The organism is Streptomyces polygonati, from assembly GCF_042650325.1.
In the GTDB taxonomy this organism is placed as follows: Bacteria; Actinomycetota; Actinomycetes; order Streptomycetales; family Streptomycetaceae; genus Actinacidiphila; species Actinacidiphila polygonati.
This window is the reverse complement of sequence record NZ_JBHSBB010000009.1, coordinates 79,209-136,879: the sequence shown is the minus strand read 5'-3', so window position 1 is coordinate 136,879 and position 57,671 is coordinate 79,209. Positions and strand designations below refer to the sequence as shown.

The 57,671-nt window shown below is 71.3% G+C and carries 39 protein-coding genes and 1 pseudogene (1 of these 40 only partly in view); 23 read left to right on the top strand and 17 right to left on the bottom strand.

Features of this window, described 5'->3' with window-relative positions:
* Positions 1-337: 337 nt before the first annotated feature.
* On the top strand, positions 338-1,360 hold the full coding sequence (locus ACFO3J_RS10790) for a zinc-binding dehydrogenase (protein ID WP_386428517.1): 1,023 nt from the start codon (positions 338-340) through the stop codon (positions 1,358-1,360).
* Between the two features lie 11 nt (positions 1,361-1,371).
* Here the strand turns inward: ACFO3J_RS10790 and ACFO3J_RS10785 are convergent, their stop codons facing one another.
* Positions 1,372-1,983, bottom strand: a complete 612-nt coding sequence (locus ACFO3J_RS10785) for a TetR/AcrR family transcriptional regulator (protein ID WP_386428514.1) — start codon at positions 1,981-1,983, stop codon at positions 1,372-1,374.
* A 72-nt stretch (positions 1,984-2,055) separates the two neighbouring features.
* Positions 2,056-2,793 carry a flavodoxin family protein gene (locus tag ACFO3J_RS10780; RefSeq protein WP_386428512.1) on the bottom strand — a complete coding sequence of 246 codons (738 nt, stop codon included), beginning with the start codon at positions 2,791-2,793 and terminating at the stop codon, positions 2,056-2,058.
* A 307-nt stretch (positions 2,794-3,100) separates the two neighbouring features.
* On the opposite strand from ACFO3J_RS10780, the gene ACFO3J_RS10775 reads away from it, so the two are divergent.
* From ACFO3J_RS10775 to ACFO3J_RS10765, 3 genes are all read left to right on the top strand, one after another.
* Positions 3,101-3,430: a CU044_2847 family protein gene (locus tag ACFO3J_RS10775; RefSeq protein WP_386428511.1), complete on the top strand. Its 330-nt coding sequence runs from the start codon at positions 3,101-3,103 to the stop codon at positions 3,428-3,430.
* Positions 3,427-7,257 carry a trypsin-like peptidase domain-containing protein gene (locus ACFO3J_RS10770; protein ID WP_386428509.1) on the top strand — a complete coding sequence of 1,277 codons (3,831 nt, stop codon included), beginning with the start codon at positions 3,427-3,429 and terminating at the stop codon, positions 7,255-7,257. Before ACFO3J_RS10775 ends, ACFO3J_RS10770 begins: the two co-directional genes overlap by 4 nt.
* Positions 7,258-7,438: 181 nt before the next feature.
* Positions 7,439-8,350, top strand: coding sequence for an SDR family oxidoreductase (locus ACFO3J_RS10765; RefSeq protein WP_386428508.1), 912 nt, complete (start codon positions 7,439-7,441; stop codon positions 8,348-8,350).
* 76 nt (positions 8,351-8,426) lie between these two features.
* Here ACFO3J_RS10765 and ACFO3J_RS10760 read toward each other — a convergent pair whose 3' ends face one another.
* Entirely contained in the window at positions 8,427-9,773 is a 1,347-nt protein-coding gene (locus ACFO3J_RS10760; RefSeq protein WP_386428507.1) for a GH25 family lysozyme, read from the bottom strand.
* A gap of 646 nt (positions 9,774-10,419) precedes the next feature.
* On the opposite strand from ACFO3J_RS10760, the gene ACFO3J_RS10755 reads away from it, so the two are divergent.
* The 5 genes from ACFO3J_RS10755 (at position 10,420) to ACFO3J_RS10735 (ending at position 16,734) form a co-directional block, all read left to right on the top strand.
* Complete coding sequence (locus ACFO3J_RS10755) at positions 10,420-11,094, top strand: hypothetical protein (protein ID WP_386428505.1); 675 nt, start codon at positions 10,420-10,422, stop codon at positions 11,092-11,094.
* A gap of 50 nt (positions 11,095-11,144) precedes the next feature.
* The gene (locus tag ACFO3J_RS10750; protein ID WP_386428504.1) at positions 11,145-12,431 is read left to right on the top strand and encodes an ATP-grasp domain-containing protein; all 1,287 of its coding nucleotides are present in this window, start codon (positions 11,145-11,147) and stop codon (positions 12,429-12,431) included.
* A 102-nt stretch (positions 12,432-12,533) separates the two neighbouring features.
* A complete protein-coding gene (locus ACFO3J_RS10745; RefSeq protein ID WP_386428501.1) occupies positions 12,534-13,805 on the top strand; it encodes an ATP-grasp domain-containing protein in 1,272 nt (423 codons plus the stop codon).
* Positions 13,802-15,388 carry an ABC transporter substrate-binding protein gene (locus ACFO3J_RS10740; protein ID WP_386428500.1) on the top strand — a complete coding sequence of 529 codons (1,587 nt, stop codon included), beginning with the start codon at positions 13,802-13,804 and terminating at the stop codon, positions 15,386-15,388. Before ACFO3J_RS10745 ends, ACFO3J_RS10740 begins: the two co-directional genes overlap by 4 nt.
* Positions 15,385-16,734: an MFS transporter gene (locus ACFO3J_RS10735; RefSeq protein WP_386428497.1), complete on the top strand. Its 1,350-nt coding sequence runs from the start codon at positions 15,385-15,387 to the stop codon at positions 16,732-16,734. Before ACFO3J_RS10740 ends, ACFO3J_RS10735 begins: the two co-directional genes overlap by 4 nt.
* A gap of 310 nt (positions 16,735-17,044) precedes the next feature.
* Here the strand turns inward: ACFO3J_RS10735 and ACFO3J_RS10730 are convergent, their stop codons facing one another.
* Together ACFO3J_RS10730 and ACFO3J_RS10725 are read right to left on the bottom strand one after the other, a co-directional pair.
* Positions 17,045-17,482, bottom strand: a complete 438-nt coding sequence (locus tag ACFO3J_RS10730) for a DUF2267 domain-containing protein (protein WP_386428495.1) — start codon at positions 17,480-17,482, stop codon at positions 17,045-17,047.
* Between the two features lie 159 nt (positions 17,483-17,641).
* Positions 17,642-18,073, bottom strand: a complete 432-nt coding sequence (locus ACFO3J_RS10725) for an Hsp20/alpha crystallin family protein (protein WP_386428492.1) — start codon at positions 18,071-18,073, stop codon at positions 17,642-17,644.
* A 142-nt stretch (positions 18,074-18,215) separates the two neighbouring features.
* On the opposite strand from ACFO3J_RS10725, the gene ACFO3J_RS10720 reads away from it, so the two are divergent.
* Positions 18,216-18,884 (top strand): type III effector protein, encoded by a 669-nt coding sequence (locus tag ACFO3J_RS10720; protein ID WP_386428490.1) that lies wholly within the window; start codon positions 18,216-18,218, stop codon positions 18,882-18,884.
* A gap of 47 nt (positions 18,885-18,931) precedes the next feature.
* On the opposite strand, the gene ACFO3J_RS10715 is transcribed toward ACFO3J_RS10720, so the two are convergent.
* On the bottom strand, positions 18,932-19,549 hold the full coding sequence (locus tag ACFO3J_RS10715; protein WP_386428489.1) for a TetR/AcrR family transcriptional regulator: 618 nt from the start codon (positions 19,547-19,549) through the stop codon (positions 18,932-18,934).
* 157 nt (positions 19,550-19,706) lie between these two features.
* On the opposite strand from ACFO3J_RS10715, the gene ACFO3J_RS10710 reads away from it, so the two are divergent.
* The 5 genes from ACFO3J_RS10710 to ACFO3J_RS10690 all read left to right on the top strand — a co-directional run bounded on the left by ACFO3J_RS10710 (position 19,707) and on the right by ACFO3J_RS10690 (position 28,199).
* Positions 19,707-20,417, top strand: coding sequence for an SDR family oxidoreductase (locus ACFO3J_RS10710; RefSeq protein ID WP_386428487.1), 711 nt, complete (start codon positions 19,707-19,709; stop codon positions 20,415-20,417).
* Between the two features lie 870 nt (positions 20,418-21,287).
* Complete coding sequence (locus ACFO3J_RS10705) at positions 21,288-22,796, top strand: alkaline phosphatase family protein (RefSeq protein WP_386428485.1); 1,509 nt, start codon at positions 21,288-21,290, stop codon at positions 22,794-22,796.
* A 376-nt stretch (positions 22,797-23,172) separates the two neighbouring features.
* Positions 23,173-24,399 carry a sensor histidine kinase gene (locus ACFO3J_RS10700; RefSeq protein ID WP_386428483.1) on the top strand — a complete coding sequence of 409 codons (1,227 nt, stop codon included), beginning with the start codon at positions 23,173-23,175 and terminating at the stop codon, positions 24,397-24,399.
* A complete protein-coding gene (locus tag ACFO3J_RS10695; protein ID WP_386428482.1) occupies positions 24,396-25,082 on the top strand; it encodes a response regulator in 687 nt (228 codons plus the stop codon). Before ACFO3J_RS10700 ends, ACFO3J_RS10695 begins: the two co-directional genes overlap by 4 nt.
* 567 nt (positions 25,083-25,649) lie before the next feature.
* Entirely contained in the window at positions 25,650-28,199 is a 2,550-nt protein-coding gene (locus ACFO3J_RS10690; protein WP_386428481.1) for a multicopper oxidase family protein, read from the top strand.
* A gap of 240 nt (positions 28,200-28,439) precedes the next feature.
* Here the strand turns inward: ACFO3J_RS10690 and ACFO3J_RS10685 are convergent, their stop codons facing one another.
* The 5 genes and pseudogenes from ACFO3J_RS10685 to ACFO3J_RS10665 all read right to left on the bottom strand — a co-directional run.
* The gene (locus ACFO3J_RS10685; protein WP_386428479.1) at positions 28,440-28,724 is read right to left on the bottom strand and encodes a hypothetical protein; all 285 of its coding nucleotides are present in this window, start codon (positions 28,722-28,724) and stop codon (positions 28,440-28,442) included.
* A gap of 53 nt (positions 28,725-28,777) precedes the next feature.
* A complete protein-coding gene (locus ACFO3J_RS10680; protein WP_386428478.1) occupies positions 28,778-29,095 on the bottom strand; it encodes a hypothetical protein in 318 nt (105 codons plus the stop codon).
* A gap of 168 nt (positions 29,096-29,263) precedes the next feature.
* A complete protein-coding gene (locus tag ACFO3J_RS10675) occupies positions 29,264-32,581 on the bottom strand; it encodes a glycoside hydrolase family 3 C-terminal domain-containing protein (RefSeq protein ID WP_386428476.1) in 3,318 nt (1,105 codons plus the stop codon).
* A 100-nt stretch (positions 32,582-32,681) separates the two neighbouring features.
* A complete protein-coding gene (locus ACFO3J_RS10670) occupies positions 32,682-34,844 on the bottom strand; it encodes a discoidin domain-containing protein (RefSeq protein WP_386429180.1) in 2,163 nt (720 codons plus the stop codon).
* 354 nt (positions 34,845-35,198) lie between these two features.
* A pseudogene (locus ACFO3J_RS10665) lies at positions 35,199-36,548 on the bottom strand (glycoside hydrolase family 27 protein); the annotation flags it as partial.
* 249 nt (positions 36,549-36,797) lie between these two features.
* Between ACFO3J_RS10665 and ACFO3J_RS10660 the strand changes: the two are divergent.
* From ACFO3J_RS10660 to ACFO3J_RS10650, 3 genes are all read left to right on the top strand, one after another.
* Positions 36,798-38,042, top strand: a complete 1,245-nt coding sequence (locus ACFO3J_RS10660; protein ID WP_386428475.1) for an FUSC family protein — start codon at positions 36,798-36,800, stop codon at positions 38,040-38,042.
* A 320-nt stretch (positions 38,043-38,362) separates the two neighbouring features.
* On the top strand, positions 38,363-42,646 hold the full coding sequence (locus tag ACFO3J_RS10655) for a discoidin domain-containing protein (protein ID WP_386428473.1): 4,284 nt from the start codon (positions 38,363-38,365) through the stop codon (positions 42,644-42,646).
* 265 nt (positions 42,647-42,911) lie between these two features.
* Entirely contained in the window at positions 42,912-44,348 is a 1,437-nt protein-coding gene (locus tag ACFO3J_RS10650; protein ID WP_386428470.1) for a ricin-type beta-trefoil lectin domain protein, read from the top strand.
* A 130-nt stretch (positions 44,349-44,478) separates the two neighbouring features.
* Here ACFO3J_RS10650 and ACFO3J_RS10645 read toward each other — a convergent pair whose 3' ends face one another.
* Positions 44,479-46,038 carry a discoidin domain-containing protein gene (locus tag ACFO3J_RS10645; protein WP_386428468.1) on the bottom strand — a complete coding sequence of 520 codons (1,560 nt, stop codon included), beginning with the start codon at positions 46,036-46,038 and terminating at the stop codon, positions 44,479-44,481.
* Between the two features lie 303 nt (positions 46,039-46,341).
* On the opposite strand from ACFO3J_RS10645, the gene ACFO3J_RS10640 reads away from it, so the two are divergent.
* From ACFO3J_RS10640 to ACFO3J_RS10630, 3 genes are all read left to right on the top strand, one after another.
* Positions 46,342-46,851 (top strand): mycothiol transferase, encoded by a 510-nt coding sequence (locus ACFO3J_RS10640; RefSeq protein ID WP_386428466.1) that lies wholly within the window; start codon positions 46,342-46,344, stop codon positions 46,849-46,851.
* Between the two features lie 173 nt (positions 46,852-47,024).
* Entirely contained in the window at positions 47,025-48,875 is a 1,851-nt protein-coding gene (locus ACFO3J_RS10635) for an MFS transporter (protein WP_386428465.1), read from the top strand.
* 64 nt (positions 48,876-48,939) lie between these two features.
* Positions 48,940-49,428, top strand: coding sequence for a MarR family winged helix-turn-helix transcriptional regulator (locus tag ACFO3J_RS10630; RefSeq protein ID WP_386428464.1), 489 nt, complete (start codon positions 48,940-48,942; stop codon positions 49,426-49,428).
* 36 nt (positions 49,429-49,464) lie between these two features.
* On the opposite strand, the gene ACFO3J_RS10625 is transcribed toward ACFO3J_RS10630, so the two are convergent.
* Positions 49,465-50,982, bottom strand: a complete 1,518-nt coding sequence (locus ACFO3J_RS10625) for an MFS transporter (protein ID WP_386428462.1) — start codon at positions 50,980-50,982, stop codon at positions 49,465-49,467.
* A gap of 265 nt (positions 50,983-51,247) precedes the next feature.
* Here ACFO3J_RS10625 and pgm point away from each other — a divergent pair, with 265 nt between their 5' ends.
* Entirely contained in the window at positions 51,248-52,888 is a 1,641-nt protein-coding gene (gene pgm, locus ACFO3J_RS10620; protein ID WP_386428461.1) for a phosphoglucomutase (alpha-D-glucose-1,6-bisphosphate-dependent), read from the top strand.
* A gap of 97 nt (positions 52,889-52,985) precedes the next feature.
* Here the strand turns inward: pgm and ACFO3J_RS10615 are convergent, their stop codons facing one another.
* The 4 genes from ACFO3J_RS10615 to ACFO3J_RS10600 all read right to left on the bottom strand — a co-directional run bounded on the left by ACFO3J_RS10615 (position 52,986) and on the right by ACFO3J_RS10600 (position 56,719).
* Positions 52,986-54,752 (bottom strand): ABC transporter ATP-binding protein, encoded by a 1,767-nt coding sequence (locus ACFO3J_RS10615; RefSeq protein WP_386428459.1) that lies wholly within the window; start codon positions 54,750-54,752, stop codon positions 52,986-52,988.
* Positions 54,753-55,042: 290 nt separating this feature from the next.
* Entirely contained in the window at positions 55,043-55,822 is a 780-nt protein-coding gene (locus ACFO3J_RS10610) for a chaplin (protein WP_386428457.1), read from the bottom strand.
* A 255-nt stretch (positions 55,823-56,077) separates the two neighbouring features.
* Complete coding sequence (locus tag ACFO3J_RS10605; RefSeq protein ID WP_386428455.1) at positions 56,078-56,341, bottom strand: DUF5133 domain-containing protein; 264 nt, start codon at positions 56,339-56,341, stop codon at positions 56,078-56,080.
* Positions 56,342-56,545: 204 nt separating this feature from the next.
* On the bottom strand, positions 56,546-56,719 hold the full coding sequence (locus ACFO3J_RS10600) for a hypothetical protein (RefSeq protein ID WP_386428454.1): 174 nt from the start codon (positions 56,717-56,719) through the stop codon (positions 56,546-56,548).
* Positions 56,720-57,059: 340 nt separating this feature from the next.
* On the opposite strand from ACFO3J_RS10600, the gene ACFO3J_RS10595 reads away from it, so the two are divergent.
* A protein-coding gene (locus tag ACFO3J_RS10595) for an MFS transporter (RefSeq protein ID WP_386428452.1) crosses the window boundary here: on the top strand, positions 57,060-57,671 show its start. It continues 765 nt past the right edge of the window; the window shows 612 of its 1,377 coding nt (coding positions 1-612); its start codon is at positions 57,060-57,062; its stop codon lies off the right edge, out of view.

The window sequence follows — 57,671 nt, the reverse complement described above, 5'->3', positions numbered from 1 at the left end:
CCGCGCGGCGGTGCGGAAGCCACCGGCGGAGGAATTCCGCAGCGGCCGGCGGCACGACCTGGTCGTCGCGGCCCTGGACAATGCGTGCCGGAGCGCCGGTGGAAGGAAGCGGTTCGCTCGGCATCGCCAGCTGTTCGGGATTACTGCGTGCATGATGCATCGGTTCCCCGGGGTGGTACCGCTGCTGCGTATGCCCCGCGCTTCCGATGGGATGGTAACGTGATATCGGGCGGCATCGTATTCACCCGGTATTCACCGCCGAACCGTTCACCGCTTTTCCCGTCCCCTTTTCTCGTCCCGCTTTTCCCGGATCGGGTCACCGGAAGGAACGATTGCCATGCGTGAGGAAAGCCTCGGTGATTCCGCGTTGACCGAGACGGAAACCGATACCGTCGTCATGGCACGCCGCCCGGGAAAAGGAGTCGACCCGGGCGACTTCTCCGTCCGACGGCAGGAGATCGCCGCCCCCGGAGAGGGAGAGGTCGTCGTCCACAATCATCTGACCAGCGTGGACCCCTATCAGCTCAACAATCTGCGCCGCCATCAGAGCGTCGGGGAGGTCGTACAGGCCGGGTGCGTGGGAGTGGTGGTAGAGAGCAACGACGACCGGGCTCCGGTGGGCACTCAGGTGGCCACGTACAGCGGATGGAGCGAGTACGCCACCTGGCGGCTGGCGGCGACCGAGATCGCGGACCGGGCGCTCGGGGACGAGTCGGACTGGATCCACGTCCTGGGTACGCCCGGTGTCACCGCCTATGTGGGCCTGCACGACGTGGGCGGTGTCTCGCCCGGGTCGACGGTGGCGGTGAGCGCGGCGGCGGGCGCGGTCGGCGGAGTGGCCGTCCAGCTGGCCAAAGCCGCCGGGGCGCGGGTCATCGCGATCGCGGGGGGAGCCCACAGGGTGCGGCACACCGTCGAGACGCTCGGCGCCGATGTGGGGCTCGACTACCGGGACGACGGCTTCGCGCGGGATTACCGGGCCGCCGCCGGTGACGGGATCGACCTCTTCTTCGACAACGTCGGAGGCGATCTGCTGCGCGACACCCTCCCGCTGCTGGCGAGTTCGGGCAAGGCGGTGGTCTCCGGCACGGTCAGTTCCTATGCGGACGACTCGGGCGGCTTCTTCCACCCCGGTGATCCCGCCATGGAGGGCGACCGCGTGCGGAGCTTCCTCGTCGGCGACTACTACGAGAAGCGGCTGCTTCCCATCCGGGCGGAGCTGTCCCGCTTGCTGAAGGAGGGTCAGGTCACCACCGTGATCAGCGAGTTCGAGGGTCTGGAGTCGGCGCCGGAGGCGTTCGCCTCGGTCTTCCGGAAGGGTTCTCCCTTCCTGGGCAAGCGCGTCGTCCGGATCGCCTGACCCGGCGGCGATCAGGCCTTGAGCAGTTCCCCGGCGGCCCGCAGCCGGCCGATGCCCCAGTCGAGGGCGGCCTTGAGATGGGTCGACTCACCGGTGGCCAGCATGATCGCCACCCCGCCCTGGATGCCGGCCAGCAGCGCCGCGGCGGCCTCGTCGACGTCGAGGGATCCCGGCAGCAGACCGCCGCGCTGCAGCGAGCGGATGCCGCCGGCGAGATGCCCCTGCCACTCCCGCATCAGCTCGATCACGATCGCCCGGGCGCCCGGCGTGGACCGTCCGACCTGCGAGAACAGCGAACCCATCGGGCAGGTGTCGCCCTGCGCCTCGTACCGCTCCACGACGAGGTCACGCCAGCGGTACCAGGCGTCCCAGGAGTCGAGCGAGCTCAGATACGGCTGCTGGTCCGCCAGCACCCGATCCGCCTCGTGCCGCGCGACCGCGAGCAGCAGATCCTCCCGGCCGCCGGGGAAGTAGTGGAAGAGCTGCCCCTTGCTCACCCCGGCCCGCAGGCAGATCTCGTCCAGCGTCGCCGTGGCGACGCCCTTCTCCCGCAGTGTTTCGGCGGCCCGCACCACGATGCGGGCCCGCGTGGCCTCGCCCTTCGGCGTCAGAACCCGGCTCACCACACCACCCTCGTTCCCGAAACGGACCCCGGCGTCCATTTTACCGGGACCGCCCGGTGAGCAGGCGGGCCGCTACCGGTGCTCGGGGTTCTCGTAGTCGTGACGGGTCCCGGCGTCCCAGGCCGTGCGCTGGTTGCCGTACGCGGGGATGCCGCCGGCGTCCTTGAGCATGCGGGCCAGGTGCAGCAGGTTCCAGGTCATGAACGTGCAGTTGCGGTTGGTGAAATCGTTCTCCGGACCACCGGAGCCGGGGTCGAGATAGGAGGGGCCGGGACCCGCCTCGCCGATCCAGCCCGCGTCGGCCTGCGGGGGGACGGTGTAGCCGAGGTGCTGGAGGCTGTAGAGCAGATTCATGGCGCAGTGCTTGACGCCGTCCTCGTTGCCGGTGATCAGGCACCCGCCGACCCGCCCGTAAAAGGCGTACTGGCCCGCGTCGTTGAGCAGGCTGGAGCAGGCGTAGAGCCGCTCGACCACCCGCTTGGCGACGGAGCTGTTGTCACCGAGCCAGATGGGGCCGGCCAGCACGAGGATGTCCGCGGCCATCACCCGCTGGTAGATCTCCGGCCAGGCGTCGCGCTCCCAGCCGTGCTCGGTCATGTCCGGCCAGACCCCGGTGGCGATGTCGTGGTCCACCGCCCGGAGGACATCGACACGGACGCCCTGCGCCGCCATGACGCGGGTGCAGCGGTCGACCAGCCCCTGGGTGTTGCTGACCTCCGGCGACCGTTTGAGGGTGCAGTTCAGCACCAGGGCGCGCAGGTCGTCGTAGCGGGCCGGCGGCGCGTCGGCGCCGGTGGGCGTGGTGGCCACAGGGTCCTCCTGAACGGCGGCGCACCGCGGCCGGCGCGTCGATCACGCTGCCCATCGTGCCGTCCGGGCCGGTCACGGACGGCGCGGCGGCTCGGCCGTCCGCGGACGACCACCCGGACGGCGCCACAAAAGCGCCCCTTCCGACCCGCCGGCCTCTTGCCCGCCACCCCCGGTCTTCCGGTGCGGGACTTTCCCGGTCCGCCCAACCCGGGCCGATTTTCGGTGATATGAATCGTGATCCGTAGCGGTCATCGGCGGCTGGCAAGGGGGAGTCGGTATGGCGGCCGGATTACCCATCACGGTTCAGGTGGGCAGCACATCACTCCAGATCGAGACGACCGCGGTGGCCGGGACGCAGCAGACATCGCGCCTCGCGGACGCCGCGCGGCAGACCAGTGACGCGTTCGCCCGCGCCCAGCAGGCCATCGTGGACATCGCGGCCTCGACCGTGGAGATCATCGAGCAGGCCTCGGCGCGCGCCGTGCGGCCGGACACGGTGGAGGTCGAGTTCGGGCTGAAGTTCACCGCCGCCGGCACCGTGCTGATGGCGAGCACCTCCGGTGAGGCGACGCTCCAGGTGCGGCTCAGCTACACCGGCCGCGCCGGCTCCCCGGCGGCGCAGACCCCGGCGCCTTGACCGGTCGCGGCGACGGGGCGGAAGCGGCGACGGCCCCCGGATTCAGCGCGATGCGCCGGTCGGGGGCCCTCGGGCGGGTGCTCGACGACCGGGGCGTGCCGTTCGGGACGTGCTTCCAGGTCGCGCCGGGGATCGTCGTCACGGCCTGGCACGTACTGGCCGCCCTCGGGCGCGCCGAGACCGGCGCCGTCGTGTCCGTCGGCACCTTCCACGGTCCGGCGGCGCCGGCCGAGGTGGTCGCGGTGGGACCGCTGTGGGATCTCGCCGTGCTCCGGCGTGCGGAGCCGCTGCCGGGTACGGTTCCGGGGCTGGTCCCCACGCAGACGGTCGACCTGCTCACCGAGGTCGTCGTCACCGGCGTCCCGACGGTGGACGACCCGGGGCACGACTATCTGTTCCTGGACGCGCCCGGCGTCTGGCAGGGCGGCACCGTCCGCGACACCCACATCAGCCTCGGGCGGCTGACCAGCTCCTCGGTGGTCCCCGGGATGAGCGGCGCGCCGGTGCTCCGCAGGAGCGACAACGCGGTGCTCGGTGTCGTGACGTCCCGGTACAACAGCGCGGACGGCTGGTTGCGCGACTCGGTGTGGGTGGCGCGGACCGAGGATCTCGTCGGGCTGCTCACGGGGGTGCCCGGGATCGACGTACGCGCCAAGTTCCTGGTCGGGCAGGAGCTCTCGGTCGTGCTGGCGGTGACGGAGTCGCCGTCGTACGGCGCCTCCGGGACCCGGCCGGCCGGCGACGGCGGGGCGGGGGGCGGTGCCGGGGCCGGGCAGGGACGGCAGGCCGCCGGGCTGCGGGAGGCGGCGCTGGAGGCGGCCCGGGTGCTCGTCGGGCTGGACGGCTCCTGCCTCGGCTCGGTCGGCCCGATCGACATGGCGCAGGTGCTGCTCCACCGGCTCGGAAGCCGGGAGGCGTTCGGCCACGAGGTGCTGCGCGGACTGGGGGCACGGCTCCGCCAGCGCGGGCTCGACCCCCGGGTGCTGCTTCCCGCCGCGCCGGGGCACGACGAGGCCCGCCGCCGCTGGCTGGCGCCGCTCGCCATGGGACCGGAAGCGGACCCTGCCCCGGCGCCCGTATCGGTATCCGTATCCCTACCGCCGGCCGAGGAGGCCGCGCCGGACGCCCTGCTCGCCGCGCTGGTGGAGGTGATCGCCGGCGAGCTGCCCGGCACCCTCTTCTCCGACGTGTCGGAGACCTGCCGCCGCTATCTCGCCCTCGGCTTCGCCGGCCGCCCGTCCGTGTCGCTGCCCGGCTTTCTGTCCGCGCTGGCCGACCACCTCCCGCCGCTGCGGGCGGGAACCGAGATCGTTTCCTGGTCCGCCGCCGTCGAGGCGCCGGCGGAGGACGCCGGCACCTCGACGGCGGCGGACCAGGAAACGTCCGGCGAAGGGGCGGCCGGCCACCATCCGGCGCCGAGCGCCCCGGAGCGGGGCGGCCGGACCCCGGCGTCGGGCACGCGCCACTCCCTGGGCGAGGCGGCGGCCCAGCTCGCGCGGCTGCCCGACCCCGATCCGCTGGTCGCCGGTCGGGAGGCCGCCGTCGACCACGCCGTCCGGGCCATCGGCACCGCGATGGCCAAACGGAACCGCTCGACCGCCTTCTTCTCCGGGCAGCCCGGGGCGGGCACGTCCACTGTGGCCGTCGAGGTCGCCCGGCAGCTCGCCCCGCTGTTCCCCGGCGGGGTGTTCCACATCGACCTGTTCGGGCTGCTGCCGGGATCGCGCCGGGACGCCAGAACGGTCACCCGGCTGATCTCCGAGGCGCTGGGCCTGACCGAGGGCAGGCCGGCGCTGGACGACGCGGGACTGTTCGCCCGGCTCACCGCCGACCTGGCCGACCGGCAGGTGCTCCTCCTGCTGGACAACGCGCTGGACGCCTCGCATGTCGCGCCGCTGGCCAAGGCCGCGCCCGGGTGCTGCGTCATCGTCACCTCGCGCGACCGGGTGCAGGGATACGCCGACCCCGGGCTGGTGTTCACCGTCGCCCCGCTGGACCGGGCGGACTCCATCGAGGTCCTCGCCCGCTGCGGCGAGGGCCGCGACGACGAGCGGACGCTGCTGGACCGGCTCGCCGACCTCTGCGACGACGTACCGCTGGCGCTGCGCATGGTGGGCGCCCGGCTCACCAGCTCCCCCGACCTGGACCTGCGCTACCTGATCCAGCTGCTGGCGGAGGAGACCACCCGGCTGGACTACATGGAGACCGGGGACCGGGCGGTCCGCGTGGCGCTGCGGCTGAGCTACGACGCGCTCGACGACCCGGCGAAGCGGGTCTTCCGGCTGCTGACCGCCGCGCCCGGTTCGGCGGGCAGCGCACCGGAACTCGGCCACTGCGTCGACGAGCCGCCCTACACCCAGGAGTTGCTGCTCAACCGGCTGGCGGACCGCAGTCTGGCCCGTAACGAGGTGGTGCGCGTCGCCGACGGTTCGATGCTGGCCACCTTCTTCCTCTTCGACCTGCCCCGGCTCTTCGCCAGGGAACGGCTGGCCGACGAGGAACCGGCTGATACCGTCCGGGAGTTCCGTGGCAGGTCCACCGCCTTCCTCAGCCGGCGGCTCCGGGAGATGACGGGATACGCGGCCGACGCCCAGATCTCCGCCGAACTCGACCCGGCCCGCTTCGAGGCCGCCCTGCACATGGCCGAGGAGCACGACTGGCTGGACACCGCCACCCAACTGGCCATCGATCTGCATGTGCTGGCCCTCGGACGCGGCGAAGTGGACGCCATCGAGGCGATCAACGGGATCAGGGCCTCCCTCCATCTGCGCGGCGGCGACCCCGAGCAGGCGGCCAAGGCGTTCCTGGACAGCGCCGAGAGCCTGATGTCCAAGAAGGCCTTCGGCGCGGCGAGGACCGCCGCCAGGGAGTCCATCCGGATCGCCGAGGCGCACGACCTGGGCCTGCCGCTGGCGAACGCGCGGTTCCGGCTGAGCCTGATCCTGTGGGAACTGGAGGCGTTCACCCAGGCGTTGCAGGCCGGCGCGGACGCCGCCCGCAAGCTCATGGACCTCGGCCAGGAAGCGGCCGCGGTTCCGGTCGCCATCAACAACAGCAAGACGGCGCTGGCCGCCGGCGACGTCACCCAGGGCCGCTTCTGGGCGGCGAAGGCGTCCGAGCTGGCCGAGCGCTGGGGCGACGGGGAAGAGCGGGCGATCGCCTGCGAGGTCAGGAGCAGGGCCGCCGCAAGGGCCGGCGACCTCGGGGAAGCGGTCGCGCTGTCCAGGCGCAGCGCCGCTTGGTGGGAGGAGGCCCAGGTATGGGAGAACGCCGCGATCAACATCGAGAACGCCGCCCGCTACGCCTTGTGGGCCGAGGACGTCACCACCGGCGCGGAGCTGCTCAACATCGCCGTCGCCCATCTGGAACGCGGCAAGCTGTCCGCCAAGGCGGCCACCGATCTCGGTGATCTGGGCGCCCTTCAGTTCCGGGTCGGCTCCTACGCCCAGGCCTGCTTCGCCCTCGACCGGGCGCTGCGGACGCTGACGGCCGACGACCCGGCCACACCCGCCCTCCTCCCGGTGGAGATCCGGCTGCGCCGCGCCGCCGTCGTCCTCTTCGCGCCCGAACTCGCCGACTCCGACGCTCCGCTGCCCGCGCCGGCCGGCCCGCCGGAGCAGCCGGCCGCCGAGACGTCCGACACCGAACTCAGCCGCGTCGGCGAGATACTCCGGCGCCACCAGGCCGGCGAACTCGCCCTGGCCGACACCCTTCGCCAGGTCGAGGACTTCCTGGCCACGGACATCAGAAACCGCCCCGCGCCGTCCGAGCCGTGGCTGTACACCACCATGGGCAAGGTCACTTCGCCGCGCCAGGCGCTGGACTAGATCCGGGGCAAGGGCCCGAACCCGCCTCTCTGCTCCGGCTCGCCCGGGGCGACGCGCGGCGGGGAGCCGCCCCGGATGCGACGGCGCGTCACCCGGTCGGCGCGGGCCGGGCGGTCGGTGCGGCGGTGTCGTGATCGACTGACCGGGAGTGGCGCGGTGCGGGCCTGAGGGGAGGTGAGCGGTGTCGGCCGGAGACTCGGACAGGCGGGTCGCCGTCGTGACCGGCGCGGCGCGGGGGGTCGGGGCGGCGGTCGCGCGCGAGCTGTCGGCCCGGGGGATGCGGGTCGTCCTGCTGGGCAGGGAACTGGGGTCGCTGCGGGAGGTCGCGGACGGCCTGCCCGAGGACCCGTGCTGCATCGAAGCGGATGTGACCGACGAGGCGGCGATGCAGGGAGCCGCGCAGAGCGTCGCAGCCCGCTTCGGGCCCGCCTCCGTCGTGGTCGCCAACGCCGGCATCGCCCAGGCGGGTCCGTTCGCCGGCTGCGACGCGGCGGTGTGGAACCGGGTGATCGCGGTGAACTTGATCGGGAGCGCGGTGACCGCCCGGGTCTTCCTGCCCCAGCTCGTGCGGACCCGGGGCTACCTGCTGCAGGTCGCCTCGACCGCCGCGTTCGGGTCCGCGCCGATGATGAGTGCCTACTGCGCGTCCAAGGCGGGCGTCGAGTCGTTCGCCCAGGCGTTGCGCATGGAAGTGGCACCCGAAGGCGTCGGGGTGGGCATCGCCTATCTGCACTGGACCGGCACCGACATGATCTCCGAACTCGAAGAGCATCTCGTACTGCGTGAGCTGCGCAGACACCAGCCCGCGCCCGCCCGCCGCGTGTACACGCCCGCCAGAGTCGCCACCTGGCTGGTGCACGGCATCGAACGCCGCGCGCCCACGGTCTACGCGCCTCCCTGGTTGCGCGTGGCCCAACCGCTGCGTCCGCTCTTCCCGTACCTCGTCGCCCGCGTCGCGCGCCGCTCGCTCGCGCGGATGTCCGCGGCCGACCTGCACCGGGTCTCCGGGGTCCTGGGGACCGGTGGACGCGCGGACTGGGATGCCGGTGGGTCCGCCGCTCCCACCGGCCCCACCACGCCTCCGCAGCACTGAGGCCGCTCGGCTGCCGGAGAGTGAGCCGGACGTCGAGGATGCCCGAGGCCCGGCTCCCTGCGGCCGGTGACCGGTCCTACGAGCCCACGAGCGCCTTCCATGTGTCGGGGCCGACCACCCCGTCGGCGGTGAGGCCGTGCGAGGACTGGAAGGAGCGGACGGCCGTGCCGGTGGCGGCTCCGAACGCGCCGTCCACTGTCAGGGCCGCCCCGTGCGCGTCGAGTTCGCGCTGCGCCGCTGAGACGGCGGCGCCGCTGCTGCCCTGCTGGACGGTGACGATCAGCGATCCCCAGGTGGCGGGGCCCACGACACCGTCGGCGGTGAGGCCGTGCGAGGACTGGAAGGAGCGGACGGCCGTGCCGGTGGCGGCTCCGAACGCGCCGTCCACCGTCAGCGCCGCCCCGTGCGCGTTGAGCAGGTACTGCACGGTGCGTACCGCCTCGCTGGTCTGGCCCTGCTGCACGGTGGGCCAGCCGGCGGACGGCGGGGGAGGGGGCGGGGTGCCGCCGGTGCCGCCGGCGAAGGCCTGGAGGGCGGCGGCGCTGCCGTTGAAGCTGTCCTGGTCCCCGGGGAAGGTGCCGGAGTCGGCGTACTGCCAGATCGTCTGCGCGGACCAGCCGGCCGGCAGCGTTCCCGGCCCACTGGAGTAACGGGCCACCCACAGCGGGTTGGTGGCGCCGAAGCCGGCGTTGTCGCCGGTGCAGGTCGTCCACCAGTCGGTGGTGGTGTAGATGGTCGGGTAGCGCCCGGTCCTCGCGCGGACCTCGTCGCTGAAGCTCCTGATCCAGGAGACCATCGCGCTCTGGCTGAGGCCGTAGCAGGTGGCCCCGTAGGGGTTGTACTCGATGTCGAGGGCGGGCGGGAGCGTCTTGCCGTCGGCGGACCAGCCCCCGCCGTGGCCGACGAAGTAGTCGGCCTGGGCCGCGCCGGTGGAGTTGTCGGGCAGCGCGAAGTGGTAGGCGCCGCGGATCAGGCCGGCGGCGGCCGCCCCGGTGTACTGCCCGCTGAAGGAGGGGCTGATGTAGCTGGTCCCCTCGGCCGCCTTGACATACGCGAAGGTGGCGCCGGCGCCTCGGACCGAAGGCCAGTTCACCGTCGGCTGATACCCGCTGACGTCGAGACCGGGCAGTCCGCCGACCGCCGTAGGCGCCGCGAGGCGCGAGGCGGCCGCGCCCAGCCGCCGCAGACCGGCGCCGGCGTAGTCGGCCTCGGGATGCGTCGGCGCGGTGGGTCCGGGGCTCGCCGCCGGATGGACTGCCGCCGGATGGACTGCCGCCGGACGGGCCGCCGCCGGATGGGCCGAAGCGACCGCGGGGCCGGCGGCCAGCAGCAGGAGGGCGCCGGCGAGCAGCCCGGTCACGGCGGCCGACGTGCGCCGGGCCGCGGTCGCGCCCGGCCGGGAGGTTCTGCGTGTTTCGAGCATGGGAGTCCCTCGACGTCGTTTTGACCTGACCATGTCAGCACGGATGTTACGCGCGTAGCTCCACGGGACGGAAGGGGCATCAGGTGGCGGCGGCGGTGAGATGGCGGGTTCGGACGCCGGATGTCCCGGAATTGCCGCTGCCGGGTGTCACGGGATTGCGGGTTCATGAACAAAACCGGCCGTCTGCCCCCGGAAAGGAAGGATTCCTGCCAACTACGCGGGCGGGCTGGAAAGCAGCGGAATTTGTGGTAGTGCCGACTATGCCCGCCTTTGCCGCGCCGGCCGGATGCGGTGTGTCCGGAAACGGCGGGTCCGCAGCGGGGTGCGATCCGGTCGGCAGGCCGCTGCCACGGTGTTCTCGGTGCGTGAGTGGCGCCCGGGGCAGGGCGGTCCGCAGGGGAGACTGGCCGGATCTGTTCATGCCTTCCGGCGGCCCGCTGTTATGGTCTCCCCGAGTTCCGATCCACCCCGGGGGATGATTCGGAGAAGCCGCCACGGGACGGTGCGCTTTCTCCCGCTGCCTTTTCGTGTTCGTGGACGGCCGTGTGCGCGAAGGCCGTCGCTCCGCCGGCGAGTGCCGTAGCGAAGTCCCGCACCGTCAATGACTGAGAGCCCCACACACCGTAAAGGAAGCGAAGGGACAGTTATGCTGCGCGACGAGATGGAAAAGCTGGCAGCCGCCTCCATGGAACGCCTCTTCGAGAAGGCTCCCAAGGCGCGCGAATTCCACGACACGACCTGGACCGACCGCGCCTACTACCGCCGGCACCTGGTCGAGACCGTGCTGCGGATCCGCCTGAACAACGAGGTCGACGCCTACGGCCTCTACAAAGTCGGCTACCAGGATCACCGGCTGGCCTCGACGCTCGCCCGCTATCTCGCCGAGGAGAACAACCACGAGGGCATGTTCCTCAAGGACCTGGCGAAGTTCGGGCTGGGCAAGGAGGACGTGGACGCGATACGGCCTTTTCCGTCCACGGAATACCTCATCGGGTACATGTACCACTCGATCAACATCGACGGACCACTGCCGACCACGGTGTGGAACTGGCTGGTCGAGTGGTATTCGGACCGCTACAACCCCGGCATCACCAAGTACGCCGCCGAGGTCTTCGGCGAGGACATGGTCCGGGGCTCGCACGCGCACATCGCCTACGACGAGGCCCACGACCACGACGAACTCATGTGGTCCACGGTCGAGCGCGCTGTCGCCGGCTGGGGCGACTTCGACACCGCCGCGCGCCACCTCGTGAACTTCGTGGACCTGCTCCGGCTGTACTTCACGGAGCTGCACGAGGAAACGGTCGGCGCGAAGTCCTGATTCCGGCGCGGCGGCTCCCCTCGCGGGAGCGCCCAGTGAAGGGAGCAGCAGTGGCGGATCCTTCCGTCCTCGTACTCGAACCGGAGTCCTCGGGCGTCGAACTGGTCAGGGCGGCGGCCGGCCTCGGCTTCACCGCGCACCTGCTCGACCGGCGGCCGCTGTCCGAACTGCCGCCGGTGGTGCGGGACGCGGTGGTCACCGGGACAGCGACCTACCACCGTGTCGAGACCCGTTCCACCGCAGCGGTCGTCGAGGCCGCGCTGCGACTGGCGGAGCAGGGTGGACTCCGCGCCGTGGTGCCGGGGTTCGAGTACGCCGTGCCGGCCGCGGCGGTCGTCGCCCGCCGGCTGGGCCTGCCGGGCATCACGCCGGAGGCGGCCCGAGCCCTGCGCGACAAGCGCCTGATGAAGGAACGGCTGGCCGCGGCGGGCGTGGCGGTGGCACCCGGCGTCCAGGTGGACGCACGACAGGCCGGCGAAAGCGACCTGCGGGAGATCGCACAGCGCATCGGCTTCCCCGCCGTGGTCAAGCCCGTGGACGGCGCGGGCAGCCTGGGCGTGCGCCGCGCGGACGACCTCGGCACGCTGCGGCGGTATCTGGCCGCGAGCGGCCCGACCGACGACATGGGCAAGCCCGTCGGGGAACGGCTGCTGGTGGAGTCCTACGTGGCCGGTCCCGAGTACAGCGTCGAGGGGTACGCCGGTGCGGCGGGCGCCGTCGTCGTCGCGGTCACCGGGAAGCAACTGGGGCCGGAGCCCTGGTTCGTCGAGGTGGGGCACACCGTGGACGCGGACCTCGCCGCGGCGGACCGGGCCGCGCTGGTCGAGACGGCACGGGCCGCCATCGGAGCGCTCGGCCTGACCCGCGGCGTCTTCCACCTCGAAGCGCGGCTGACCCCGAAAGGCGCGGTGGTGCTGGAGGTCGCCGCGCGCCTGGGCGGGGACCGCATCCCGCGGCTGGTGGCGGCGGTCCACGGCCACGACCTGCCGCAGACGATGATCCGCCTGCTGGCCGGCCTGCCGGTCGTCCCGCCGGCGGACGCGGCGCAGGACGGGCCGCGCACCGTCGCCGCGGCGCGGTTCCTCACCGCCGAGCGGACCATGCGCCTGCCCGACCCCGTCGGGCTCGCCCGGGCGCTGCGGAGCCTGCCGGGCTGCCTGGAGGCCGACGTCACGGCCGCGCCGGGCGCGACCGTGCGGCCGGCGCGGGACTTCCGCGACCGCTTCGGGCATGTGGTCCTCACCGCGCCGGACCGCGGCAGCCTGGCCGCCGCCGTCGGCGAGGCCGACCGGCTGGTCCGCGCGGCGCTCACGGCAGCGGCACCGGACGGCGGCTGACGCCGGCCGCCGGACCGTACCTCCACCCGCGGCCCGGGCGGCGCCCACCGCCGCGCCGCCCGCCCGTTCACCGATGCCACCGACACACCCCACGGAGCCGCCATGAACACCCGCCCCCGGACCCTTGCCGACGAGCCGGCCGCGACCGCTCCCGCGCCGCCCCTGCTGCTCGTCATCAACCGCTTCGACGACGAGTTCGGCGAATACCACCGCTTCTTACGGGACACCGACCACCGGCTGGCGTACCTCGCCACCTCGGACGCCCTGGCCCCGCTCGACCGGGACGGCGCGGTGGAGACCGTGGTCGTACCGGACTTCGACCACGGCACGCTGCTGGCCGCGGCGCGGGATGTCGCCGGGCGGCACGGGCCGTTCGCCGGGATCGTCGGGCTCTCCGAGTTCGACCTGTCCACTGCCGCCCGGCTGCGGGCGGACCTCGGCGTGCCCGGCTGGAGCATCGCGTACACCGACCGCTTCCGGGACAAGACCTTGATGAAGCGCTGGATCCACCTCGCCGGACTCCGGGCGCCCCGCTACCGCGAGGTCGATGAGAAGGCCGACGCGTCGGCCCTGGCGGCCGACCTCGGGCTGCCGCTGATCCTCAAGCCGCGTGACGGCGCGGCCTCGCACGGGGTGGTGCTGGCGCGGACCGGGCAGGAACTGGCGGCGGCCCTGGCGGCGGCCGACCGCACCCGCGGCCACGAGGTGGAGGAATACGTCGAGGGGGCCATCCACCATGTCGACGGCATCCGCCGCGACGGCAGTTTCCACTTCGTGTCGGTGTCCGCGTACGTCAACACCTGCCTGGACTTCACCCAGGGCGTCCCGCTCGGTTCGGTCCTGCTGGACCCCGGTCCGCTCCGGGACCGGCTGGCCGGCTTCGCCGCCGAGTGCCTGGACGCGCTGGAGCTGTGGGACGGCCCCTTCCACCTGGAGGCGATCGTCACGGCGGCGGGCGATCCGGTGTTCCTCGAGGTGGGACTGCGCCCCGGCGGCGCCGGTGTGCCCTTCCTGCACCGCGATCTGTTCGGCATCGACCTGTTCGAGGAGGCCTTCCGGACCACGGTCGGCCTGCCGCCGCTGTCCGCCGCGGCGGAACCGCGCGCGGAAGGCACCGGGGGCTGGCTGGTGTTCCCCGAGCCGCGGCCGTGGCCGCGCAGGGTCACCTCGCGCACCTCGCTGGTCGGGCGGATCCCCGAGGTCTACGCCGAGGCACTGCCCGAACCGGGGCACCTCTTCGACGGGCAGGGCGGCTACGACCACGCGGGCGGGCGCTTCCTGCTGCGCGGCGCGGACGAGCGCCAGGTGCGCGCGGCGGTGCTGGCGGCGATCTCCCAGTACGCGCTCGAGACCGAACCCGCGGGCGAGGTGTGACCCGGCCTCCGGCGGCCGCGGCCGCCGCGGCGCGGCGGGGTGACGCCGGGCCGGCGCTCCGGGTCCAGCTGGGCGAGCCCTCGGCGATCGACCCCGGCCAGGCGTTCGAACATGACGGGGCGCTGGTCGCCGGGCTGATCGCGGACCCGCTGATCGACTGCGTCCCGGCCACCGGCCGGCTGGCGCCGGCCGCCGCCAGCGCCTGGCAGGTGGCCCCCGACGGCCGGTCCGTACGGTTCCGGCTCCGCCCCGGGGTGCGCTTCCACCACGGCCGGCCGGTCACCGCGCAGGACTACGTCTATTCCCTTTCCCGGGCCGTCCGGCCGGAGACCGGCTCACCGCTGGCCGTGCACCTCGCCCCCGTGGCGGGCTACGACGAGGTGGCCGCCGGGCGGGCCGGGACGCTCAGCGGTGTGCGGGCGCTGGGGGAGCACGAACTGCTGGTGCGGCTGAGCCGTCCGTTCCATGAGATCGCGGCGGTCTTCAGCCAGCGGGTGACCGCGCCGGTGCCGGCCGAGGTCGTGGAGCGGGACCCGCCCGGTTTCGCCCGGCGGCCGGTGAGCAACGGGCCGTACGCCCTGGCCGGCGAACTGCGGCCGGGCGAAGGCCTGGCGCTGGAGCGGTTCGGCGACTACTACGGCGCCAACGCCGCCTACCCGGACGGCGGCCGGGGAGCGGCGGAGCGGATCGAGTTCTCGGTGTTCACGGACATGGCCGACGCCCGGCAGGCCTTCCTGCGCGGCGCGCTGGACGTCACCGAGGTGCCCGCGGACGCGGCGGCGCGGGCGGGCGCGGAGTCCGGGGCCGCCCTGCACAGCACGCCCAACCCGATGGTGACCTATCTGGCCTTCCCCGTGACGGTCCCGCCCTTCGACGACCCCGCGGTCCGGCGGGCGGTGGCGATGTGCGTCGACCGGGAGGGCATCGCCGAGCGCCGTTTCGCGGGGATGCGGCCGGTCGCCCACCGCATGGTGCCCTCCGTCCTCGACCCGGACGGCGGGCCCCGGCTCGATCTGCCGCACGACCCGGCCACCGCGCGGCGACTGCTCGCCGACTCGGCGGTGCCGCCGCCCCGCGAGCCGGTGCGACTGCTGTTCAACGGCGGCCAGGGGCATGAGGGCTGGGTCGGGGACGTGGCGCGGGACATCACCGCCGGGCTCGGCTGGCCGGTGCTGCCGCTGCGCCTGGAGTGGCCCGACTACCTGCGGGAACTCCCGGAAACCAGCGCGATGTCCCGGGTGAACTGGGCGGTGGACTACCTGTCGGTGGACAACGCGCTGCACCCGCTGGTGCACGGCGAGGCCGTCGGCGACTCGAACCACGCCCGCTACCGCGGCGCGGCGGACCGGCTGATCGACCGGGCCCGCGCCACCGCCGACCCCACCGCCCGGCGGGAGCTCTACCGGTGGGCCGAGCGGCAGGTGCTGGACGACCTGCCCTACCTCCCGCTGTGGGAGGGAGTGCTGCACCACCTGGTCGACCCGCGGCGCGTACGGCCGGCCGGGCCGGTGACCGACGTGTTCGGGGTGCCGGTGCTGCGGCAGTTCGCGGTGACCACCGAGACCGGGGGGAGCGGCCGATGACGCTCGCGCTGCCGCGGTGGGCGCGCGGCCAGATCCCCGGCCATCCGGTGGGCCGGGCGGTGGCCGCCTCGGCGCTGGTGGGATGGGCCGGCACCGGGGTGTGGATCTCCGCCTCGGCGCTGTTCTTCACCAGGCTGCTGGGGCTGACGGCGTCCCAGGTGGGCTACGGGCTGGCGATGGGCGGCGTCCTGGGCCTGCTGGCCATGGTGCCGATCTCCTCTCTGGTCCGCCGCCGCCACGCCGGCCGGGTCGCGGCGGCGCTGCAGGTGGTGCGGGGACTGTCCTTCCTCTCCTTCCTCCTGGTCGACTCCGTGGGCGGCCTGTACGCGGCGCTCGCCCTGGTGTCCGTGACCGACGGGCCCGGCAAGATGTTCGGGCAGATCGTGGTCGGCCGCTTCGTGCCGGAGCGCGAACGCACGCCGACGATGGCCGCCGTGCAGGTGGCCACCAACATCGGCGTCACGCTGGGCGCGCTGCTGGGCACGGTGGGGCTGCTGCGCGTCGACCGGGCGGCCTTCGACGCGGTCGTGGTGTTCGTGGCCGCCGCCTTCTTCCTGTCGGCGTGGCTGCTCGCGCACACGACGTGGCGGCAGTCGGGCGTCGGCGCGGCGGAGCCGGCGGCCGGCGGCCGGCAGTCCCTGGGGCGGCGGCTGCGCTCGCTGGCGCCGCCGCTGCGCGACGGCCGGTTCGCGGTGCTGACCGCGGGCAACGGGCTGCTGTCGCTGCACATCCCGCTGATCGGCGTGATGACGCCGCTGTGGCTGGGCCACCGCACCTCCGTCCCGCCGGCCGTGATGGGCGGGCTGCTGCTCCTCAACACCGTCACCGTGGTGCTGCTCCAGGTCCCGTTGGGCCGCCGGGTGGTGGGGGTGCGCGGCGGTGTCCGGGCGGCGTCCGCGGCGGGCGCGCTGCAGGCGGCCGGCTGCGGGCTGCTGTCGCTGGCGGCCTTCGTCCCGGCCGGCTGGGCGGCGGCGAGCCTGGCCGGGGCGGTCCTGGCCTTCACCCTGGGCGAGATCCTCCAGGTGACCGCCGGCTGGACCCTGTCGTTCGCCTTCGCCCCCGAGGACCATGGGCAGGCGGTGTACCTGGGCTTCTTCGGCCTCGGGACGGAAGCGGTCGCGGTCTTCGGCCCCGCCGCGCTGGTCTGGCTCACGACCGCCTTCGGGGCACCGGGCTTCGCCGTCGCCGCCGTCGTGCTGGCGGCCGCCGCCCTACTGGTACGTGCCGCCTGCGCCCCGGTTCGGACCCGCGTCAGCCCAGGCCGGAGGGACGGGCCGGCAGAACCGGCCGTGCTGTCCGTTCCGGGCGCTCCGAACGGCTCCACCCCTGGTCAGCGAGGGTGTTGATGCCACTTCGAGTCCCCTGGGGGCAATCGGGGTCCATTCGGGCGAAGAAGTAGGGCGCAGGGCTGTTGGCCCACGGAGACCGGTGGTTTGTGCCAGCGCCCAGCGGGGTGGGATGCCCACGGTCGGGCCCATCGACATCTTCGAACGCGCCTGGGGCCTGCACGCCCTGGCCCTGGCGGGCCTGCTCCACCACCCCCGCCTCGCTCACCCCCATCGGCATCGGTTTGACAATCACTTCACGGCTGACGGCGACATCACCGCCACCAACGGCCACCCACCGCGCCGCCGGCCGGCTCGTCAGCCGGCAGCTTCAGGCGGCTTGGACGAGTTCGGCTCGGCCGAACAGCAGGGCGTAGCCGGCCGGGAGTCCGCCCAGCACCTGGGTGAGCAGGTCGGGGGGCAGGAGGGCGGCGACGGTGCTGAGGACGGCGCCGGTGTCCCAGCGGGCGACGGCGGGGGCGACGCCGGTGCGGGCGGCGATGTCCTGCACGAAGCCCCAGCCGGTGCGGGGTTGCGCGGTCGGCGGCAGGGCGGTGGTGAGGGCGTCGGCGGCCTCGGGGGGCAGACAGGCGGCCAGTGCGGTGCGCAGGCAGTCTCCGAGTTGCTGCCCCAGGGCGGCGAGTACGGCGTTGACGGACTGTTCGGCACGTTCGCGGGTGGGGTACGCGCCGTCGTAGCGGACGGTCTCCAGCATCTGGTCGTAGGTGAGCGCCGGTGCGATCCGGCGCTGTTCGGGCTGTGCGTGCATCGCTGTGGCAGTGGCCTTCCGTGGCGGGCGGCAGCCGGGCCCGGTGGGCGGGGGCGGCCGCCGGGTGGAGTGGTGGGGCTGTCGGTCGGGAGTGGAGGAGTGCGGCGGGGCCGTCCGGGGGCGGCGCCGGCGGGCCGGCGCCGCCGCGTCCGGTGCGGGTCAGCCGGTGATCTCCTGGCGGGTGTCGCCCGCGCCGACGGCGATCTTGCGGGGCTTGGCGCGCTCGGCGATCGGGATGCGCAGGGTCAGCACCCCGGCCTCGTAGTCGGCCTGGATGCGCTCGGTGTCGAGGGAGTCGGCCAGCACGATCTGGCGGGAGAAGACCCCCAACGGCCGCTCGGACAGGTCCACCTGCACACCCTCGCCGTGCGCGGTGGGCCGGCGTTCGGCCTTCACCGTCAGCATGTTGCGCTCGACGTCGATGTCGAGCGCGTCCGGGGAGACGCCGGGGATGTCGAAGGACACCACGTACTGCTCGCCGTCGCGGTAGGCGTCCATCGGCATGGCGGCGGGCCGGGACCAGGTGCCGGGGCGCAGGAGCTGGTCGGTGAGTCGGTCCAGTTCACGGAAGGGGTCGGTACGCATCAGCATCGCGGAACACCTCCAGGAAAGTTGGGCGATCGTCGCCGGTGTCGTTCACCTGCCCTCTGTTGTAGCATGTCATCCATCCGATGACAAACGTTGATGTCGTCCTGAGGGTGACGCCCTGGGCGGCAGCCCGCAGGAGGCCCCCGTGACAGCCGACCGGCCCGCACCGACCCCGCCGCCCGCCGCGGCCACCTTCCTCGCCGCCGCGGCGGCACTGGAAACCATCGACGCGGCCGTGCGCGAAGCCCGCGGCGCGAGTCGGGACCAACCCCCGGACCCCGCCGCCGACCCCCAGTCCGTCCTTGCCTCGCTGCTGCTCCTGCGCGAGGTCCGAGAACAACTCGCGGGCTGGGAGACCGGCTTGATCGAGACCGCACGCGCCGCCGGCGCGAGCTGGGCCGACCTCGCCGCTCCTCTCGGCGTCGCCAGCCGTCAGGCCGCCGAACGCCGCTATCTGCGCCTGCGTCCCGGCCCGGCCGGCTCCACCGGCGAGGAGAGGGTCAGCGCCACCCGCAACCGCCGCGCCGCCGACCGCACCGTCGACGCCTGGGCTCGTACCAACGCGGCCGATCTGCGCAGACTCGCCGGCCAAATCACCCAGCTCACCGACCTGCCCGCCGCCGCCCGCGCCGCCGTCGTGGACCTCGACACCGCCCTCGCCGCCGACGACGCCGCCGGCCTCCTCACCCCCCTCACTGCCGCCCACCTCCATCTCCAGCCCCGCCACCCGGACCTCGCCGCCCGTATCGACACCCTCACCCAGCACACCGAGCAACTCCGCGACCCCCAGGGCGGCAACCGCCGCACCCCGTAGGCACGCCCCCGGTCTGCTCCGGCCCGGCCGGGAATCCGGTCGCGGGATCAGTGTTCGATGCCGGCGGCCTGGATGAGGGTCTCGGCGGTGGTCACCGCCAGGCCCCGCAGATTGTCCGCGCCGATGCCGGCGCGGGTGCTGGCTCCGTCGTAGAGGGTGACGAGCTGGCGGGTGAGCAGGTCGGGGTCAGTGGCGTTTCCGCGTTCCGCCTCGGTGCGGAAGAAGCCCTCCAGGTGCTCCCGCTTGATACGGGCCGCCAGAAGGCTGACGGGATGTGCGGGGTCCTTCAGCTCCACCTGGGGCGCCAGATAGGCGCACCCGCGGTAGTCCGGTGACATGGCGAACTTCTCCAGTTGCCGGAAGACGTGGAGCAGCCGGGCGCGCGGGCTCGGGCTGAAATCGCGAGGGGGGAGCAGGAAGGCCGCGTCGGTGACGATGCGTCGCTCCAGCGCGGCTGCGAGCAGGGCGTTTTTGCTCTCGAAGAGCTGGTACATCGACTTCTTGGATATCCCGGCGCTGCGGCAGAGCGCACTGGCGGCCACGTCGACCCCTTCGCGGTAGAAGAGGTCGACCGCGGCGTTCAGGAGCCGTTCGCGCTGCGAGCCCTCCACGGTGGTTTCCGGGGCCTGGGGCGCCGCGCCCGAAGCGGCCTTGTCGACGGTCATGGACCCGAGCGTACCTCCCCGGCTCGACAGGAGAAACCGGTGGGTTTACAGTGATCCGGAGAGGAGAAACCATGCGGTTTCTCATGGTGTCCCGGTTGTGCACCGAGCACGGCCAGGCCGTTCGCCGATGCATCCCCGACAGGAAGAAGCCCAGCGCATGCGTGTCAACGGCTCCATCGCCCTCGTCACCGGCGGCAACCGCGGCCTCGGCGCCCAGCTCGTCCGGGCCCTGCTGGAAGCCGGTGCGAGCAAGGTGTACGCGACGGCCCGCGATCCACGCACCGTCAAGGCCGAGGGCGCCGTCCCGGTCCGGCTCGACCTCACCGACCACGCCTCGATCCTCGCCGCCGCCGAGCAGGCGCAGGACGTCACCCTGCTGGTCAACAACGCCGGCATCAACGACTTCACCCACATCATGGACGACGACCTCGACGCCCTTCGCCTCGAATACGAGACGAACGTCATCGGCACTCTCGACGTGACCCGCGCCTTCGCGCCGGTCCTCGCCCGCAATGGCGGCGGCGCGATCCTCAACGTCCTGTCCGTCATGTCATGGGCGTCGCTCCCGACCGAGTCGGGATACAGCGCGTCCAAGTCCGCTCAATGGTCCGTCACCAACTCCCTGCGCCTGGCGCTGGCCGGTCAGAAGACCCAGGTGACCGCACTGCATGTCGGCCGGATGGACACCGACATGATCGCCGGCAAGGGCATCGACGACCCGGCCGACCCGGCCGGCATCGCCAAGGCCGCCCTCGACGGCATCGAGAAGGGGCAGTGGGAAGTGGTCGCCGACGACTTCAGCCGGCAGATCAAAGCAGGACTCTCCCTCGACATCGAAGACCTCTACACCCGGCTCGGACTGGCCTGAGGCCGCCACGCCCCGGCAGGCACACGGGGCCGCGCCCGCGACGAGCGGCCGGCGTTCAGAAGACCGACCCGGATCCGGGCCGACGACGCGCCCTGCGGTCGCACCTCGATCTCGATCCGCCGTCCCCGCTGGCGGCCGGTGACCGGGTCGCGTTGCCGCTCACGCGTGGCACCCGGCGGGAGCAGGTCGTCGTCCCGGCCGAAGGCGTGTTCCCGTTGGCGGCGGTAGATCCGCAGCGGCTGGCGATGATCGGCGGCGACCCTCCCGCCGCCGGCGGCCCTGGACGAGTTCGTCGACGTCCCGCCCGGCTCGTTCGTCGTGCCGGAAGCCGCCAACTCCGGCGTCGGACGGCCGATGATCGCCATCGCACGCGGGCGGCCTGCGGACGGTCAGCTTCGTTCGCAAGCAAGCCGTCGTCGCCGGACTGAGTGCGGCCGGCGCCGACTTGGTGTTGCCCGACAGCCCGGAATCCGTGATCTCCGCAGCGGGAGACAGGGGCGGTCACCCGGGACTCGCAGGCGGAGGCCGCCCACTGCCCGTGGACGCCCCGACCGATGGTGTCGGCGGTGGAACCCGTCGTGGAGGCGCCGAAAGGGACCGGGCCGTGCTTGGTCCGGTCCCGGCCCGCCACACCGTGTGCGGCGATGAGGACTTCGGCCGGGGCGAGGCGGAAAACCCTGACCGCAGGACGTGTTGGCGGCGCCTTCGCGCGGATGTCACCGGGTGTTGGAGCCGGGGTCGGTTTCTCCTCCCGCGATGATCACTTGTTCTGCCGGTGGTCGTCCGATGGCAACTGAAACGCACCGGAAGGGGCGCAGGGTTGCACCGTCGGTGTGCCTTCCGACGGGCGCGCCGCAGAGAGGAACACGGATGTCCAACGCTACGCAGGACGACGGCGCTCAGCAGGAAGGTCCCACCCGCAGGCGGCTGCTCGGTGCCGCGGCCACGGTCGGCGGCCTCGCCGCCGCCGCCTCGCTCTTCCCGCCCAACCTCAGCCGTGCCGCCGCCGCGGCGCCCAAGCACGGCCCCCGGCTCTCCGACATCGAGCACGTGGTGATCCTCATGCAGGAGAACCGCAGCTTCGACCACTACTTCGGCACCCTCTCCGGGGTCCGCGGCTTCGAGGACCCCAAGGCGGCCCGTCTGCCCAGCGGCCGCCCGGTCTTCTACCAGCCGGACAGCCTGAACCCCGATGGTTACCTGCTGCCCTACCACATGGATTCCAAGACGACCGCCGCACAGGCCATCCCTTCGCTGAGCCATGCCTGGCAGGCCCAGCACACGGCCTGGAACGGCGGCAAGGTGGACAGCTGGCTGCCGGCCCACCGCGCCGCCGACGGCAACGCCCACGGTCCGTACACCATGGGCTACCTCGCCCGTGAGGACATCCCCTTCCACTACGCGCTCGCCGACGCCTTCACCATCTGCGACGGCTACCACTCCTCGGTGCTCGGCCCCACGCACCCCAACCGGTACATGCACATGACCGGCACCATCGACCCGGACGGCCTGGCAGGCGGCCCCGCACTCGACAACAACGCCCCCGCCGGTACCTACTCGTGGACCACCTACCCCGAGCGTCTGGAGGCCGCCGGGGTGAGCTGGAAGATCTACCACGAGCCCAAGTCGGGCCCCGGCGGCAGCCCCACCGGTCTGCCCCCGCTCGCCAACATGAAGCAGTACCAAGCCGCCAAGCCCGGCGACCCGCTGTACGACAAGGCGATAGCCGAGAGCGGCTTCGGCCAGTTCGAATACGACGCGATCAACGGCAAGCTGCCGAAGGTGAGCTGGCTGCTGCCGCCGTCGCTGTACGACGAGCACCCCGCCCGGCTGCCGGCGGCCGGCGCCAACTGGCTGGCCGGCAAGATCGACGCGATCGCCGCCAACCCCGAGACCTGGGCGAAGACCGTCTTCATCCTCAACTACGACGAGAACGACGGCCTTTTCGACCATGTGGTCCCGCCGACCCCGCCGGCCGGCACCCCGGGCGAATTCGTCACCAGGACCTCCCCGACCGGTGTCGCGGGCGGCAACCTCCCGGTAGGCCTGGGCTTCCGGGTCCCGTGCATCATCATCTCGCCCTGGACGGTCGGCGGTTGGGTCTCGTCCGAGACGTTCGACCACACATCGGTGCTCCAGTTCCTGGAGCGGCTGACCGGGGTCACCGAGCCGAACATCAGCGACTGGCGCCGCCGGATCACCGGTGACCTGACCTCGGCGCTGCGGATCAACGAGCACCAGCGGCCCGCGCCCGAACTTCCGCAGACCGGGGCCTCCTACAGTCTCGCGCAGTACGAGGCGGCGAACCTGCCGCTGCCGACCGTACCGACCCGGCAGACCCCGCCGCGCCAGGAAAAGGGCCACCGCCCGCGTACCTGATCCCCGGAAGCGCCCGGCTCCGGCCGGGGGACCCGGGACGAGCATCCGCAGCGGGGGCCGGGCGGCGGCCCCCGCTGTACGCGGTCGCACATCGCTGACCCGGCTGAGGGCGTACAGCTCCCAGCCCATGTTCTTCGCGCGGAGTGGCGGGCCTGTCGACGCGCTCATGGCACAGCGCCTCCGCAGCCTTCGCCAGCCAGCCCGGACAGCTGGCCAGCCAGGCCGGACAGCCGGCCGCGGCGCGGGAGCGCGTCGCCGGTCGCGGAAGTGACGGTACGCCGCGGCTGGCGAGACGCCGGCGCCCACACCAGCGGGAACAGCTGTCGGCCTTCCCACAGCTGATTCCTGGTTCGGCGGTCCGACTTACGCTGAGGTGGTGACGACTCAAGAGATCACGCACGGCGTGCGCGGCACCACGCACAGGCCGCGATGGCGGTTGCCTCCGCGGGGCGCGGACACGGCTCTGGCTGTCGCGGTGACCGGCGTCACAGTGTGGGGGTGCTACAGCGAGTCGAATCCGTCCAGCCAGGCCCTGCGGGTCCTGCACGGGCATGTCGTCACCCCGGCCCCGCTTTGGGCCTACCTCCTGATCGCCGTGTCGGGCCTTGCGCTGATCTGGCGGCGCCGCTGTCCGCGTGCCGTCCTGGCGATCTCGCTCGCCGGCGTCCTCGGTTTCACTGCCCTGGGCTATGTCAGCAACGCAAGCCTGGTCATACCGCCGATAGCGCTCTACGCGGTAGCCCTGACGGTGTCCGCCCGTGAAGCGGTGACCCTCGGAGCTGTGACTCTCGTCGCATTCGGGGGGATCGTGGCCGCCAGTCCGTTCAACAGCGTCGGCAGCGGTGACATAGCGCTGGCGGGTCTGGTCGCTGTCGCGGTGCTCGCGGGGATCGCCAGCGCCAACCGACGCGATTACCTCGAGGCTGTCCGGTCCCGTTCGGAGCTGTCCGAACGTACCCAGGAGGAGCGGACCCGCCGCAGCATCGACGCCGAACGGCTCCGGATAGCCCGGGAGCTGCACGATGTCGTCGCCCACACGATGTCGACCATCAATGTCCAGGCGGGTGCCGCCTCCTATGTCACCGGCTATCTGCCCGCGGAGGCGGCAGACGCCCTGCGGGCCATCAAGACGGCCAGCAAGGACGGCCTGCGGGAGCTGCGGGCCATACTGTCCGTCCTCCGCCAGGCCGACGACCTCGAACCACATCAGCCTCAACCGGGGCTGGCCCGTCTCGACGCCCTGGTGGCGGGGGTCACCGCGTCCGGCCTTCCGGCGAATATCGTCATCACCGGCCGTCCCTGTGCTCTGCCGCCCGCCGTCGACCTGGCCGCCTACCGCATCATCCAGGAATCACTGACCAACGCCATCCGTCACGCCGGCCCGGCCACCGCCACGGTCCACCTCACCTACGACCACCACGAAGTGCGTCTGAGCATCACCGACACCGGCAGGGGGCCGGCAGCCACCGGTCCGACCGCCGGGCACGGCCTGATCGGAATGCGCGAGCGAGCGGCGGCCACCGGCGGATCGCTCAGTGCCGGAGCGGCGGTCAACGGCGGCTTCGAGGTCACCGAAAACCTACCGAAGGTGTCTCGAACATGATCCGCGTCCTCCTGGCCGACGATCAGGCCCTCATCCGAGCCGGCTTCCGCGCGCTGCTCGGCCACACCGACGACATCATCGTCGTCGGGGAAGCGACCGACGGCGAGCAGGCGGTGAGCCTTGCCGCGAGCACACGCGCGGACGTCGTCCTCATGGACATCCGCATGCCCGGAGTCGACGGACTCGAAGCGACCCGGCGCATCGCGGACAGTGACGATCTCGCAGGTGTGCGGGTACTCATCCTGACGACCTTCGAGTCCGACGCCTACGTCTACGAGGCCATCCGTTCCGGTGCGTCCGGCTTCCTCGTCAAGGACACCGAACCGGAAGAGCTGATCCAGGCCGTCCGGATCGTGGCCCGCGGTGACGCCCTCCTTTCCCCCGGCGTCACCCGGCGACTCATCGCCGACATCGCGACGGCCGGCCGTCCCGACAGGAATACCGCGGCCTATCCCATCCACCGGCTCACCGAGCGAGAACGCGAGGTACTCGCTCCGCTCGGCCGGGGGCGGTCCAACAACGAGATCGCCGGCGACCTCTTCCTCAGCCCTCTCACCGTGAAAACCCACGTGAGCCGCGTCATGACCAAGCTCGCCGCGCGCGACCGCGCGCAACTCGTCGTCGTCGCCTACGAAACCGGACTTGTCACCGCGGGCGCCCGCTCCGACTCACCGGCACCGTGACCTGCTGCCACGCTCCGGTGCTGACCGGGCGCTGACCGGGTGCGGCACCGGGATACGCGCACGCCGCGCCTGAAGCGGCCCTACTCCTCAGCACTCCTCAGCACTCCTCAGCATGCGCACCGGCCCTGACCACGTCGTCGACGCCCGTCACGTCTGCCGGAGGAAGGCCAGCCATTACTCCCAGCGGAGTAGCCAGGGGTACTTCCAGTGGGGTAGCGGAAACCTCCCGCTGTGCGATGCCCGCCGACGAGCACATCGCGACGCTTGACGGATGACAGTTCCTGCTAACCGCTCGGCGCGCGCTTCGATGTGCCGACCCCCTTGTGTCCGCCGGTGCCCAGGCCGTGATCGCGGCAGCTTTCGTCCCGTCCTGCGCTGCTCTGCCGCCCGTCCTCTCGTGTGCCTGGGGGTGCGGCGATGACCGCGTGGGCTGCGGTGACCTCCGGCGGAGGAGAGGGCCGGGGCGTTCGTCTTCCGTCGTTCACGTCGATTCGCGGATACCTCGCCTCGGACGCCACGCGAACGATCCGGACCGTCCTTGGGCTCGTCTGGATACTCGATGGAGCGTTGCAGCTCCAGCCCTTCATGTTCTCGGCGGAGTGGGTCCAGGAGCTGGCCGGCATGCAGACCGGCCAGCCGCGATGGCTCGCGTCCAGCATCGTCTGGGGAGCTGATCTGGCCGGTGCGAACCAGGCAGCCTGGAACATCGTGTTCGCGTTGATCCAGATCGCCATCGGACTCGGTCTGCTCCACCGCCGCACTGTCACCGTGGCGCTGGCTTCTTCCTTGGTCTGGTCCGTGATCGTCTGGTGGTTCGGCGAAGCCTTCGGGATGCTGTTCATGAATACCGCCGACTCGCTGACCGGCGCACCCGGCGCCGTGGTGCTGTACGCGCTGATCGCGCTGATGGTGTGGCCCAACGATCGGCCGGGCGGCCTGCTCGGGGACCGGGGGGCCCGAACGATGTGGGCCGCCCTGTGGATCGTCATGGGGTGGCTCTGGCTGCTCGCCGCAAACAGCGGTGACGACTCCGTCAGCAATGCGATCGCCGGCGCCCCCACCGGGGCCGGATGGCTGAGCGCGGTCCTCACCGACGCTGCCCGGATCACTGAGGGCCGGGGGCAGGTGATCGCGCTCCTGTGCGCCGGGCTCTCCTTCCTCATCGGATGCGGTGTGGGTCTGCGATGGCACGCGCGAGAAGTCCTGTGGATCGCCATCGTCCTCAACATGGGCTATTGGGTCGTGGGCCAAGCATTCGGTGGCATCGCTACCGGTGAGGCCACCGACATCAACAGCGCTCCTGTGTTCATCCTCCTCGCCGGCGCGATGTTCATCCTCTTTCCGAAGCCAGTCCGCTCCGCGTCGAGGAGCCGGGCCCTGGCTCTCGACGGCCCAGCGCGGACGGCCGGTGAGGTGGGCCGGCCGGGTGGCCAGACCCTGCACAGTCGTCGCGCCGTCCTGACGACGGCTGGAGTGGTTGCGGGGCTGGCCGCCGCCGCGGCTGTCGCGGACCTTGCCGGCGTCACCGGAACCGGAGGAGGAGCGCCACCACATCCCGGCCCGGGGACCGTTCCCGAAAACAACAACAGCCACGGCAACGGCCACGGCAACAACAACGGGGGCTCGCAGAGCCACCGCGACCCGAACTCCGGCATCCAGACCCTCACGAGCGAGATCACGCTGCCGCCGCAGTTCCGCTCGGCCCTGAAGATCCCGCAGCAGCTCAGGCCCAGTCGCCGGACCTCCGACACTGACTACTACGAGATCGTGCAGTCGGAGGCGATGGCGACGATCATTCCCGGCCTGCGGACACCGATCTGGGGTTACAACGGCACCTTCCCCGGCCCGACTATCGTCCAGAATCCGGGCCGCACCGTCGTCGTCAGCCACCGCAACGGTCTTCCGGTGCCGACGGTCGTGCACCTGCACGGCGGCACCACGCCGCACGACAGCGACGGCTATCCCACGGATTTCATCCTGCCCGACGCGAAGTATGGCACCTTCCCCGAGATGCCTGCTATGGCCGGCATGCCCACCGGGACCGATCCGGACGCCGGCATCACACGGCAGACCCGCGACTACATCTATCCGGAACAGCCACATGCCGGGACGCTGTGGTATCACGACCACCGCATGGATTTCACCGGCGCGAGCGTCTACCGCGGCCTGGCCGGCTTCCACATAACGCACGACGCCGACGAGCGGTCGCTCGGGCTTCCGTCGGGAGCGCGCGACGTGCCCCTGATGATCGCCGACCGCGCGTTCGCCTCCGACGGATCGTTCCTCTACCCCGCGCTCGACCCCGCCATGCACTCCGTCCCCGGCGTCGAGAAGTCCTCGATGAAGGGCGTCATGGGAGACGTGATCCTCGTCAACGGGGCGCCCTGGCCGGTGATGAAGGTCGACACCGCCCGCTACCGGTTCAGGATTCTGAACGCCTCCAACGCACGCACCTACCAGCTCGCGCTCCAGGACTCCTCGCGGCGGAGCGTGGGGTTCACCCAGATCGGCAGCGATCACGGCCTGCTGGCAGCGCCGCTCCCGCAAGACACCATCCAGATCGCGGGGGCCGAGCGCTACGACGTGGTCATCGACTTCAACCGCTACAAGGTCGGCGACCAGATCACGATGGTCAACCTGCTCGGTTCGGGTTCCACCGCGGTCGTGATGCGCTTCGTCGTCGCCCGGGCAACCAGCGACAGCAGCCGCGTCCCGAGCAAGCTGTCCACGATCGACGCGATCAGCCCGACCCCGGCGATGACTCGGCGCACGATGAAGTTCCACCGAGGCGCCGACAGCTGGACGATCAACGGGCGGGTCTTCGACCCGACATACTCGGAAGCCGACGTACCCGCTGGAAGTACCGAACTGTGGACGATCGTCTCGGACTTCCACCACCCATTCCACATCCACAACGCCACCATGCACGTGATCTCCCGCGACGGCCGCGCCCCGGGCCCCTACGACCACGGCTGGAAGGACACGGTGTTCGTCAGCCAGGGCGAAAGAGTCCAGCTCGCCATTCGGTTCAGCACCTTCAAGGGACGCTACGTCTTCCACTGCCACAACCTCGAACACGAGGACATGGGCATGATGGCGAACTTCCGGATCACCTGACCGCCGCTGGGCAAACACGCACATCCTCGGGGTCACCGCCCACCCCGCCAGCCGTCCACCCCCCTGCGACACGGCATTCCCACCATCAAGGTACTGAAGCGCGGTCGCCCGCGACGTGCCCTTGGGCGCCTTTCCGCCACCGGTGCGGGGGGAGGCGCCCCGGGGACGAACCGGCCGAAGGCGCGTTCTGCCAGGTCAGTGCGGGTTTCGGCCCGTATCCGCCCGGGCCGAAGAAGCGGGTCAGCAGAACCAGCCGTTCTGCACCCAGCCGTGGCGGTTGATCTGGCCGTAGGCGAAGCCGTAGACCCAGCTGCCGTCGACCTGCTCGACCAGGAAGGTCTGGCCCTGGTAGAGCGTGCCCATCCAGGCGCCGACGGGCTCGGTGCGGACGTAGAGGTCCTGGGCGCAGACGGTTTCGCGGACTCCGACGGTGCCGTTGGCGGCGTGGGCCGGGGCGGCGGTGGTCAGCAGGGCCAGGGCGCACAGCGCGGCGCCGGTGGCGGTGATCGAGGCGGTACGCAGCATTCTCGACTCCCTTGGAGGGCGGGGCGGTCGGGGTCCCGGGCGGGCCGGACGGGTCACCAGGAGTCGTAGCCGCCGACGCACTCGATCCGGAGATAGCCCCAGTCGTTGGGGCCGTAGTCGAAGGAGGCGGCCCAGCCGTTGTAGACCGGGTGCGAGCCCGGTGTGTGGCCGATCTTGTCGCCGTAGCCGAGCACCCGCTTGAGTCCCGAAGGCCCGCCGGCGCTGTCGTAGTTGGCGTAGAAGCTCGCGCTCTGGCACACCACGATCGCGTGCTCGGGCGGTACGGCCGCCTCGGCGGCCGGGAGCGCGGCGCCCAGTACGGGGACGGCCAGCGCGCAGGCGGCGATGAGGGTACGGCGGCGTCGCGTCATGTCGCGTCCAGGGGTGAGATGTGTGTCGGACGGTACGGGAGTGCCGGGAGCCACACGTCACCCTACGATTCTGGCCTGCTCCTGACAACGGTGCGTCGACGGTGTGCGGGCCGGCCACGGCCGGCCCGCACACCCAATCAGCCGCTGACCAGGACGGTCAGCCCACCGTCAGCCGACCGTCCAGACGAAGCTGGCCGTGTCGCTCGCGCCGTGGCCGTTGGAGGCGGTCACGCTCACCGTGCTGGTCCCGGTGGCCGTCGGTGTGCCGGAGATGACACCGGACGGGCTGATGGACAGCCCGGCGGGCAGCCCGGTCGCGGTGAAGGCCAGCTGCTGGCCCGCGACCGACGCCTTCGCGGTGACGGGCAGCCGGACCTCGGTACGGGCCGGGCTGCTCATACCGTGCGGGTTGTCCACGGTCACTGAGGCGGCCGGGGTGGCGGCCGCGTCCACCGTCTTCGCGCTCATCGCGGTGGCCACGTTGAGCGTCCCGGTCAGCGGCAGGTTCCGTGAGGAGTCGCCGACCATGATCTGGTAACCGCCCGCCGCCGTCGTCCAGTTGTTGCCGGCGGTGTTCCAGTACGCCAGGTCGTGCGCGGTGACCGGGAAGGTGACCGTCGCACTCGCCCCCGGCTGGAGGTCGACCCGCTGGAAGCCCTTGAGCTGCTTGGCGGGTTCACCGGTGGACGCGGGATCGCCCACGTACAGCTGGGCGATCTCGGCGCCCGCCCGGGTGCCGGTGTTGGTGACGGTCGCGCTCACCGTGGCGTTGCCGCTCCCGTTCAGCGCCCCGACCTGGAGGCCGGAGAAGGAGAACGAGGTGTACGACAGGCCGAACCCGAACGGGAACAGCGGGGTGATGTTCTGCGCGTCGTACCAGCGGTAGCCGACCTTCAGGCCCTCGCTGTACTGCACATTGGTGCCGTTGCCCGGCCACTGGGCGGTGGTGTGCGCGGGCACGTCCGCCAGCGAGCCGGGGAAGGTGACCGGCAGCTTGCCGGACGGGTTGACATCGCCGAACAGCAGCGCGGCGAGCGAGTTGCCGACCTCCTGACCGCCGTACCACTCCTCCAGCACGCCCTTGACCGAGGAGAGCCACGGCATGGTCACCGCGGAGCCGGTGTTGAGCACCACGATCGTGTTGGGGTTGGCCGCCGCGACCTGCTGCACCAGCTGGTTCTGCTGGGCCGACAGATCGATACTGGTCAGGTCGGTGCCCTCGTTCTCGCCGTAACCGACGCAGACGATCGCCACGTTGGCGGCGCGGGCCGCGGTCACGGCCGCGTTGATGTCCGTGCCGTCGTTGTACGTGACGGTCGCGCCGCTGCCGGCCACCCGGTTCTGCAGCGCAGTCAGGGGCGAGACCGTCCCCGAACTCGTCGCGGTGGCGCTGCCGCCGCCGACGCTGCGTACCCCGGCGCCGCCGTCCGGACCGAGCAGCGCGATCGACTTCGTGGTGGCGGTGGACAGCGGCAGGATCCCGCTGTTCTTGAGCAGGACGCTGCCCTGCTCGGCGACCTGACGGGCCGTCGCCTGGTGCGCGGCGGAGGTCACCACCGCGTTGCGGTCACCGGTCTTGGCGTGGTCGAACAGCCCGAACGCGAACATCTGCGTCAGCACCCGGCCGACCATGGTGTTGAGCGTCGCCTGGCTGACCGTGCCGTTGGCGAGCGCCTGGTTGAGGAAGTCGGCGTAGAAGTAGCCGCCCGGCATCTCGATCGTCATGCCGTTGTTCGCCGAGTCCACCGTGGAGTGCGCGCCGCCCCAGTCGCTGGTGACGAAACCGCCGAAACCGGCCTGCTGGTAGAGGGCGTTGTTCAGCAGATAGGCGTTCTGGCAGGCGTACACGCCGTTGACCGTGCTGTAGGCGCACATCACCGACGCCGAGGCGCCCTTGCTCACCGCCGCCTGGAAGGCCGGCAGATAGATCTCCTGCAAGGTGCGGTTGTCCACCACGGCGTTGTCCGCCGGGCCGTTGCGGTTGGTCTCCTGGTTGTAGACCGCGACGTGCTTGGCCTCGGCCATCACACCCTGGCTCTGGATGCCCTGGATGCTCGCGGTGGCCATCTGCGCGCTCAGATACGGGTCTTCGCTGTACGTCTCGAAGGCCCGGCCCCAGCGCGGGTCGCGCACGATGTTCATCGTCGGGCCGAGCGCCACATCGGCGCCCTTGCCCTTGAACTCCGCGCCGGCCACCGTGCCGTAGCTCTTCTGCAGAGCGGTGTCCCAGGTCGCCGCCGAGGACACCGCGGCCGGCAGTTGGGTCACGCCGCCGAGTCCGTCGCCGACGCCGCTCGGTCCGTCCTGGAAGCCCATCGCCGGGATGCACAGCGAGGGGATCGCCGACATGTCGCCGATGTACGGCTGGGTGCCGCCGTTGCCGTGCAGCATCTGGATCTTCTGCGCCTGCGTCATCTGCGCCAGCACCTGGGCGACACGGGTGGCGACCGGCGCGGTCGAATTCACCCACGGGCAGTCGCCGTTGCCGCCGCCCGGCGGCGTGGTGGTGGAGCCGCCCGGCGTCAGGACGGTGAACTCCCACAGCGAGTAGCCGTACGCCGTGCCGCGGACCGTTCCGTACATCCGCACATAGCGGGCAGTGGCGGTGAAGTTGTGCGTCTCGGTGCCGCCGGTCCCGGTGGTGGTGGAGTAGGCCGTGGTCCAGTTGGCGCCGTCGGCGGAGGTCTGGATCTGGAACGCCTTGCCGTACGCGGTCTCCCAGGCGAGTGTCACCCCGCACACGGACTGCGAGGTGCCGAGGTCCACCTGGAGCCACTGCGGGTCGGCCGCCGCGCTGGACCAGCGGGTGCCGAGGTTGTCGTCGAAGGCCGCCGAGGCGGGGGTGCCGGCGTTCTCGGTGGAGGAGGCGGTGGCCGGCTTGCCGACCGCGGCGGTGGTCGTCCCGCAGCCGGTGGGCGGCGGGCTGGTGGTGCCGGAGCCGCCGTAGACCTGGAACTCCCACAGGGAGTAGCCGTAGGCGGTGGCGCGCGCGGTGCCGTAGAGCCGCACATAGCGGCCGGTCCCGGTGACGGCGAGATTCTGGGTGCCGCCGGTGCCGGAGGTGGTGGAGTAGACGTTGGTCCAGTTGGCGCCGTCGGCCGAGGTCTGGATCTGGAAGGCGGTGGCGTACGCCGCCTCCCAGCTCAGCCCGATCTGCGATATGGACTGGCTGGAGCCGAGGTCGACCTGGAGCCACTGCGGATCGCTGAAGCCGCTGGACCAGCGGGTGCCGGGGTCGCCGTCCACGGCCGCCGAGGCGGGGGTGCCGGCGTTCTCGGTGGAGGAGGCGGTGGCCGGCTTGCCCTGCGAGAGCAGGACGGGGCCGGCCGCGCCGGCCAGGTGCGGGGTCGCCACCAGGGCGAGCGCGACGACGAGCACGAAGCCGACCAGCGCGGCGATCCGTGAGCGCCGGGTCGCGGCCTGCCGCCGGGCCCGGCCCGGAGGCCGTGGGGGTGGGCCGAACGGTGATTGCGGAGCGAGATGCATCTGTTCGCCTCTCGAGTACGGCCGTGGGGCCGGAAGAGGAGGTGGGGGGTTGCCGCCCCGGGCCCTTGGCGGGCCCGGGGCGGCCGGTGTGCGTCGGCTGCTACTGCGAGACCCGCACGTAGTCGATCAGCATCCGCTGCGGGAAGACCGTGCTGGCGTCGGGAGCGCCGGGCCAGTCACCGCCCACCGCGTTGTTGAGGATGATGTAGAACGGGTGGTCGTAGACCCACGGACCGCGGGTCGATTCCACCGTCGCCTTGTCCGCGGTGAAGAAGGCGTGGCCGTCCACCGAGAACGTCATGTGGCTGGAGTCCCAGTCCACGGCGTAGGTGTGGAAGGCGCTGGCGAAGTCGCTGCCGGCCAGCGTGTAGGGCGACCCGTAGCCGTTGCCGCCGTTGTAGGCGGGGGCGTGCAGGGTCGAGTACACCGAGTCCGGGACCTTGCCCACGTGCTCCATGATGTCGATCTCACCGGAGTTGGGCCACGGGGTGCCCGTCTTGAAGTTGGAGCCCAGCATCCAGAACGCGGGCCACAGACCCTGGGTGCCGCTCACCTTGATCCGCGCCTCGACGTGGCCGTAGGTGAAGTTGAAGTGGTCCGAGGTGTTGATCCGGCCGGAGGTGTACTGGCCGTTGGCCTCCTTGCGGGCTTCGATGACGAGGTCGCCGTTGCCGTCCATGGTGGTGTTGTCACCGTTGGTGTAGGTCTCCAGCTCGCCGTTCTGGCCGGCGCCGGTGTCCTGGGTCCACTTGGTGGTGTCCGGCTTGGTGCCGGCCGCGCCGTTGAACTCGTCGCTCCACACCAGGTGTTCGGGGTTGCCCGGGTTCGGCGGCAGGGCGGGCGGCGCGGTGGGGTTGCCGCCGGTGCCGTAGACGTCGAAGGTCCACAGGGAGTAGCCGTACGCGGTGCCCCGGGCGGTGCCGTACATCCGTACGTACCGGCCGTTGCCGTTCACGCTCAGGGTCTCCTTGAAGCCCTTGCCGGTGGTGGTGGAGTAGATGCTCGTCCAGTTGGTGCCGTCGGCCGAGGTCTGGATCTGGTAGGCGCTGGCGTAGGCGGGGTCCCACTGGAGGACGACCGTGCTGATGTGCGCGGTCGCGCCGAGGTCCACCGAGATCCATCCCGGGTCCACCCAGCCGGTGCTGTCGCTGGTGGCCCAGCGGGTGGCCGGGTCCTCGTCGAACGCCTTGGCCGGGGTGCAGCCGGTGCAGGCGTTGGCGTTCTGGTAGGTCGAGGCGGTGGCGGGCTTGTTGTACGACAGCAGCGTCCCGCTGGGCGGGGTGGTGCCGCCGGTGCTGCCGCCCGTGGTGGTCCCGCCGGTCGTGGTGCCCCCGGTGGTGGTGCCGCCGGTGGTGGTGCCCCCGGTCGTCGTGCCACCCGTCGTGGTGCCGCCGGTGGTGCCGTTGCCGCCGGTGAAGACCTGGAACTCCCACAGCGAGTAGCCGAACTGGGTGGCGCGCTGGGTGCCGTACAGCCGGATGTAGCGCCCGGTGGCGGTCAGGGTGATCAGTTCGGTGGCGCCGGGACCGGTGGTGGTGGAGTAGGCGGTGGTCCAGTTGGCGCCGTCGGTCGAGGTCTGGATCTGGTAGGCCTTGCCGTACGCGGTCTCCCAGATCAGATTCACCCCGCAGATGTTCTGCGAGGAGCCGAGGTCCACCTGGAGCCACTGCGGGTCGGCCGCCGCGCTGGACCAGCGGGTGCCGTTGTTGCCGTCCACCGCGGAGGACGCGGGAGTGCCGGCGTTCTCGGTGGAGGAGGCGGTGGCGGTCTTGTTCAGCGCCGCGTTGGTGGTGGAGCAGGCGGCGTTACCGGTGCCGGCCGAGCCGAACACCTGGAACTCCCACAGCGAGACACCGTACTGGGTGGCCCGCTGGGTCGTGTAGATACGGACATAGCGCCCGGAACCGTTTACGGAAAGCGTCTCCGTACCGCCGGTGGACGTCGTGGTCGAGTAGGCGCTCGTCCAGTTGGTGCCGTCGGCCGAGGTCTGGATCTGGTAGGCCTTCGCGTACGCGGTCTCCCAGTTGAGGACCACCTGCGAGAGGCTGGAGGTGGCGCCGAGGTCCACCTGGAGCCACTGCGGGTCGGCGGCGGCGCTGGACCAGCGGGTGCCGGTGTTGCCGTCGACGGCCGCTGAGGCCGGGGTGCCCACGTTCTCCGTGGACGAGGCCGTCGCCGGCTTGCCCTGGGAGAGGAGGGTGCCCGCGGCGCGGGCCGGGGTCTGGAGGATCACCAGTGCGAAGGTCGCGATCAGCGCCGCGATGCAGGCGAAGACGAGCGATCGGGTGGTTCTGCTGGACGGATGTGGGGGGCTGCCGGTCACGGCGTCTCCTGAGTGTCGTCGCCGGGGGTGAGAGAGCGCTCTCTGGATGCTGCGATGATTACGGCGCTGTTGCTGACACGTCAAGAAAGTGAACAGGATTCGCACCAGCGATTCACAGCGTCACCGGCGTGCTGTCGACAACCGAAGCTTTCGCGAACTCCTTGACCGGATACGGGAGTTATGCCGGTTGTCGCTGTGTGCAAGATCTTTACACGAGCGGTGCGGCTGTCAAGCGGGGTGCCGGGCGGGGGCGGGGCACGGCGTCCCCACCCCCTTCGTCCCGGTTCAGTGCCGCCCGGGCGTCACCCGGAGCATCACCGTGCCGTGCGCGGGCACCGGGGCGGCGATCGGGCCGTCGGTGCCGGAGACCGCCTTCGACCAGAGGTCCTCGACCGCGGCGGAGGCCGCGGCGCCCAGCCCGACGTCCCGCAGGGTGGTGGCCACGGTTCGCGTCGAGGTGGTCTCGTTGGTGAGCGTCACCGAAGCCCCGCCGTCGGCCAGCGGTTTGGCCATCACCACCAGGCCGTCGGCGGACGACACCACGGTGCCCTGCCGGCCCAGCGGGTCCTGGTCGACCGCGATCACATCGGTGTTCTCCAGGATCGCCAGGGTCGCGGCGCTCGCGGAGCGCAGATCGGTGCCGATCAGCAGCGGCGCGGCCATCTGCGCCCAGAGGCTGAAGTGGGTGCGGTACTCCGTGTCGGTCATGCCGCCGTTGCCGACCTCCAGCATGTCCGGGTCGTTCCAGGCGCCGGGCCCGGCGTAGGGGGCGAGCGGCTGGTTCTGGTGGGCGATACCGATCATGCTCGACCAGGAGTCGCCGATGTCGAAGGTGGTGCGCCAGGAGTTGCCGAGCGCCGGGGCCCAGTTCCAGGGCTGGCCGGTGCCCCACTCGCAGACGCTGTAGAGGATCGGCCGGCCGGTGGCCCGCAGCGCGTCGCCCATCGCCTGATAGCGGGCCCGCGCGTCGGTGCCGGTGTTGTTGCAGTTGTCGTACTTGAGGTAGTCCACACCCCAGGACGCCCACAGCTCCGCGTCCTGCCGCTCGTGGCCGAGGCCGCCGGGGAAGCCGCCGCTGTCGCAGGTCTTGGTCCCCGCGCTGGAGTAGAGGCCGAACTTCAGGCCCTTGGCGTGGACGTAGTCGGCCACCGCCTTGATGCCGTGCGGAAAGCGGACCGGGTCGGGGACCAGGTCACCTCGCGTGTCGCGTTCGGGCAGCGCCCAGCAGTCGTCGATGTTGACATAGGTGTAGCCGGCCGCCCTGAGGCCCCGTGAGACGAGGATGTCGGCGATGTCCTCCACCATCGACTCGTCGAACTCCGCCCGGCAGTGGGTGGAGTTCCAGTTGTTGAAGCCCATCTGCGGGGTCAGCCCCAGACCGTTGTCGACGGCGCTGGCCGGCGGGGCACCGGCGAGCTGGGCGGCCAGCGCGGCCGAGGCGAGCGCGGCGCTCAGCGCGCGCCGGACGGCGGTCCCGGCGGTTCGACGGGCGGGGGTCCCGGCGGCGGGCCGGGCGGCGGGCCGGGAGTCCGGCCGCCCGGCGTGTCGGCCGGCACGCGGTGCGGCGCGCCCGGGAATCGCCCTGACGGCGCGCCCGGCGGAGCTCGGTCCCAGGATGCCGCGGAGACGTGGTCGGTGGGGCATCTGCGGCTCCGGGAGGTGTGAGTGGCGCACAAATCAACGGGATCGAACGAAATCAACCACATCACAGCCGCGCGGAGCGGACGTGTCAACGACCGTCGCGGGTGAACGTGTGAACCCGTACGGACGCGCCGCGCCACCCGGCCCCGCGGCGTAGATCGACTTTAGGCTGTGGCGGTGTGCCGCGGCCCACCGTGCGGGCCCGCGGCGCGCCGGAGCGGTCGGATCGTCGAGAACGGGAAAGGGCATGAGATGCCCGAGGTACCAGAACCAGTGGTCAAACTGGTCCGGTGGACCACCGAACCGGCCGGTGCCCAGATCGCCCGGTCCACCGCCGCCTCCGTCCTCGCCTTCCAGGTCGCCGTCTGGTTCACCCCCCAGCCGGCGCCGCTGACCGCGCCGCTGACCGCCCTGCTGGTGGTCCAGGTGACCCTCTACTCCACCTTGACCACCGGCATCCGCCGGGTGAACTCGGTGGTGATCGGAGTACTGATCGCCACCGCCTTCAGCTCGCTGGTCGGCCTGAACTGGTGGAGCCTGGGGCTGATCATCTTCGTCGCGCTGCTGGTCGGGCGGGTGGTCCGGGTCGGCGAGTTCACCGTCGAGATCGCGATCAGCGCGATGCTGGTGCTGGGCGTCACCCGGGTGTCGTTCACCGCCTGGGACCGGGTGGACGAGACGCTGATCGGCGCCGGCGTGGGGCTGCTGTTCAACCTGCTGTTCGCGCCGCCGGTGCTGGTGCAGCCGGCCGGCGAGTCGATCGACTCGCTGGCGCGCCGGATGGCCCGGCTGTTCCGGGACCTCGGCGGTGAGATCGCCGGCCATCTGCCGGTCGAGGAGGCCGCCGAGCGGCTGTACGAGGCGCGCCGGGTGGACCACGTCATCTCGGAGGTCGACGCCTCGCTGCGGCAGGCCGAGGACAGCCTGCGCTGGAACCCCCGGGTACGGGAGGGGGTGCTGTCCCGGATCGTGCTGCGCACCGGGCTCGACACGCTGGAGATCTGCGCGGTGGTGCTGCGGGTGCTGTCCCGTACGCTCACCGACCTCGCCAAGCAGCGCACCGAGGAGTCGCTCTTCCCCGAGGAGCTGGCCCAGGAGCTGGAGGAGCTGTTCGGCAACGTCGCCCGGGCGATCCAGAGCTTCGCCGAGCTGATCACCACCCAGGTGGCCGAAAACGCCGAGGGGGCCGAGGAGCGGCTGGGGCGGGCGCTGGACGGCGCCCGGGAGAGCCGGAACCTGGTGGCCGCGCTGCTGCTGGCCGGGGTGCAGGAGCATCCCCGGCAGTGGCAGCTGCACGGCGCGCTGCTCGCCGAGGTGGACCGGATCCTGGACGAACTGGCGGTGGACAAGCGCTCCCAGCGGCTGGTGGAGGAACTGGACCGCCAGTCGCAGGAGATGAGCGAACGTCACCCCCGGCTGCACATGATCAGCCGCCGGCTGGCCGGCTCCCGCGTCTACCGGCGGGTGTCCAATCCCTCCAAGGACGCCTTCAAGTAGCGCCCGTCTCCGGTCCGGGGCACGGGTGCGTCGGACCCGTGCGCCCGCGTCCCGACCGTTTTCCGCCACAGCGAGCAGATCGCGCCGGTCGGTCCGCCGGGCGGTTCAACTTCCTTTGCCCGGACGTGAATCGTTGCCTTCCGAGGCGTAGACGCCGCCGTAGCGCGTCTGTAACACTCTGCCAACACGCGCGCAAATTATGAGCAGAACAGCGATGGATCTGTATGGGAAGAGCGCAACTTCATCGGCTCACCCCGCACGTTCCAGATTGTCGAGCAGTTCGTCTCCTGATCCTCCGGACAACGACATAGAGGGACGCTATGAGATTGAAGCGCTCCGTACCGAGGCTGACGGCGGGGGTGATCGCGGCCAGTCTGCTGTTCTTCGGCGGGCAGGTCGTCCCCGCCATTGCCGCGGGGGGACCGAATCTGGCGACCGACAAGGCGGTCTCGGCCAGTAGTACCGACGGCAGCAACACCGCTGCCCACCTCAACGACGGCGACCAGAACTCCTACTGGCAGAGCAAGAGCGGCACCCTTCCGCAGTGGGCGCAGGTGGACCTGGGCAAGGTCACCCGCGTCGACCAGGTGCAGCTCAAGGTGCCGGCCGGCTGGAGCGCCCGTACCGAGACCCTCTCGCTCCAGGCGAGCACGGACGGTACGAGCTTCGAAACGATCACCGGCTCGGCGAAGTACTCGTTCAAGCCGTCGTCGGGCAATACGGTCAAGATCTCCTTCCCGGCCTACCAGGCCCGGTTCGTGCGGGCGAACGTGACCGCCAACTCCGCGGGGAAGACGGCGCAGCTCTCCGAGCTGGCCGTCCAGCCGGCGGCGGCCTCGACCGTCAACCTCGCCGCGAACCGCCCGACCCTGGACTCCGGGCACGCCGACGTCTACACCTCGGGCAACGCGGTCGACGGCAATGCGAACACCTACTGGGAGAGCGCCAACAACGCCTTCCCGCAGACCCTCCGCGTCGACCTCGGCAGCGCCGTGCCGGTCAACCAGGTCGTGCTGAAGCTCCCGCCGGCCACCTCGTGGGCCACCAGGACGCAGACCCTCGCCGTCCAGGGCAGCACCGACGGGAACACCTTCTCGGACATCGTCGCCTCGGCGGGTTACGTCTTCAACCCGTCCAGCGCCAACACGGTGACGATCAACTTCAACAATGTGACGACCCGCTACGTCCGGCTGAACATCACCGGCAACACGGGCTGGCCGGCCGGCCAGATATCCGAGTTCGAGGTCTACGGGCCGACCACCGGTGACACCACCGCGCCGAGCGCCCCGTCGAACCTGGCCTACACCCAGCCGGCCTCCGGTCAGATCAAGCTGACCTGGAGCGCGGCGAGCGACAACGTGGGTGTCACGGGCTACGACATCTACGCCAACGGCGTGCTGCGCACGTCGGTGGCCGGGACCGTGCTGACGTACACCGACAGCCAGCCCGCCACTGCGACGGTCACCTACACCGTCAAGGCCAAGGACGCGGCCGGCAACCAGTCGGCGGCCAGCAACAGCGTGACGCGCACCGGTACCTCGGGTGACACCCAGGCGCCGACCACGCCGTCCAACCTGGCCTACACGCTGCCGGCCTCCGGTCAGATCAAGCTGACCTGGGGTGCCTCCAGCGACAACACCGCCGTCACCGGCTACGAGGTGTTCGCCAACGGCTCCCTGGTGACCACCACCGCGGGCAACGTGCTGACGTACACCGACAGCCAGCCGGACAGCGCGACCGTCTCCTACTACGTCCGGGCCAAGGACGCGGCGGGCAACGAGTCGGGCAACAGCAACACGGTGACCCGCAACGGCAGCACGCCCACCGGGGGCACCAACCAGGCGGTCGGCAAGCCGATCGTCGCCAACAACTCGGTGCTGAACTTCGTCGCGGCCAACGCCGACGACGACAGCACCTCGACGTACTGGGAAGGCAGCGGCTACCCCGGCACGCTGACCGTGTCCCTGGGCGCCAACGTGGACACCAGCTCCGTGGTGGTCAAGCTGAACCCCGACGGCTCCTGGGGCAACCGCACCCAGACCATCGCGGTCTCCGGCCGGGAGCAGAGCTCCACGACCTTCACCCAGCTGTCGCCCGCGACCGCGTACAACTTCAGCCCGACCACGGGCAACACGGTCACGATCCCGGTCTCCGGCCGGGTCGCCGACGTGCGCCTGACCTTCACCTCGAACACCGGAGCGGGCGGCGGACAGGTCGCCGAGTTCCAGGTCATCGGGGTTCCCGGTCCGAACCCGGACCTGACGGTCAGCGCCCTGACGGCGAGCCCCACGGCGCCGATCGAGACCGACCCGATCACGCTCAACGCGACGGTGAAGAACATCGGCACCAACGCGTCGGCGGCCACCAACGTCAACTTCTACCTGGGCACCGTGAAGGTCGGCACCGCGAGCGTCGGCGCCCTCGCGGCCGGCGCCAGCACCACGGCGTCGCTGAACATCGGCGCCAAGGACGCGGCCACCTACCAGCTGACCGCCAAGGTCGACGAGGCCAACACGGTCGTCGAGCAGAACGAGACCAACAACAGCTACACCAACCCGACCGGTCTCGTGGTCAAGCCGGTGGACACCTCCGACCTGGTCGCCGCGCCGGTCGGCTGGTCGCCGGGCAACCCTTCGGCGGGCAACAACGTCAACTTCACCGTGGCGGTCAAGAACCAGGGCACGGTCGCCTCGGCGAGCGGCGCCCACGGCATCACCCTGTCGATCCTCGACGCCACCAGCGGCAGCGTCGTCAAGACGCTGACCGGCACCTACACCGGCGCCCTCGCGCCCGGAGCCACCGGCGCGCCGGTGAGCCTGGGCAGCTGGACCGCGGTGAACGGCAAGTACACCGTCAAGACGGTGATCGCGGTCGACGCCAACGAGGTCTCGACCAAGCAGGCGAACAACACCAGCAACCTGTCCTTCTTCGTGGGTCGCGGCGCCAACATGCCGTACGACAACTACGAGGCCGAGGACGGCGTGCTCGGCGGAGGTGCGACGGTCCTCGGGCCGAACCGCACCATCGGCGACCCCGCCGGTGAGGCGTCGGGCCGCAAGGCGGTCAACCTGTCCGCCAACGGCTCCTCGGTGTCCTTCACCACGCGTGCCAGCACCAACACGCTGGTGACGCGCTTCAACATCCCCGACGGCACCGCGTCGACGACGCTGGACATCTACGTCGACGGATCGCTGCTGAAGACGATCACCCTCGGCTCGAAGTACGCGTGGCTCTACGGCGACGAGACCAGCCCCAACAACTCGCCCGGATCCGGTCCGCGCCACATCTACGACGAGGCCAACGTGCTGCTCGGGACCACCGTCCCGGCCGGCCACGTGATCAAGTTGCAGAAGGACGCGGCCAACACCGCCGCCTACTACAACATCGACTTCATCCAGCTGGAGCAGGCGACCGCGGTCGCCAACCCGGACCCGACGAAGTACGTCGTGCCGGCCGGCTTCACCCAGCAGGACGTGCAGAACGCGCTGGACACCGCGCGGCAGGACACCACCAAGCTCGGTGTCTACCTGCCCGCCGGTGACTACGCGACGGCCAACAAGTTCACCGTCTACGGCCGGGCGATCAAGGTCGTCGGAGCCGGTCCCTGGTTCACCCGGTTCTACACGCCGCAGACCCAGGAGAACACCGACGGCGGCTTCTCGCTGCAGTCCGGCTCGGACGGGTCGAGCTTCACCGGCTTCGGCTTCTTCGGCAACTACACCAGCCGTATCGACGGTCCCGGCAAGGTCTTCGACCTGACCGGAATCGCCAACCTCACCATCGACAACCTGTGGATCGAGCACACGATCTGCGGTGTCTGGGGTACGAACGTCGACAACTCGACGATCACCAACCTCCGGATCCGCGACACCTTCGCCGACGGTGTCAACCTCACCAACGGCAGCAGTGGCAACCTGGTCAGCAACGACGAGGCCAGGACGACCGGTGACGACAGCTTCGCGCTGTTCCCCGCCACCGACCACACCTCCGAGCAGGAACTGAACAACACCTTCCAGAACCTCACGGTCGAGACCACGTGGCGTGCCGCGGGTCTGGCCGTATACGGCGGCGGCGGCAACAAGTTCAGCAACCTGTACATCGCGGACACGCTGACCTACTCCGGAATCACCATCGGCTCGCTGCAGTTCGGCGGTATTCCGGCCAACGGGTTCGAGTCCTCACCGCAGACCACCTTCGACAACATCTCGCTGGTGCGCGACGGCGGTCACTTCTGGGGCGGTCAGACCTTCCCCGGACTGTGGATCTACTCGGCCGAGTTCAAGCTCCAGGGCCTGCGGATCAGCAACGTCGACATCTCGGACCCGACCTACTCCGGGATCATGTTCCAGACCAAGTGGAACGGCAGCACCTCGCTCAACCCGATCACGGACACGGTGTTCACCAACATCACCGTCACCGGCGCGCACAAGAGCGGTGACGCCTACGACGCCAAGTCCGGATTCGGTCTGTGGGCCAACCCGCAGCCCGAGTCGGGCCAGGGACCGGCGGTCGGTTCGGTCACCTTCAACGGCCTGCACGAGAGCGACAACGCGGTGGACATCCAGAACACCACGCCCAACTTCACCATCACGGTCAATCAGTAACCGTCCGGGAGGACAGGACCGCACACAAGTGAACTAGTGCCTGGGATGCGCCCGCGTTCGATTACTGAACGCGGGCGCATTCCGCATGGGGTGGGCGAGGCAACACGGCCCAGGTCGTATTCAGTTGGTGAACGACAGGTCTTGACTCGGCATTGGTCTAGTCCTACGGTCACCCTCGGGTGATGACAGTCACGTCGTCGTCCCTCGTTCATTCACCTGAATGTGACGGGCTTAGGCTGCCCGCTACCGGAAGGCCCCTCCCCCCATGAGAAAACCGCGTCTCCGGCTCAAGGCGCTCGGCGCCCTCATCGCCACCCCGGCGCTCGCCGCCGGCGTTCTGCTGGCCACCGGCGGTACCGCGCACGCGGCCGCCAACCCCGGCCCCGGCTTCCCCGCCCACTACGCGGCCCCCTACGCCGAGGTGTGGAACTCGCCGTCGGCGCTCGCCACGGTCAAGAACGCCACCGGGCTGAAGTACTTCACGCTGGCCTTCGTCATCGACGGCGGCGGCTGCAACGCCACCTTCAACGGCGACACCTCGATCACCGACGCGAGCTGGACCTCGGCCATCAACAGCCTGCGGTCCGGCGGCGGCGACGTCATCGCCTCCTTCGGCGGTGCGTCCGGCACGGAGATCGGCATCTCCTGTACGTCGGTGTCCGCGCTGGAGACCCAGTACAAGCGGGTCATCGACGGGCTGAACCTGACCCGGCTGGACTTCGACATCGAGGGCAGCGCGCTCAACAACACCGCCGCCAACGACCGGCGCAACCAGGCGCTGGCGGACCTGCAGTCGCAGTACGCGGCGGCCGGCAAGCGGCTCGACATCGACTACACCCTGCCGGTCGATCCGTCCGGCCTGGAGTCCAACTCGATCAGCCTTCTGAACAACGCCAAGAGCCACGGGCTGAACGTCAACCTCGTCAACATCATGACGATGGACTACGGCTCCGCGATGGACATGGGCAACGCCGCCATCAGCGCCGCCCAGGGGCTGCACACCCAGCTCGGCCAGATCTGGAACACCAAGACCTCGGCCCAGCTGTGGTCGATGGAGGGCAACACGCCGATGATCGGCGTGAACGACACCTCCAGCGAGGTGTTCTCCACCTCGGACGCCACGGACCTGACGAACTTCGCCAAGACCAACGGCATCCAGGAGCTGTCCTTCTGGTCGCTCGGCCGGGACAAGGCCTGTGCCACCAACGGCGGCTCCGCGCAGGACAACTGCAGCGGCACCTCGCAGTCGCAGTACCAGTTCTCCAGCATCGAGAACGGCATCACCGGCGGCACCACCACCCCGCCGCCGCCCACCGGCGGCACCGGGCCGATCCAGTCCGGCTACGCGGGCAAGTGCGTGGACGTGGCAGCGGCCAGCAGCGCCAACGGCACCGCCGTCCAGCTCTACGACTGCAACGGCACCACGGCGCAGAGCTGGACGGTAGGCGGTGACGGGACGCTGAAGGCGCTGGGCAAGTGCATGGACGTGGTCGCGGCGGGCACCGCCAACGGCACCAAGGTGGATCTGTACGACTGCAACGGCACCGGTTCCCAGGTGTGGCAGAAGTCGGGCAGCACGCTGGTCAACCCGCAGTCCGGCAAGTGCCTGGACGCCACCGGGCCCAGCTCGGCCAACGGCACCCGGCTGCAGATCTGGACCTGCGCCGGAGCCGCCAACCAGCAGTGGACGCTGCCTTCCTGAAGTCCGGCTGAGCGCCCGCCGAGGCGCTCCTGACGGTCTTCGCGACGTGCGACCGGTCCCGGGCGGGGGTGTTCATCACCCGCCCGGGACCGGTGGTCTTCCGCGCGGGCCGCACCGCGGCCCGCGCGGCTCAGCCCGCGTACACCTCGACGCGCGAGGCCTGGGCGGCCGGCCACCCGGTGTTGGCGGTGAACGTCACCCGAAGATAACGGGCGTTGACCGGCGGGAAGGTGATCGTGACGCTGTTGCCGGTCGCCGGGTTGAAGGCGTACGCGGCGGGCGACTTGGCGACCACCCAGCTGTTCGCGTCCAGGCTCGCCTGCACCCCGAAGGTCTCGGAGCGGGCGCCCCACGCGGCCGACGGCGGGAGCCCGACCACGATCCGCGAGACGAGCCGGGTGGAGCCCAGATCGATCTGGATCCACTGCGGGAAGGCGCCGTTGGTGCTCTCCCAGTAGGAGTTGGCGTCCCCGTCCACCACATTGCCCGGCCCGTAGCTCTGCACATAGCCGCTGGCCGTGGCCGCCTTGTGCAGCGCCAGGTCCGTGGTGGCCGGCGGCGGGCTGGTGGGCGGCGGGGTGGTGGTGGTCCCGGTGAACTGCTGCACCCAGTACAGCGTCCGGTCCAGGTAGGCGGTCTCCGCGGCGGCGCCGGTCCTGCCGTACGCGCCCACGAAGGTCTGGTAGCCGATCCCGGCGGGCGGGGCCGAGCTGGCCGGCTCGACCATCGTGCCCTCGTGCCACTCGTTGAAGGACGTGATCGACACCCAGGTGGGCTTGCCGCCGTTGGCCGGGGACAGCGCGCCGGACCAGATCCGGTCGTAGGTGCCGCCGTCGGCCCGCTGCAGGGTCGGCGTGGTGTTGCCCGGGACGGCCCGGTCGTCGATGTAACCGGGGCCCACCGAAGGGGCCCAGACGCGGCCGTTGGCCCGGCACCAGTCGGCGATGCCCTTCCAGCCGGTGAAGTCGGTGCCGACCGCGTAGTTGTAGAGGCCGCCGAAATAGGTCGCCTTGGACACGTCGGTGGTCTGGGTCAGCACGATGTTGGCCGAGTTGACCGCGGCCAGCGGAGACCAGTCGGTGATCAGCAGGCTCTGGAAGACGTAGAAGGCCGGCCGGTTGCCGTGCTTGGGGTCACGGAAGAACGCCGGGTGGGAGCCGTAGCGCGCGTTGATGTACTGGATGTCGGCCACCGTGGAGGCCGCGGTCCGGCCGCCGTACGGCTCCAGGTGGAAGGCGACCTTCACACCGTACTGGGCCGCGGTGTCGAGCAGCAGCGGCACCCGCTGGTCCTCGTAACCGCCCTGGCCCCACCAGCTGGTGGCGACCACGCCGACGCCGGCCTGGCGGATCCAGGTCATGTGCTGGGCGACCACCGCGCTGTCGCCGGAGTCGTAGGCACCCAGCTTCGGGTAGTAGTTCGAGGAGATGTCCAGCGGCGGCTGGCTGGAGCCCTGCGGCCAGTGCCGCCAGCTGCCGTACACCGACGGGCTGCCGTACCAGGGGTAGTAGAAGAAGTGCACATCGGTGGAGGCGGGCGGCAGCGTGTCGGCGTGCGCGGGACCGGCGCCGCGGGTCGCCGTCCAGCCCAGGCCCGCGGCGGCCGCGGCGCCGGCGCCGAGCGCGAGCAGCCGGCGCCGGCCGAGTTCGGCCGCCTGGGCGGGGGAGGCGGGGGACGGATTCGGGGTCACGAGGTCACGTCCTTGTGATCGTAGGGGGAGGTGGGGTCTCACCCGAGCGTCCAGAGACTACGAGGACTGCCGCAGCGAGTCCATGGGTCAGCGCAAATTAACGACGTTAACTCAGAAATTAAACGAACGAAACGCGACAAGAAGAAACGTGATCGCGGCAGATTCGCGCTCCAGTCGGTCCGCGCCCGGTCCGCGCCCCTTCCGCGCGAGCAATCGCACATCCGGGGGAAGAATGCCGAGCAGCAGGCCGCCGACCGGACGCACCTTCCCGGGCGCGGCACCGACCCTCGTCCAGGGAGCCCCATGAACAGCGCGGAACTGCTCGCCGACGCCTTCGGCCGGATCAAGGAGGAGGTGCACGGCGCGGTCGAGGGGCTGACCTCCGACGAACTCGCCGAGCGCCCCGGCCCCGACGCCAACTCGATCGCCTGGCTGGTCTGGCACCTCACCCGGATCCAGGACGACCATGTCGCCGACGTGGCCGGCCAGGAGCAGGTCTGGACCTCGCAGGGCTGGGAGGAGCGCTTCGCGCTGCCCTTCCAGGCCGGGGCCACCGGCTACGGCCACGACCCGTCCGAGGTGGCCGCGGTCACCGTCCAGGACCCGGCCCTGCTCACCGGCTACTACGACGCGGTGCACGAACGCACCCTGGCCTATCTGACCGATCTGACCGCGGACGATCTGGACCGCGTGGTGGACAAGCGCTGGAACCCGCCGGTGACCCTCGGGGTCCGGCTGGTCAGCGTGATCTGCGACGACCTCCAGCACGTCGGCCAGGCGGCCTTCCTGCGCGGGCTGCTGGCGCGGCGGTAGCCGGGCCGGGCCCCGGCGGCCCGGCGATCACAGCGGTGGGGCGAGGGGGTGCGCGGCGTCGGACGCGCGCCCCTCATGCCTCGGTGCCCGCTACGCGACGGGTACATGGCGATGCTAGGGTTACTTAACCTAAGTTAAGTAACTGCTCTCCTCCTGGTGGTGTGAACCGTCCCATGGCGACCGAAGACGCGACACGAATAGGGCGGCGGACACCGCGCATCGACGCGAACCACCCGCACTACAAGTGGGTGGCACTGTCCAACACGACGCTGGGCATGCTGATCGCCACGATCAACTCGTCCATCGTGCTGATCTCGCTGCCCGCGATCTTCACCGGTATCCGGCTCGACCCCCTCCAGCCCGGCAACGTCAGCTATCTCCTGTGGATGCTGATGGGCTACATGCTCGTCACCGCCGTGCTCGTGGTGACGCTCGGCCGCCTCGGCGACATCCTCGGCCGGGTCAAGATCTACAACGCCGGCTTCCTGATCTTCACCGTCACCTCGGTGATCCTGTCCGTCGACCCGATGCACGGCGGCGGCGGCGCGCTGTGGCTGATCGGCTGGCGCGTCGCCCAGGCCGTCGGCGGCTCGATGCTGATGGCCAACTCAGCCGCGATCATCACCGATGCCTTCCCGGCCCGCCAGCGCGGCATGGCGCTGGGCGTCAACATGGTGGCCGGTATCGCCGGCTCCTTCATCGGCCTGGTCCTCGGCGGCCTGCTGGCCGAGTGGAACTGGCGGTCGATCTTCTGGGTCAATGTGCCGATCGGCCTGGTCGGCACCGTCTGGGCCTACCGCTCGCTGCACGACACCGGCATCCGCCGCCCGGCGAGGATGGACTGGTGGGGCAACATCAGCTTCGCGGTCGGCCTGACCGCCCTGCTGGCCGGCATCACCTACGGCATCCAGCCCTACGGCGGCCACACCATGGGCTGGACGAACCCCTGGGTGCTGGCCGGCCTGATCGGCGGCGTCCTGATGCTGGTGGCGTTCTGCCTGATCGAGGCCAAGGTCGCCGAGCCGATGTTCCCGCTCGCGCTCTTCCGCAGCAAGACCTTCGCCGGCGGCAACGCTGCCACCCTGCTGGGCTCCATCGCCCGCGGCGGCCTGCAGTTCATGCTGATCATCTGGCTCCAGGGCATCTGGCTGCCGCTGCACGGCTACAACTACGCCGACACCCCGCTGTGGGCCGGCATCTATCTGCTGCCGCTGACCGTCGGCTTCCTCGCGGCCGGCCCGATCGCCGGCTACCTCTCCGACCGCTACGGCGCCCGGCTGTTCGCCGCCGCGGGCTTCGTGGTGATGGCGGCGTCTTTCGGCGGACTGCTGCTGCTCCCCACCGACTTCAGCTACTGGGTCTTCGCGCTGGTGATCTTCCTCAACGGCGTCGGCGGCGGTCTGTTCGCCGCGCCGAACACCTCGATCATCATGGCCAGCGTGCCGGCCGAGGCCCGGGGCGCCGCCTCCGGCATGCGGGCCACCTTCCAGAACGCCGGCATGGTGCTGTCCATCGGCGTGTTTTTCTCACTGATGGTGGCCGGCCTGGCCCGGTCGCTGCCCAGCACCCTCAGCTCCGGCCTGACCGCCCAGGGCGTGCCCGCCGCCAACGCCCACCAGGTCGCCACGCTGCCACCGGTGGGTACGCTGTTCGCGGCCTTCCTCGGCTACAACCCGATCCAGCAGCTGCTCGGCTCCGACCTGCTCGGTAAGCTTCCGGCAGTCAACGCGCACACGCTGACCGGCCGGGAGTTCTTCCCCCATCTGATCTCGGGGCCCTTCCACGACGGCCTGGTCGTGGTGTTCGGGCTGGCGATCGTGATGTCCCTGGTCGCGGCGGGCGCCTCGCTGATCCGCAGCCGTCCCGACCGCGGCGCCGCCGTCCAGGTCGGCGCGGCGGTGCCGGCCGGCCCGGCCGCCGCGACCGGTGGCGTCGGCACGACCACCAGCACCACTTCGGCCGGCACCTCGGCCGGCACTTCGGCTGGTACCGCCACCCCCGGCGGCGCCGGTCCGGAGAACTGACCGCACGGCACCGCGTACGGAGCACCCGTACGGCAGGCAAGGCACACAAGGAGGCCGCCCCGCCATGACCGCCAGGCCAGCCGGGCACGGGGCGCCCTCCGCCCCGCCGCCACCCGCCGCCATGCCCTCGTCGCCGGACGTGGCCCGGCTGCGGCTGCTCATCGCCCGGCTCTACCGCCAGATGGCCCAGGCCTCCGGCGACGACCTCAACCTCACCTTCGCGCAACTGTCCGCGCTGGCCAGGATCGAGGAGCACGGCCCGCTGCGGCTCGGTGAGCTGGCCGCCCACGAGCAGGTCGCGGCGCCCTCGCTGACCCGTACCGTCGGCCCGCTGGCCGCCGCCGGGCTGATCCGCAAGGAGCCCGACCCGTCCGACGGCCGGTCCTGGCTGGTCAGCATCGCCCCGGCGGGCGCCGATGTGCTGATACGGATCAGGCGCGAGCGCTCCGAACTGCTCGCCCGCCGGATGTCCCGGCTCACCCCCGAACAGAGCCGCACCCTGCGGGCCGCCCTGCCCGTACTGGAGCGACTGCTCACCGAGCCCGAGGACTGAATCAGCCGCCCGGGCCCGCGGGCCCGGGCCCGACCGTCAGGTCCTCGCCCTGGTGGCGCCCGGCTCCAGCGGGGGAGAGGAGAAGCCGCAGTTCGTCCGGCACTCCGGCAGCGCCCTCGGCGGCTGGTCGTCCTCCTCCCGCAGCGCCCCCGACGGGATCAGCAGCGCCGCCAGTACCGCGGCGATCACACACAGCCCGGCGCAGATGTACATCGCCTTGCCGAAGGCGCTGTTGACCGCGTGCGGCGAGCGGTAGGCCTGGCTGGACAGCCCGATCGCCAGCGGCAGCGCGGCCACCGCCAGCAACTGGGCCACCCGGGCGGCGGCGTTGTTCACGCCGCTGGCCACCCCGGAGTGGTTCACGTCCACCGAGGCCAGCACCGTCGCGGTCAGCGGGGCGACGATTATGCTCAGTCCGATCCCCTGCACCACCACCCCGGGCAGCACATCGGCGAAGTACCCCGAGGAGCTCGGCGACACCCGGGTGAGCAGCAGCAGCCCTGCGGCGGTGATCAGCGGCCCCACCGTCAGCAGCGGGCGCGGCCCGATCCGCTGCGCCAGCCCGCCGGCCGGCGCGGACAGCAGCAGCAACAGCACGGTCAGCGGCAGCGTGGCGACCCCCGCCCGCAGCGGGCTGTAGCCGGCCGCGATCTGCAACTGCACCGGCAGCAGGAAGAACACCCCGCCGATCGCCGCGTACAGCAGCAGGGTCACCAGGTTCATCGAGGTGAACAGCTTGGAGGAGAACACCGACAGCGGCAGCATCGGATGCTCCCGGCGCTGTTCGACCCGCACGAAGGCCACCCCGCAGGCCAGTCCGAGCGCCGCCGGTCCGATCAGCAGGACGAGGGAGGGATGCCCGGAGGCGGAGATCAGCGCGTAGGTGATCCCGGCCAGGCACAGCGCGGCCAGCGCCGCACCGGCCATGTCGAAGGAACCCGCCGCGTCACGGTCCCGGCTCTCGGGGACATGCCACTGGGCGATGGCGACCACCACCGCCGCGATCGGCACATTGATCAGGAAGATCCACCGCCAGCCGGGGCCGTCCACCAGATAGCCGCCGATGAAGGGTCCCACCGCGCCGGCGACCCCGCCCAGACCCGACCAGGCGCCCACCGCCTTCGCCCGGTCCTCGCGGCGGAAGGTGGACTGCACCAGCGCCAGCGAACCGGGCGTCAGCAGCGCGCCGCCCACGCCCTGCAGGGCGCGCGCCACGATCAGCATCGCGCTGTCCTGGGCGATGCCGCACAGCGAGGAGGCCAGCGCGAACCAGATCGCGCCGACCACGAACACCCTCCGCCGCCCGTAGCGGTCGCCCAGACCGCCGCCGAGCAGGATCAGCCCGGCCAGTGTCAGGAGATAGCCGTTGACCGTCCACTGCAAGGAGGCCAGCGTCGCGCCGAAGTCCTCACCGATCCGGGGGAGCGCGATGTTGACCACGGTGCCGTCCAGCAGCGCCATACCGGAGCCGAGCACGGAGCACGCCAGCACCCACCTGCCGCTCGCGGACGCCAGCCGTACGCCGTGGGAAGGGGGCAGATCCGCCGTGGCCATCACATCCGCCTCTCGTGCGACGGTCCGCGGTCCGGATGCCCGCCGAAGCGTCACCACCTTAGCGCCCGGCCGGTCGGCGGCGGCGAACTCGGCGCCGCGGGTTCGGGCGTGCCCCCGCGCCGCCGTGCCCCCCGCGCCACGATGGTCGCCGACACGTGAAAATGGGGAACGCTCAGGACACGCACACCGAGACCCGCACACCGAGACCCGCACACCCGAGACCCGCCACACCCAGACCCGTACACGCAGACACAAGGAGACGCGGATGCCGCACGAGCGTGCCGGAACACCGGCCCGGCCGGACGACCTGGTGGACGTCGCCCGACTGGTCACCGCCTACTACGCTCTGCACCCCGACCCCGGCGAGCCCGCCCAGCGGGTGGCCTTCGGCACCTCGGGACATCGCGGTTCGGCGCTGGCCACCGCTTTCAACGAGGACCACATCGTCGCCACCAGCCAGGCGATCTGCGACTACCGGGACCGGCAGAACACCACCGGCCCGCTGTTCCTCGGCGCCGACACGCACGCGCTGTCCGAACCGGCCAGGGTCACCGCGCTGGAGGTGTTCGCCGCCAACGGCGTCACCGTGCTGATCGACGAGAGCGACGGCTACACGCCGACCCCGGCCGTCTCGCACGCGATCCTCGCCCACAACCGGGGGCGCGCCGACGCCTTCGCGGACGGCGTGGTCGTCACCCCCTCGCACAACCCGCCGGCCGACGGCGGCTTCAAGTACAACCCGCCGAGCGGCGGACCGGCCGCCTCGGACGCCACCGGCTGGATCCAGGACCGCGCCAACGCGCTGATCGCCGACGGCCTCAAGAACGTCCGGCGCGTCCCGTACCGCCAGGCGCTGGCCGCCGACACCACCGGCCGCTACGACTTCCTGGGCAGCTATGTGAACGATCTGCCGTCGGTGCTCGACCTGGAGGCGGTGCGCAACTCCGGCCTCACCATCGGCGCCGACCCGCTCGGCGGCGCCTCGGTGGACTACTGGGGGCGGATCGCCGAGACGCACCGGCTCGATCTGACCGTGGTCAATCCGTACACCGACCCCACCTGGCGGTTCATGACGCTGGACTGGGACGGCAAGATCCGGATGGACTGCTCGTCGCCGTACGCGATGGCGTCGCTGATCGCCCGCAAGGACGAGTACGGCATCGCGACCGGCAACGACGCGGACGCCGACCGGCACGGCATCGTCACCCCCGACGCCGGACTGATGAACCCCAACCACTACCTCGCGGTCGCCATCTCCTACCTGATCGGGCACCGCGAGCAGTGGGGGCCGGAACTGGCCGTCGGCAAGACCCTGGTGTCCTCCTCGATGATCGACAAGGTCGTCGCGGGGCTCGGCCGCCCGCTCACCGAAGTCCCGGTCGGCTTCAAGTGGTTCGTGGACGGACTGCTCGGCGGCACCCTCGCCTTCGGCGGCGAGGAGTCGGCCGGCGGCTCCTTCCTGCGGCGCGACGGCAGCGTGTGGACCACCGACAAGGACGGCATCCTGCTGGCCCTGCTCGCCGCCGAGATCACCGCGGTCACCGGCCGCACCCCCTCCGCCCACTACGCCGACCTGACCGGCGAGTTCGGCGCGCCCGCCTACGCCCGGACCGACGCTCCCGCCGACCGCGAGCAGAAGGCGCTGCTCGCCAAGCTGTCGCCCGAGCAGGTGCCGGCCGAGGAACTGGCCGGGGAGCGGGTGACCGCCGTGCTCACCACGGCGCCCGGCAACGGCGCCGCGCTCGGCGGCATCAAGGTCTGCACCGAGAACGCCTGGTTCGCGGCCCGCCCGTCCGGCACCGAGGACGTCTACAAGGTCTACGCCGAGTCCTTCCTGGGCGAGGACCACCTGGCCAAGGTGCAGCAGGAGGCGCAGGCGATGGTCTCGGGGGTGCTGAACGCCTGATCCCGGCCGTGGTGCCCGGACCCTACGGGCCCGCTTGTCGCTCCGGGTCCCGGCCGGTGGTCCACCGGCCGGGACCCGGAGCGCGGCCCACCACCGATCACGCCAGCTGGGCGGCCTGCAGTCCCGCGTAGGCGCCGCCGCTGCCCAGCAGCTCGGCGTGCGACCCGATCTCCGCTATCCGGCCCTCGTCCAGCACCACGATCCGGTCCGCGTTCCTGATGGTGGACAGCCGGTGGGCCACGACGAAGACGGTCCGGCCGCGTACCAGCCGGGTCAGCGCCTGCTGGACCAGCGCCTCCGAACGGGAGTCCAGCGCCGAGGTGGCCTCGTCCAGGATCAGCACCCGCGGATCGCGGATCAGCGCCCGGGCGATCGCCAGCCGCTGCTTCTGGCCGCCGGACAGCCGGGCGCCGCGCTCCCCGACCACGGTGTCCAGGCACAGCGGCAGCCGGTCGATGAACTCCAGCGCGTTGGCGTCGCGCAGCGCGTCGCGCACCGCCTCCTCCGGCACGTCCGTCATGCCGTAGGTGACGTTCTCCCGGATGCTGCCCTCGAACAGGATCGACTCCTGCGGCACCACCGACAGCCAGCTGCGGTAGTCGCGCAGGTCCAGGGTCTCCATGTCCACGCCGTCGAGCAGTATCCGCCCCCGGGTGGGCCGCAGGAAGCCGATCACCAGGTTGAGCACGGTGGACTTGCCCGCACCCGAGCCGCCGACCAGCGCGATCGTCTCGCCGGGCCGGACATCCAGCTCGAAGTCGATCAGGGAGGGCAGTTCGCTCTCCGGGTAGGTGTGACCGACGCCGCGGAACTCGAAGCGGCCCACCACACCGGTCACTTCGGCCTTGCCGTCGTTCTGCTCCAGGTCCGGCGCCTGGAGCACCTCGCCGATCGAGCGCACCGACTCCAGTCCCTTGCCGATCTGCGGGGTCAAGGTGAGCAGCGTGGTGACCGAGGCGGTCAGGCTGGAGAAGTAGGCGCTGAGCATCACCACGGTGCCGGGGCTGACGTTCAGCCAGCCGTAGTACGCGACCAGCGCCGAGCCCGACAGGCAGGCGACCCCGATGGCGTTGAGCAGGATCCAGGCGATCGAGCCGAACCAGCCGTTGAGCCGGTCCAGCCGCAGCCCGGCGTGCAGCACCTCGCCGAGGGTGCGGTCCACCCGGTGCAGCGCGGTGTTCTCCAGGCCGTGCGCCCGGGTGATCGGGATCAGGGTCGTCATCTCGCTGACCCGGGAGGACAGCATCTCCACCTGCTGGCGGAACGATTCGTTGTGGTCCCGCAGCCGGCGGCGCAGCTTCACCACCAGCATCGCCGAGGCCGGCACGACCACCAGGAAGACCGGCAGGAAGGCCGGGGCCTGGACGCCGATGACCACCAGCCCGCCGGAGAGGGTGGCGACGGCGGCCAAGCCGTTGTCGGCGGTCTGCTGGGCGGCGGTCTCGATGCTCTCGACGTCCCTGATCACCTTGGCCTGCAGCACTCCCGCGCTGACCCGGGAGTGGTAGCCGATGGAGAGCTGTTGCATCCGCTGGCACAGCGCGGTGCGCAGCCGGGTGCCCGTCCGGCGTATCGAGCCCTGCATGCACCGCACATAGGCCAGGTGCAGGGGCAGATTGAGCAGCAGGATCACCAGCAGGATCGCGGAGTTCCACCACAGGACGGAGATCGGCCGGTGCTGGACCACGACATCCACCACATTGGCGGTGATCAGAGGCAGCAGCCACACCGGGGTGTGCTTGCCGAAGAAGGCGAGCACGGCCAGCGCGACCCGGCGCCGGTCGGGATGGAAGAGGTAGCGGAGAGTACGGACGGGGTGCTCGCCACGGTAGCGGTGGCTGAGCGTGCCTTCCGGCAACGCCATTGCGGGGCTCCTCGAGTCACGGCTTCGCGACACCAACGGCGATATGAGCCGTATGAGCGATATCGGCGATACGACGGCACACGAACGCGCCGGTCGCCGAGGCACGTTGACGCGCGCCCTTGCGCCGGTACGTTCATGTGTACGCATACACCTTAGAGGCCGGGCGCCCCGCAGTGCCCGGTCCGGACGGTGTCGCCGCTGGTGGGAGGGCCACGGATAACGGCTTGACCGGTTCGGCGAAGCTCTCCGGGTGGCCCCCCGGCAGCCGTTCGGCGGTCCTCAGCCGCTCTTCACGAGGCCTTCCGACGGGACCTCCGGAAGAGCACGGCGCCGCCGAGCAGCAGGGCGGCACCGCCCGCGGCCGTCCATCCCATGCCGTCGGAACCGGTGTGCGCCAGCGCGGGCTGGTGGCTTTCGGCCGCCGGGGTGGTCTTCCCCGGCACCGGGTCCGGCGCTTCGTTGGGCGGCGCGGGGACCGGCTGGTGGGCGGGCGGCGGCGGAGGGGTGTGCACCCCGCCGTTCACCGCGGTGTTGCCGAAGGCCGGATTGCCGATGCCCACCACATTCACCGAGTTGCCCGACACATTGACCGGGAGGTGGATCGGGAGCCCCAGCGAATTCCCGGCCAGGACGCCCGGTGAGCCGCCGCTCTCGGCGAGGGCGTGGGCCCCGTCACCGGTGTCGCGGGCGGCGAGCGGGCCGGCGCTCAGGAGCGAACTCCCCTTGCGGGGGCCGCCGGGGTCCACCAGGGAGCTGGCCGCCGGGTGCCGCGCCGGGCGGGCGGCGGCAGCCGTCCGGGCGCCGCGTGGCCGTGAAGAGGCCGTCGAGTGGGAGGTGTTGGCGCAGCTGTTGCCCAGCGCGGGGTTCAGCAGGCCGATGACATTGATCGTATTGCCGCATACGTTCAGCGGGATGTCGACCGGTGCCTGGACGGTGTTGCCCGACAGAACCCCCGGCGAACCCGCGCTCCCGCCCTCGGCCGCCGAATCCGCCTGGGCGTAGCCCGCCGAGGCCAGCACGCCACCGGCGACCATCGCGGTGACGAGTCCCTTTCGGGCGACCCTGTTCATACGCTTCCTGCCTTCCGGAATGTTCGCACGGACCGTACGTCCGCATCCGGAACAACGCGTCAGGGGGCCAATCAGGTAATGCCGACTGCCGAATTCATCCCAATGGGTGACCGGCCGCTGGCACTCCGCCCGATGGCTCGATAGGGGCTGTGAGCAGGCCGTTCCCGGGAATTCCAGGTCCGCGGGGCGTGGTGTCCCGGCGAAGTGCCCGGGGCTCCCCGGAGGTTGGTCGAACGCCGGGCCGACGGCGGACCGTCAGGCCGCCGCGCCGCACTCGAGCGCGTCGCCGGCCCTGAACGCGGACCGCTCCATGTGGTCGTGGGCCGCGGCGAGCGCCGGGCCGATCTCCCGGGTGCCGGTGGACACGCACAAGGTGTAGACGGTGTCCTGCAACTGCTGCCGCACACGCGGGTCGACGCCGGCGCCGTCCTCCGTGTCATCGGCACCGTACTGACCGGCGAGCGCGCGGAGCGCCTCGTAACGCTCCACCAGGGTCCGCAGCACAGTCGGGTGGGCCATCAGCATCGTCGTACTCCTCGGTGTTCGGCGAAGTCGAGATCCGTCTGCCCGGCTTCTTCCGATGCATGCGCGCTGCATCGGAAAAAGTCCGGGCCCGCCCGACGGGTGTCCGTCCGGGCAGGCCCTCGCCGTGCGGGAGTTGAACCACCGATCTGACGGTGTGTCGACAGCGCGATCACCGGGAGGACAGAACGGGGGCGGAACTCAGTCGATACTGCGCAGGATGTGCGTCTCGGACAGGTCGTCCTCGTACCCGGCGAGCCGGATCGGGGCGCAGCGCGACCAGGTGTCCAGCGGGCGCTCCTCCTCGAACAGCGAGGCTCCGTCGCCGCCGCGTTCCACGGTCTTCTCCTTGCGCTTGAGCGGTTCTGCTGACACAGCGCACTCCTTACGTCGCGTAGGCCGGATACTCCCCCACGGCCTTGGGCGCGGGGGGACCCCCGAAACGGCCGTGGCGGTGCGCCGGCGCCCGGGGGGTTCCTTTTTTGGGCGGTGCCGACGCGGTGGCGCCTGTGCGGGGCCGGAAGCGTGGCCGAGGTGGCGACTCGTTCCGGGACGGACTCGGGGGCCCGGTACTTCCCCTGGAGCCGACTCGTCCCGCACAGCCTATGCCGGGCCGCAGGCCGTCACCAGCCGGTTTACGGCCGACTCACCCTCCTGGGCCCACCGGGCGGCGGCCTGCCAGGACAAGGGACGACGGCCCCGGCCGCCGCGCGGCATGGCGCGATTGCTACGGTTTCCCGTGCTCAACAGTGAGAAAGACCGTCGCGACAGCTCTGGGCCGACCGGGTCGCCGATACCCGGCCCCCCGCCCGCGCGGGGGTCCCGGCTCTCCCGAGTGCTCGCCGACATCTCCCCGCTGCGGGAGCACCCCGACTTCCGGCGGCTGTGGTTCGGCAACACCGTCTCGTACATCGGGCAGCAGATGACGGCGATGGCCGTCGCCCTGCAGGTCTACGCGATCACCGGCTCCAGCTTCTACGTCGGTCTGGTGGGCCTGTTCTCGCTCGTCCCGCTGATCGCCTTCGGCCTGTACGGCGGAGCCGTCGCGGACGTCGTCGACCGGCGCAGGCTCGGCCTGATCACCTCGGCCGCGCTGACCCTGCTCTCCCTGGCGCTGGCGCTGGTGGCGATAGCCGGCCTGCGGTCGGTGGCGGTGCTGTACGGCATCGTGGCCCTCCAGGCGGTCTTCTTCGCGATGAACTCACCGGCCCGCTCCTCGATGATCCCCCGGCTGCTGCCGCCCGAGCAGCTGCCCGCGGCCAACGCGCTGGCCTCGCTGGCCGGCGGCGTCGGACAGATGGCCGGGCCCATGCTGGGCGGCGTCTTC

What these genes read in the sequence shown, in the direction of transcription:
- ACFO3J_RS10790 (WP_386428517.1), top strand. Translation starts at nt 338, where the DNA reads ATGCGTGAGGAAAGCCTCGGTGATTCCGCGTTGACCGAGACGGAAACC.
- ACFO3J_RS10760 (WP_386428507.1), bottom strand. Translation starts at nt 9,773, where the DNA reads ATGCTCGAAACACGCAGAACCTCCCGGCCGGGCGCGACCGCGGCCCGG.
- ACFO3J_RS10755 (WP_386428505.1), top strand. Translation starts at nt 10,420, where the DNA reads ATGCTGCGCGACGAGATGGAAAAGCTGGCAGCCGCCTCCATGGAACGC.
- ACFO3J_RS10745 (WP_386428501.1), top strand. Translation starts at nt 12,534, where the DNA reads ATGAACACCCGCCCCCGGACCCTTGCCGACGAGCCGGCCGCGACCGCT.
- ACFO3J_RS10735 (WP_386428497.1), top strand. Translation starts at nt 15,385, where the DNA reads ATGACGCTCGCGCTGCCGCGGTGGGCGCGCGGCCAGATCCCCGGCCAT.
- ACFO3J_RS10730 (WP_386428495.1), bottom strand. Translation starts at nt 17,482, where the DNA reads ATGCACGCACAGCCCGAACAGCGCCGGATCGCACCGGCGCTCACCTAC.
- ACFO3J_RS10725 (WP_386428492.1), bottom strand. Translation starts at nt 18,073, where the DNA reads ATGCTGATGCGTACCGACCCCTTCCGTGAACTGGACCGACTCACCGAC.
- ACFO3J_RS10715 (WP_386428489.1), bottom strand. Translation starts at nt 19,549, where the DNA reads ATGACCGTCGACAAGGCCGCTTCGGGCGCGGCGCCCCAGGCCCCGGAA.
- ACFO3J_RS10710 (WP_386428487.1), top strand. Translation starts at nt 19,707, where the DNA reads ATGCGTGTCAACGGCTCCATCGCCCTCGTCACCGGCGGCAACCGCGGC.
- ACFO3J_RS10705 (WP_386428485.1), top strand. Translation starts at nt 21,288, where the DNA reads ATGTCCAACGCTACGCAGGACGACGGCGCTCAGCAGGAAGGTCCCACC.
- ACFO3J_RS10695 (WP_386428482.1), top strand. Translation starts at nt 24,396, where the DNA reads ATGATCCGCGTCCTCCTGGCCGACGATCAGGCCCTCATCCGAGCCGGC.
- ACFO3J_RS10685 (WP_386428479.1), bottom strand. Translation starts at nt 28,724, where the DNA reads ATGCTGCGTACCGCCTCGATCACCGCCACCGGCGCCGCGCTGTGCGCC.
- ACFO3J_RS10680 (WP_386428478.1), bottom strand. Translation starts at nt 29,095, where the DNA reads ATGACGCGACGCCGCCGTACCCTCATCGCCGCCTGCGCGCTGGCCGTC.
- ACFO3J_RS10675 (WP_386428476.1), bottom strand. Translation starts at nt 32,581, where the DNA reads ATGCATCTCGCTCCGCAATCACCGTTCGGCCCACCCCCACGGCCTCCG.
- ACFO3J_RS10660 (WP_386428475.1), top strand. Translation starts at nt 36,798, where the DNA reads ATGCCCGAGGTACCAGAACCAGTGGTCAAACTGGTCCGGTGGACCACC.
- ACFO3J_RS10655 (WP_386428473.1), top strand. Translation starts at nt 38,363, where the DNA reads ATGAGATTGAAGCGCTCCGTACCGAGGCTGACGGCGGGGGTGATCGCG.
- ACFO3J_RS10650 (WP_386428470.1), top strand. Translation starts at nt 42,912, where the DNA reads ATGAGAAAACCGCGTCTCCGGCTCAAGGCGCTCGGCGCCCTCATCGCC.
- ACFO3J_RS10640 (WP_386428466.1), top strand. Translation starts at nt 46,342, where the DNA reads ATGAACAGCGCGGAACTGCTCGCCGACGCCTTCGGCCGGATCAAGGAG.
- ACFO3J_RS10635 (WP_386428465.1), top strand. Translation starts at nt 47,025, where the DNA reads ATGGCGACCGAAGACGCGACACGAATAGGGCGGCGGACACCGCGCATC.
- ACFO3J_RS10630 (WP_386428464.1), top strand. Translation starts at nt 48,940, where the DNA reads ATGACCGCCAGGCCAGCCGGGCACGGGGCGCCCTCCGCCCCGCCGCCA.
- ACFO3J_RS10625 (WP_386428462.1), bottom strand. Translation starts at nt 50,982, where the DNA reads ATGGCCACGGCGGATCTGCCCCCTTCCCACGGCGTACGGCTGGCGTCC.
- pgm (WP_386428461.1), top strand. Translation starts at nt 51,248, where the DNA reads ATGCCGCACGAGCGTGCCGGAACACCGGCCCGGCCGGACGACCTGGTG.
- ACFO3J_RS10615 (WP_386428459.1), bottom strand. Translation starts at nt 54,752, where the DNA reads ATGGCGTTGCCGGAAGGCACGCTCAGCCACCGCTACCGTGGCGAGCAC.
- ACFO3J_RS10610 (WP_386428457.1), bottom strand. Translation starts at nt 55,822, where the DNA reads ATGAACAGGGTCGCCCGAAAGGGACTCGTCACCGCGATGGTCGCCGGT.
- ACFO3J_RS10605 (WP_386428455.1), bottom strand. Translation starts at nt 56,341, where the DNA reads ATGGCCCACCCGACTGTGCTGCGGACCCTGGTGGAGCGTTACGAGGCG.